Origin of the sequence: Curtobacterium sp. Leaf261, from assembly GCF_001422205.1 — a bacterium.
GTDB lineage: Bacteria > Actinomycetota > Actinomycetes > Actinomycetales > Microbacteriaceae > Curtobacterium.
In genome coordinates this window covers 168069-224913 of sequence record NZ_LMMJ01000010.1, presented here as the reverse complement: position 1 = coordinate 224913, position 56845 = coordinate 168069, and the positions used below count along the sequence as shown (strand labels likewise).

Below are 56845 nucleotides of genomic sequence, written 5' to 3'. Positions count from 1 at the left end.
CCCGACACGGCCGAACGCGGCGTCGGCGAGCGCGTTCGCGCGCTCGTCGGCCTCGCCGGGGACGCCGATGATCCGCGCGATGGTCATGATCGCGGTGGGCAGGTCCGCCTCGTCGACCGCCGTGGCGATCTCGTCGAACATCGACGCGCGGCTGCCGTCGCCCACCGGCGTCCGCTCGACCGACGCGAGGAACTCGTCGACGACGACGGCGAGGACGTCCGCGCAGACCGTGAGCAGGACGTCGTCGAGGGAGGCGAAGTGGTTGAAGACGGTGCGCCGGGCGACGTCGGCCCGTGCGGCGAGGTCGTCCACGCTGAACGCCGGCGACCCCTGCTCCTCGAGGAGCTGTCGTGCCGCCGACACGATCGCCGCCCGGTGCCGTGCCTTGAGGGCAGCGCGGCGGTCCGGTCGGGCGATGGTCACGTCTCAGACACTAGGTGCATCGTTGCACTCAGGGCAACTTCTCTGGGTGCATCCTCAGGGGCCGGTCAGCGTCGCTCGGTCAGCGTCGCTCGATCAGCGTCGCTCGATCAGCGTCGCTCGGTCAGCGTCGCTCGGTCAGCGTCGCTCGGTCGGTCGGATGGACAGCGACTCGACCGTGGCGCTCGGCGGCATGTCCACGACGACCCGGACCGTCCTGGCGACCGACTCCGCGGGCATCGCGAAGCGGCTGTCGTACTCGAGGCCCTCGCGCGCCACGAGCGCCCTCTGCATGTCGGTGTCCGTGCGGCCCGGGTGCACGCTCGCGACACGGACCCCGTTCGGGCGCTCCTCCTCGCGGAGGGCGTCCGTGAACGCGCGTGCTGCGAACTTCGACCCCGAGTAGACCGCACCGCCAGCGCCCGCGGTGAAGCCGGACCCGCTGTTCACCACCACGACGAGTCCTCGCGCCGCACGGAGCGCGGGGATCGCGAGCCGCGTCAGCTCCGCGACGGCGAAGACGTTCGCCGCGAACACCCGCCGCCAGACGTCGAGGTCCGTGTCCGCGATGCTGCCGCCCTCCTCGACGCCGGCCGAGTGGACGAGGACGTCGAGCACGGACGGGAGGCCCGGCACCGGTCCGGTGGTCAGGTCGCCGACGAACGGGGCCGCGCTCGGCAGGGTCCGGACGACGGCGTCGACCGCGGCGGCGTCACGCCCGCCGACGAGCACGTGGTGGGTCCGTCCGAGGTCCTCCGCGATCGCGCGGCCGATCCCGCGGGAGGCCCCGGTGACGAGGGCGATCGGACGGGATGCGGTGTTCTCGGTGTCGGTCACGTGAGCCAGCCTACGGATGGCGATCCGTGCCTCCCGGCCGACTCTCGGCGGCCACGCCGATCTCGTCGGTCACGCGGCGCAGGACCGGCGTGGGCGGAACTGTGCCGGTCACCGGGCTGCTCGACGCCCGTGGCGGCGGGTGCCTGCCGTGATCCGACGACCCAGGACGATGCAGGCGAACCCGACGGCGACGAGCGCGGTCACGAGCGCGAGCATCGCCGCCAAGCCGACCGTCCCGGTGAACGCGAGCACACGGGGCGTCTCGGTCTCGAGCTCCATCTCGGTGTGCTGCATCTCGTGGCGTTCGTCGTCGGGCGTGACAGCCGAGACGTCGTACACGACCGCGAGTCGCCCGGCGTCGACGTCCGTCGCGCTCACGGTGCGGGTCTCGGTGCACGTGGTCGACGTGCCCGGTGCGAGCACGGTCGCCGCACACTCCTGCGCCGTGTCCCGGCGCTGGTCCCGGGCACTGAGCCCGTGGAGCGTCACGGTCCCGGTGTTCTCGACCGACGTCGTGAACGTGACCGTCTGTCCCTGGCGCAGCGGCGGTGTCGCATCGGCGGACAGGCGGATGTCAGCACTGATCTCGGGCGCGATCGTCTCGGTCGCGTTCGCGGAGGCCAGCGTGAGGCGCTCACCGGCCGGTGTCGTGACGTCCGCGCTGGCGACCTCGCTGACGAGGCCGGCATCGACGTCGTCCTGCGTGAGCGTCCGGATGAACCGGCACTCGGCGGCGGTCGCCGGAGCGATCGTCGTCGTCGTGCAGGTCGCTGCAGCGTCCGTCGCTGCCGCATGCTTCGATGCTGCGTCCTTCGCCGCTGCGTGCGTCGGTGCTGCGTGCGTCGGTGCTGCGTGCGTCGGTGCTGCGTCCTCGCCGGAGGTGCCCGGTCCGTGGTCGACCACGAGGTCGTGCATGGTCACGTTGCCGAGGTTCTCGACCGTCGCGACGAAGGTCACCTCGGACCCGACGACGTGTCCGGATCCGGACTCGATCGCCAGCGACACCCGACCGCTCGGTGCGGCGGTGACCGGGAGACGGATCTCGGGCGCACCGAGATCGAGCCGGACGCCCGCGGGGGTCGTCGCTCCACCGGTGATGGTCGCCGTCACCACGGCGGCATCGACCTCGGCCTGGGTCACGGTGTGTCGCAGGTCGCACGTCGTCGTGGCGCCGGGTGCGAGCGGTCCGGTCGGGCACTCGAGCGCATCGTCCGCGTCCGCGAGGGCGAGCCCGTGGAGCGTGACGTTGCCCGTGTTCACGACCTCGGCGGAGAACACGACGTCCTGGCCCACCGCGATCCCGTCGCCGATGTCGGCGACCACGGCGAGCGTCGCGGCCTGCTGCGCGGGCACGACGACACGAGCGGCTGTCCGCCCGAGCTCGATGCCGGACTCCGTGGGTGACGAGCCTCGGACCACGGTGTCGACGGTGAGCCCGCCAGCGTCGACGTCGTCCTGGGTGACGGTGGTGCGGACGGTGCAGTCGCGGGATCCACCGGGCTCGAGCGGTGCCGTGTCACACGGGTCGACTGTGCCGCGGTCCGGGGTGAGCGACAGGTCCGTGATCGTGACGTTCCCGAGGTTCGCGACGGTGACGGTGTCGGTGACGACGTCGTCGACGGCGGGCTGTGCCGCAGCGTCGGTCCCCGAGGAGACGTCCGCGGCCACCCGCTGGGCGATCGGATCGGTCCGGTCGATCGTTCCGAGCACACCTCGGACGCCGGCCGGGGTGGACGCGAAGACGTCGCCGGCGACGTGGACGGACCCGGCATCGAGGTCGGCCTGGGTGATGGTCTGCGCCGCCGTGCAGGTGGTGGAACGTCCCGGGGCGATGTCCCCGCGTTCGCAGGTCGCGCCGACGAGCTCGATGTCCGAGAGGGTGACGTTGCCGGTGTTCTCGATCGTGCTCGTCCACGTCACGACGTCACCGACCGACGGCTCGGCCTTGATGTCCGACACGGTGCCGGTCGTGATGGCCGGTGCTGCGACCACGACGTCGTCGTGCGACGCTCGGACCAGTTCTGCCGCAGCGGCATCCGGGGCGGATCCGGAGACGATCGCACTCGAGGGCACGGTGCCGCGGTCGACGTCGGCCTGGGTCACCGTGTGGGTCGTGCGGCAGGTGGCCGAGGCACCCGGGGCGATCGTCCTCGGCGCGCACACGCCCGCCGTCGTCGCGGTCGTCACGCCGAGGCCGGAGAGGGTCACGTTGCCCGTGTTGCGCACCTCGGTCCTGGCCGTGACGACCTGCCCGACGGTGATGGCGTCACCGGCATCGGTCGTCATCGTCGCCGCGGCGGTCGCCGTCGCGGGGACGACATCCGTGTGACGAGCGGTCGTCAGCGTGGCCCGGTCACCCTGCGGACTCGTGCCGAGGACGTCCGCCACGAAGCGGACAGACCCGCGATCGACGTCTGCCTGCGTGAGCGGCTCGCCGGTCACGGCGCACGTGGTCGAGGCGCCGCGTGTCAGGGTCGTGGTCGCACAGGGTGCCGCCGAGCCGGACACCGGGTCGAGCGCGACGTCCGTCAGCGTGACTGCGCCGGAGTTCGTGATGGTGACCGTCGAGGTGATCCGGTCACCGACTGCGGGCACCGCGGCGGCGTCGGACACGACGGTCGCGGTTGCGCCGGGCTCGCCACGCACCTGGTCGGTCACCGAGGCCGATCCGAGGTTCCGACGATCGCCGGACGGTACGGCTCCCGACACGGTGGCGCGCTGCACGATCGTTCCCGCATCGGCGTCCGCGTCCGTCACGGTGTACGCGATGGCACAGGTCGCAGACCCGCCCGGAGCCAGTACGGCCGGGGAGCAGGGACGCGCCGCGCCGATCGATGCGGTGACCCGGAGACCGGAGAGCGTCGTGTTCCCGGTGTTGCGGACGGTGGTCGTGTACGCGACGGGATCACCGGGCTCGACGGCACCCGAGGCGTCCGAGCGGAGCGAGACGGTGGCGGTGGATCGCTGCTCCAGCGCGTCCGAGATCGACAGGGTCGTGCTCGGCGACTCACCACCCGCCGCCGTCCCGCGGACCGCGACGTCGAGCGGGACGACGCCTGCGTCGAGGTCGGCCTGCCGCAGCGTCCGGGTGATCGTGCACGAGCGTTCCGCACCCGGCGCGAGCGCCGCGGCGTCGCAGGCTCCGAGGGTTCCGGCCGATGGCTCCAGCGTGAGCCCGGTGATGCGCAGCGAACCCGTGTTGCGCACCGTTGCGGTGTAGGTCACGCGGTCCCCGGCCGCGGGAGCTGTTCCGAGGTCGGACGTCAGTGTGCCGGTGAGCGATGCTGCGCCTGCCAGTGGGACCGTGGCGCTGGCCGTGCCGAGGGCGACTGCGGCGCCGCCAGGGCTCGTGGCGGTCCCGGTCACCGTCGCTCGGAGCGATCCACGCTCCATGTCCGCCTGGGTGATCCGGACGGCCTGGGACCGGCACACCCTCGACGCACCCGCGTCCACGGTGGACGGGTCGCAGGTGATCGTGGTCGAGGGGTCCAATTGGAGTGCAAGGTCACGCAGCCGGACGTTGCCGGTGTTCTCGACGGTTCCCGACCACACCACGGTGTCGCCGGCGTTCGTCACCCCGTCGCCGTTCGTGTCCCGCAGAGCTCCGGCGAGACGGACCGTGCCGGCCGGCGCCTCGGGGACGGCGAAGAGCACGAGCGGTGTCGTGGACAGCAGGTCGAGCCAGCCGCCGCTGTTCCCGTCGCCGAGGTAGCGCCCGTTCGCGGGAGCGCCGTCGTCGTCGACCCGGAACGTGAAGAACCCCTCCGCCGTCAGTTCGGACCGGAACCGGAGGCAGCTCGCGGGGATGGTCGCGCTCGTGAACTCCAGGGACGACGAGGTGGCCGAGGTGTTCCGGCGGACGCAGGTACCGCCGACCTCGAGGACACCCACGTCGCCCGGAGCGGGGTAGAGCGCTGTCGTCGGGGTGGCCACGGTGTCCGTCCAGCCGCTGGACACGATCCCGACGAACGTCGTCTTTGCAGAGTTCTGCAGCGGACCGGACAGCCGGTCCGCCGTCGGCGCCACGCCCGCGCCGTCGATCGCGACCTGCGCCGCATCGGGCTCGGTCGCACCAGCAGCCTGCACGGCATCGGGCTCGGTCGCGCCAGCAGCCGGTGCGAGGCTGGTCGCCGCGATGCCCGCGAACAGCAGGAGTGCGATGCCGCCGTGCAGTCGAGCAGACGTGGGTGACGAACGGAACACAGGCACTCCAGGGAACGGGTGTCGACCTGGAGGCTCCAGGACCCCGACGATTGCCGGGACCCAGGAGAATATCAGATGTGAAACTGACGCATGCTAACTGTTGCGCCCACGACTCTGCCGGATCTCGATCCCCTGCAGGACGTCCTTCGCGCGCTGTTCGTCCTGCTTCTGGATCTGCGTGGTGTCGCGCTCCGGGAGCTGGATGTCCTCCTCCGCGTGGATGCCCGCCTGCAGCTCCCGTCCGCGTTCCAGCTCGGCGTCGAACTCCGCACCGAAGAGCAGTGCGTTGTTCGTGATCCAGATCCACAGCAGGAACACGATGACCCCACCGAGGGAGCCGTACGTGGCGTTGTAGTGCGAGAAGTTGCCGACGTAGAACGCGAACCCGACGCTCGCGATCAACCAGATGACGAGCGCCAGGATCGATCCGCCGCTCACCCACTTGAAGCCGGGCTGCCTGACGTTCGGCGACCAGTAGTAGAGCACCGCGATGATCACGACGGCGATCACGGCGAGGATCGGCCACTGCACGATGCTGAGCACCGTCGCGGTGACGTCGCCGAGCCCGACGAGGTCCCCGAAGTTCCGGGCGAGCGGCCCGCTGACGAGCGCGAGGAGACCGAGGACGAGCAGCACGACCGTGACGACCGTGACACCGAGCATGGTCGGCCGGAGCTTCCAGATCGGACGACCCTCACGGACGTTGTAGATGCGGTTCATCGCCCGGCCGAAGCCGCCGACGTACCCGGAGGCCGACCAGAGGGCGCCGACGAGTCCGACTATGAACGTCACCGGGGCCGCCGGCGACCGGACGAGGCCCTCGATCGGCGTCTTGAGGAGATCCGCGACCTGCGACGAGCCGGTGTTCTTGATGAGCTGGAGCAGTGTGTCGACCGTGCTCGGACCCTGGCCGACGAGCCCGAGGATGGAGACGATGGCAAGCAGCCCGGGGAACACCGCGAGCACCGTGTAGTAGGTCAGCCCCGCCGCGAGGTCGGTGCACTGGTCGCTGCTGAACTCCCGCAACGTCTTCTTGAGCGTGTACGTGAACGACGGCTTCGTCAGGTCGAGCGGGCTGTCGGCCTTGCCCCCGTCGTCGGGTTCCGGCTTGGAGTTCGTTGCCATGGTCGGGGTCCTTCGGCGCTACGGGGTGGAGGCTGGGACGGCAGCTGGCGTCGTCGTGGGCGACACGACGGATGCCGTCGTGTCGACGGGGAGCGCCCCGTCGACGAGATCGCGCTGGTCAGCGGATCATCTTGGACTGGCGTTTGCGCATCGACTTCTGGAGCTTCTTCGCGCGGGTTCGTTCCTTCTTGCGGAGGTCGTCCGCCTCGTCCTGCGACAACGCGGCGGACCGCCTGCCGACCTTCGTGCCGGCACGTCCGGATCGACCGCGCGCATCGACGGGCAGGATCACCGCACCGAACCCACGGTCGAGGTGGCCGGCCTCGGATCGGCCGATGAGCGTCCCGCCGACGATCGCGGCGACACCCGCGACGGCGGTCACCGCCATCGCGACGAGCGGCGTCGGGTCGCGATGCAGTCGCTGCTTCGTCCGCGCGACGAGGAGGCGCCAGCGCTCGGGGACGTTCGACTTCTGCTTGATGCGTGCGACGGTCCGCTCGAGGTGCTCCCGGGTGCGGACGTTCGCCAGCTCGAGCTCGGGGACACTCTGTCCCGGTTCCTTCGCCACGGAGCCCCTAGCTCCCGGATCCGCTGTCGGCCGCGTCGTCCGCGGCCTTCTTCGCGCTCTCGGCACCGCTCTTTGCCGCATCGGTGGCCTTGTCGACGGCGTCGGCGGCCTTCGAGCCCGCGGCGACCACCTTGTCGGCGGCGTCGTCGTGCCCCGCTGCGGAGACGCGGTCGCGGACGGCTTCGGTCGCGGTCGCCGCGGCGTCCTTGATCTTGTTGCCGACGACCGGGGCCTTGTCCTTGACGAACTCCTCGGCCTCGTGGATGCCCTTCTGCACGTTCGGGTCCGTCCAGACGTCCTGCGCGCGGGTCTTGAGCTTCTCGTAGGAGCCGCGTCCGGCGCGTGCGCCGAGCACGAACCCCAGACCGAGACCGGTGATGAACAGCAGTTTGCCCCTCATGGTGTTCCTCTCATCGTCGTGCAGTGTTGTTCCTGGATACACGCTCGGGGTGGGGGCGGGTGACACTTTGCGGGCAAAGCGACAGACCACGCCGGAAGTTCGCAGCCTCAGTGTCGTTCTGCGGCGAAACCGACAGCCGGCGCAAGGGGCCGCGCGCGGCCGCGGGAGCGCGGCCGCGGGAGCTCGTGCTCAGTGCGCGGCGACGTACCCGATGAGCGTCATCGTCACGAGGAACCCCGCCAGGTAGTTGATCCACAGGAACCGCCGCCACCCCCGGTTCGCCGCGGCGGCTCCGGCGTCGGTGACGTTCCACCACGGCAGGACGTTCAGCGCGTACGGCACGACGATCACCGCCGCGATCGGTCCCGGGAAGTCCGTGAACAGCATCACCACGCCCGCGACGAGGTACGCCGCGAACGCGAGCCGGACCGTCGCCCGGGCCCCGATCACCGTCGCGACCGAGCCGATCCCACCCTCGCGGTCCGCCTCGATGTCCTGCACGGCGCCGAACGCGTGACTCGCCACACCCCAGAGGAAGTAGGCAGCGCACACCGCGACGAGCGCCCCTGTCCAGTGCGGACCGGCGAGCACGAGCCCGTAGACCGCGGGGGAGACGAAGTGGGTGCTCGACGTCATGGAGTCGAGGAACGGACGCTCCTTGAACCGGAGCACCGGCGCGGAGTAGGCGATCACGGCGAACACGCTGATCGCCAGGAGGAGCCAGCTCCACGGATCGCCGAGCAACACCAGGGCCACGAGGAACGGCACGTTGGTGACGACCACCGCGATCAGGGTGGTGCGGTGCACGCTGCGGTCGAGGAGCGCGCCCTCCACACCGCCCTTCCGGGGGTTCACGAGGTCGGACTCGTAGTCGAACACGTCGTTGATGCCGTACATCGCGAGGTTGTAGGGCACCAGGAAGTAGACGACGCCGATGAGGAACACGGCGATGTGGAACCGGTCCCCGGTCCCGCCGAGCAGCACACCGCTCCCGAGCAGGTAGGCGGCCGCGAACGGGTAGGCGGTGTTCACCCAGCTGATCGGTCGCGACGAGACGAAGAGCGCGTTGAGCGTCGACGGCCGGGAGGCACGGGCTGCGGTCATCGGGGTCCCCTCCGCCCGGCGTCGGGTCGCGCTGGTGCGGGTGTGCACAGGACCCAGAGGCTCGGCAGGAGCACCACGGCGGCGATCGCGTAGGCCAGGTCCTCGATCGGCAGGAACCCGATGTGCACGCCGCTGATCAGGCGCGGGTCGTAGGCGACGATGCCCGTCCCGACGATGACGTTGTCGAAGACGATCGTCATCACGAGGAGCACCGCGCCCACGAGGACCCCCGTCACGACGGTCCGCGCACGCAGGTCCGTGATCGCTGTGCGACCCGCGGCGGCCGCTGCCCGACGCCGCGCGACCACGGCGGCGACGACACCGACGACCACGACGGCCAGCAGGAACCACATGTCGAGCAGCGCGTAGGTGCCGTGCCCGGCCGTCATCCGCGAGCCCCGTCGACCCGGCGGGCGTCGATGCCGCTCCGATCGGCGCGCGCACGGACGCGCGGGGCGACGAACCCGACGAGGTCCATGGTCACGTAGCAGAGCAGCGCGAGGAAGAAGAGCTCCTCGACCGGCACCTCGGGCGCGACCATCACACCGGTCAGGAGCACGGTGTCGCCGACGAAGAACACCCCGAGCCCGATCCCCGTGAGGTCCCAGACCAGGAAGAACACGATGCCGACGACCATCACCACGGCGGCCCGGACGGGTGCGCGCCAGAAGAACAGCCCGAACCGGCGGTCGAGCACCGTCATCCCGACGAGCGCGACCACGAGGCCGAGCAGGTACAGACCGGGCATCAGGCGACCGGGCCGTCGGGAGCTTCGGATGCGACGACCGCGGGCGCTGTCGCAGGCGCAGGCGCAGGCGCTGGCGCGGTCGCAGTCGCAGTCGCAGGCGCAGGACGCTTCCGCGGCGCACGCGGTGCGCGCGGCGTCGTCGAGGTCGTCGCGGGCTCGGCCGCGGCACGCGGCGGGACGGACACGTGGCGTTCGAGCGGCTCCGGCAGCGGCTCGGTCGTCGTGTCGCCGTGGATCCGTTTGACGAGCACCTCGGCGCTGATGATGCACATCGGCAGACCGATCCCGGGGATCGTCGACGAGCCGGCGTAGAACAGCCCCTCGACCTTGCTCGACTTGTTGCGCGCCCGGAAGAACGCGCTCTGGCGGAGCGTGTGCGCCGGCCCGAGCATGCTCCCGCTCCACGAGTTGTACTGCTCCAGGAAGTCCTGGGGTCCGACCGTCCGGCGGACCCGGATGCGGTCCACGAGGTCGGGGACCCCGGCCCGCTCGGCGATCATCGCGATCGCCCGGTCGGCGATCCGCTCGACCTGCCAGTCCCCCGCGCCGTCGACACCGCCGCGGCCGATCGCGACGTCCGCCGGCAGCGGCACCAGCACGAACAGGTTGCTGCTCCCGGGCGGCGCCGTGGCGGGGTCGACGCCGGTCGGCGCGCAGACGTAGATCGACGCCGGATCCGGGACGTGCCGTTCCTTGCCGAAGACCGCCCCGAAGTTCGCGTGCCAGTCCTCGGTGAACACCAGGGTGTGGTGCAGCAGCCCCGGGACCGGTCCGTCGATCCCGAGGTAGACGAGGACCGCGCTCGGTCCGGGGTCGCGCTTGTCCCAGTACCCGGTGTCGTGCGTCCGGTGCTCCCGGTCGAGCAGCTGCATCTCGGTGTGGTGGAGGTCCGCGGCGCTCACGACGACGTCGGCGGGCTCGAAGCGCACCGCGCCGTCCTGGTCGCGGTGGTGGACACCGGTCGCGTGGCCGTCGACGACCTCGATGCGCTCGACCCGGGAGCCGGCGACGATCGTGGCCCCCTCGGCCCTGGCCATCCGCTCGACGGCCTGGATGAGCGCCGTGATGCCACCGCGCGGGTAGAGCACCCCGTCGGCGAGGTCGAGGTGGCTCATGAGGTGGTACATGCTCGGCGCGGAGTACGGGCTCGCGCCGAGGAACACGGCCGGGTACCCGAGGATCTTCTGCAGTCGTTCGTCGCGCACCGAGGACGCCGCGAAGGATGCGAGGGGTTCGGTGAGCAGGCGGACGAGCTTCGCCGTGCGCTTCAGGACGTCGGGCCGCGCGAGCTTGGTGATGTCCTCGAACGTCGTGTACAGGAACCGGCGGATCGCCATGTCGTAGGTGTCCGCGGCCGAGTCGAGGTACTTCGCCATCCGAGCCCCGGCGCCGGGCTCGACGGCCTCGAACACGGCGAGGTTCGCGTCACGCGAGGCGGCGAGGTCGATCGGCTCGTCCTGGCCCTCGTAGTACACGCGGTACCCGGGGTCGAGCTTCACGAGGTCGAGCTGCTCGTCCGCGGTCGTGCCGAGCAGCCGGAAGAAGTGGTCGAACACCTCGGGCATCAGGTACCAGCTCGGCCCGGTGTCCCACCGGAAGCCCTCGGACTCCCACGACCCCGCCCGCCCGCCGAGCTCGGACCGCTGCTCGAGCACCGTCACCGCGTAGCCGTCGCGCGCGAGCAGCGCCGCCGACGCCAGACCACTGATCCCGCCGCCGATCACCACCGCGCGCTGGACCGGCACGCTCCGAGGTGCCGCGTCGCGGGATGCCGGAGCCCGCCGTGTCGTCGAGGCGGGTCGTCGTGTCGGACTCATGCCGTGCCTCCCGGCCGTTGGGTCGTACCGGACGCTGCGCGATCGCGCGACCGTCCTGCCAGCAGCACGCGTGCCGCCAGCCGTGCCTTCACCGCATCCGGCACGCGGATGCGCGTCGTGATCAGTGTGCGAGCGGGGGTGCGTCGGATCCGCTCGTTGAGCTCGGCGAAGAGCGCGTGGGCGAGCGCCACCGCTCGTCGGCTGTGCGCCGGCAGGAGCGGGATCGCCCTGGCCGCCGCGTCGAGGTCCGCCTGCACGTCTGCGACGAGCCGGTCCTTCGTCGCCTCGTCGAACGTGTCGACGTCGACCCCGGGGAAGTACGAGCGGCCGAGCTCGGAGAAGTCCGCGCGGAGGTCCCGCAGGAAGTTGACCTTCTGGAACGCCGCGCCGAGGCTCCGCGCCCCGGCGACGAGCACCGCCTCGTCCGATGTCGATCGCCCGGCCCCGGCTCCCCTGCCCGGTGCGGACAGGAACGCGCGGAGACACATCAGCCCGACGACCTCGGCCGACCCGTCGACGTACTCCGCGAACGAGGCGTCGTCGTGCTCGGTCTTCGTCAGGTCCGCACGCATCGAGCGGAAGAACGGGCGGGTGAGCTCGGCGCCGAAGCCGACCTGCCGTGCGGTCCGCGCGAACGCGTGCACGACCGGGTTCACCGAGAAGCCGACGAGCATCGCCCGCTCGGTGTCCTGCTCGAGCTCGTCGAGGACGGTCCGCGCGAGGTCGGTGTCGAGACCCGCCTCCGTCGCCGGGCCGTCGACGACCTCGTCCGCGACCCTGACGAGCGCGTAGACGTGTTCGATGTGCTCGCGGACGTCATTCCGGAGCAGCCGCGACGCGAGCCCGAACGACGTCGAGTAGCGGTGGATGACGACCGACGACGCGGCGTCCGCGGTCGCGTCGTAGAGACCGAGACCGGTCCTCTTCGTGGGCGGCTCGATGCTCCGCGCCGACCCTGCGGGGTCGGACTCGACGCGCCGGCTCATCGCACGCGGTCCACGAGCTCGGCGACGAGTGCGTCGAGTCGGCAGCGCAGGTCGTCCGGCACGTCGGCGAGCGCCGCGGACGCGAGCCCCGTGTACCGCGCGACGCGGTCCCTGGCCATGTCGAGCGCACCGGAGCAGCGCAGACGGAAGCGGATGGTCTCGGCCTGGTCGGGGGTCAGGTCGGGGCGGCCGAGGAGCGGTTCGATCGCGTGCCAGTGCTCGGTCGTCGCGGCGTGCGCGATCAGCACCGTCCGCTTGCCCTCGCGCAGGTCGCCGATCGCGGTCTTGCCGGTCATGCCCTCGTCCCCGAAGACCCCGAGGATGTCGTCGACGATCTGGTAGGCGATGCCGACCTCGCGCCCGAACGTTCCGAGCGCTCGCACGATCGCCTCGTCCGCACCGGCGAGCACCGCGCCGGACTGCAGCGGGGCCTCGAACGAGTACACCGAGGTCTTCGCCCGCTCCATCGCGATGATCTCGTCGACGGACGGCATCATGCCGAGGGACAGGTCGACGTCGGCCATCTCGCCCGCCGCGCTCGCGAACACCGCCTCGTCGAGGATGTCGAGCAGCCGAGCGCGCCGTTCACCGTCGACACCGCTCGACTCGATGAGCCGCGGGGCCCCGGCGAGCGCGATGTCCCCGGCGATGACCGCCGCACTCGTGCCGCGGTGCTCGGCCGCCGGTGTGGCGATGCCGCCGGTCGCGGCCTGGTCGCGGAAGGAGCCCGCGACGTTCGGGACGCCGCGGCGCGACCAGTCCCGGTCGATGACGTCGTCGTGCACGACGAGCGCGGTGTGCAGGAGTTCGTAGGCGGCGCCGACGTGCGCGGCCGCGTGGAGGTCCGAGCCCCCGAGACCGGCGTAGGCGGTGATGACCATGCGGGGCCGGAACTGCTTGCCGCCGCGGCTGGCCTTTCGGAGCACTCGCACGAGCTCCTCGGACGGACGCCCGTACGCGCGGGCGCGCTGCCCGGCTAGTCTGAAGAACCGATCGAGGCAGTCGTCGACCATCGCCAGCCCGTCCTGGGCCACAGCGGTCGCGTCCTCGTCCATCGTCCCAACCTATCGAAGGCCATGTCACAGTTCCCGGAATCCGTCGTCCTGCTCGCCGAGGACGGCTCGCCCATCGGCACCGCCGACAAGTTCGCCGTCCACACCGAGACGACCCCGCTCCACCTGGCCTTCAGCTGCCACGTCACGAACACCGACGGCGAGCTCCTGGTGACCCGCCGGGCGCTCTCGAAGCTGACGTGGCCCGGCGTCTGGACGAACACGTTCTGCGGACACCCCGGTCCGGACGAGACGTTCGAGGACGCGATCGCCCGCCGCGCCTCCCGCGAGCTCGGCATCACGGTGTCCGGAGTCGAGAGCGTGCTGCCGGACTTCCGGTACCGGGCGGTCGACGCATCGGGGATCGTCGAGAACGAGATCTGCCCGGTGTTCCGCGCGGTCACGACCGACGTCCCGGCTCCGGCGGCGGACGAGGTCGCCGAGTGGGCGTGGGTGCCAGAGGACGCGCTCCGCGCAGCCGTCGAGGCCGCACCGTTCGCGTTCAGCCCATGGCTCGGATGGCAGCTCGCGGCGCTGCCGACCCGCATCGTCGGCTGAGCGGCGGCACGGCGCGCACGCTCGACCCGGACCAGGCCGACCGCCTGTGGGACGTGAGCGAGGCGCTCGTCGGCTGACGGGCCTCCCGGCCGACCATCGCGGCCAGCCGCTCGTCAGCCGGCCGATGGGACCATGGTCCGCATGTCGACGACTGCCACCTCGCGCGCCACGGCGATCCTCGGCGCCCTCGGCGACGACCCGGTGATCGCGAGCGTCAAGGACGCCGACGCACTCGACCGCGTCCTCGCGTCCGACCGGCGCATCGTGTTCCTGCTCTTCGGATCGGTGCTCGACATCGAGGCCACCGTCGCCCGCTGCAAGGCCGCCGGCCGGACGGTGCTCGTCGACGTCGATCTGCTCGACGGGTTCTCAGGACGCGACATCGTCGTCGAGTGGCTCGCGACGCGGACCGAGGCCGACGGCGTGCTCTCCACCAAGTCGGGGGTCGTCAAGGCCGCCAAGCGCGCGGGTCTGATGGCCGTGCAGCGGTTCTTCCTGGTGGACTCGTTCTCGTACCACCAGCTGCCGCGGGTCGTCGCGCAGTCCGACCCCGACGCGATCGAGATCCTGCCGGGGTGCATGCCCCGGGTCATCGGGTGGCTCCGCGCCGACCTCACGACGCCGATCATCGCCGGCGGCCTGGTGTGCGACAAGGCCGACGTGATGGCGGCGCTCGGGGCCGGCGCCCTCGCGGTGGCGTCCTCCGACCGGGCCGTGTGGAGCATGTGACCGGAGCCGTCGGCGTCTAGCCCGTGATCGCCGCCGTCCTACGGTAGATCGCGTCGGTGTGCTCCCGCACGTCACGGTGCACCGCGCCGAGTGCCCGGTAGACGTCGGCGTGCTCGGGCCGCGGCTGGTGGCGGTCCCGCTCGACGACCATCGCGGCGACGGCGTCCGCGAACGACGGGAACACACCCGTCCCGACGGCCGCGCAGATCGCTGCACCCCGCCCGGCCGCGCTGTCCCCGACGACACGGATCGCCGGCATCTCGAACGCGTCGGCCATGATCTGCATCATCAGGTCCGAGGACGACCCGCCGCCGGAGACCACGACCCGCCCGTAGCGGACGCCGAGCTCGTCCGCCATCGCGCGGGTCCGGTCGGCCATCGTCATCGCGATGCCCTCGAGGATCGACCGGTACACGTGCGCCCGACCCTGGCGACCGTCGAACCCGAGGATGCTGCCCTTCCGGAACGACGCCTCGGCCGGTGCGAGCCAGTCGAGCACCGTCAGGAGTCCGTCCGAGCCCGCGGGGACCTCGGCGGCCTCGACGTTCAGGAGCTCCTCGATCCGGGTCCCGGCGGCCGCTGCGGCATCCGCGGCGGCGGTGCCCAGCAGGTCGCGGAACCAGCTCACCGTCCACATGCCCCGCCGGATCCCGCCACTCTCGTAGAGGTACTCCCCCGGTTCGCTCGCGAAGTTCGTCCAGAACGCCGTCGGCTCGGACCGGTTCGTCGTGCCGACCGACATCCCGGCGATGTAGGTGCCGAGCGACACGAGCACGGACGCGGGGTCGACGAGCCCGCACCCGAGCGCCTCGACCGCCTTGTCGTTGGCCGTCGCGACCACCGGCAGACCGGCCGGGAGGCCCGTGGCCGCGGCCGCCGCGCCCGTCACCGTCCCGAGCACGTCACCGGGCATCACCAGCTCGAACAGCATCGAGCGGTCCATGCCCGTCTCCGCGTACGCGCGGTCGTCGGTCGACCACGCCCACGTGTCCGTGTCGATCGGCCAGACGCCCTGGTGGTTCGCCGCGGTGTCCCGGAACACGCCCGTGAGTCGGTGGGTGACGTACCCGGAGGTCGTCGTCACCCACCGGACGTCACGGTGTCCGGGTCGGTCGGGCTCGTACGCCCGGGCGACCCGCTCGTCCATCCAGCTGAGGACCGGCTGCGCCAGCGAGCCGTCCTCGCGGAGCAGGGCGCGGCAGAACCGGATGGTGCAGAGCCCCACCCCGACGATCTCGGACGGGTCCCCGGCGAAGCCGTCCATCGCGATCCGACACGCGGCCGCGATGGAGTCCCAGATGTCGTCGTCGGGGTGCTCGACCACGCCGGGCCGTGGCGTGTGGTTCGGTCGGAGCGCCACCCGTCCTTCGCTGGCGACGACGCCGTGTTCGTCGAAGATCGTGACCTTCGAGCTCTGCGATCCGTTGTCGATGCCGATGAGGTAGCGGGGCATGGTGTCGTCGTTCCAGTCGTCCGGGTGGATGGGCTCAGGCGCGCGGCGCGGCAGACGCCGCGGCGGCGCTCGCTGCGGCTGCGGTCGCCGCGTTCTCGGCCGCGGGCTGGATCGCTCCGCGGACCGGGAAGATCGTGCCCTTGTTCATGATCCCGTTCGGGTCGAACGCCTCCTTGAGCCCGGCGAGGATCGGGTACGCGGTGCCGTGCTCGGCGAGCGTCCACGGCGTGCGGTACTTGCCGATCCCGTGGTGGTGCACCATCGAGCCGCCGTGCCGGAGCGCCTCCTCGACGATGATCGCGTTGAGCGGGATGTGGTACTTCTCGATCTCCTGCTCCGGCGTGCAGTCGATGCGGTAGTCGTAGACGAAGTACATGTTCGTCCCGGTCTGGTAGCTGTGCGACGAGTGCCCGCCGAGCATCGTCAGGTCGTCCGCGTGCGGGTACTCCTCGCGCACACGGCGCATCACCGCGTCGTAGACGTCGCCCACGGCGGACCAGTCCGCCGAGACCTCGGTCGTGTAGCCGAGCTGCTGGGACTCGAGCATCGTGCGCTTCTCGGCGTCGATCTTGTCCTGGCCCCAGTTGAGGTTGTCGAACCACGCCTCGATGAGCGACGGGTCCACGGTCTCGTGGGGGTGCTGCGCGATCACGCGGTCGATCTCGTCGCTCGTCGCGCCGACGATGCCCGCGGGACCCTCGGCGACGAACACGACGACGCACTTGCCCTTCGAAAAGTGCGCGAAGTGCTGGTTCGCGTCCTCCGGCGAGTAGAGGCGGACCACGGAGGGGTGGAAGCCGTTCGTGATGACCTCGCGGAGGATCGCGATGCCCGTGCGCATGTCGTCGACGAGCGCGCCGTGGAACCGGTTGTTCTCCGGCATGTACTTGAACACCTTGATCGTGACCTCGGTGACGAAGCACAGGGCGCCCTCGTTCCCGATCACGACGTGGCGGATGTCCGGGCCGGCGGCACGGCGCGGGACGCTCTTGATGCGCGTGACCTCGCCGCCGGGGAACACCGCCTCGAGCCCCATCACCATGTCCTCGATCGCACCGTAGAGCGTGGAGAACTGCCCGATGGACCGGGTCGCGACGAGCCCGCCGTACTGCGCGAGGGGCTTCGACTGGGGCGAGTGGCCCGTGGTCAGACCCTGCTCACGGAGCAGGTCCTCGAGCACCTGGAGCTGCACGCCGGCCTGCACGGTGACCTGCATGTCCTCGGGGTCGATCGACAGGACGCGGTCCATCCGCGAGCCGTCGAGGACGATGGTGTCGACGACGCTCGTCTCGAGACCGCCCTCGGTGCCGGTCCGGCCGGTGCGCGGGACGACGTTGACGAGGTTGTCGTTCGCGAAGCGCAGGACCGCGGCGACGTCCTCGGTGGACTCCGCGTACACGATCGCGACGGGCATCGGGGCGTCGTGGATGCCGTGCACGGACTGGTACTTCTTGAACCGGTCGACGCTCGCCTCACGGAGGGCTGCCTCGTCGGTGTCGATCTTGGCGGTGCCGAGCAGGTCGGTGAGCGCGGCGAGGATGTCGGCACGCTCGAGCGTTGCGATGGAGTCGATCATGGGGATCAGGGTCCTTTCGTGGGGTCTCTGGTCGGGGGTCGTGTGCGTGGGTCGTGGAGGCGGGTCGTTGCTCGGCTCAGCGCACGAGGTAGCCGCCGTCGACGGTGAGCGTGTGGCCGTTGACGTAGTCCGCCGCACGGGAGGCGAGGAACACCGTCGCGCCCATCAGGTCTGCCACGTCGCCCCAGCGTCCCGCCGGGATGTGGTCGAGCACGCGCTGGTTCGTCTCCGGGTTCGCCCGGGTCTGGGCGGTGATCGCGGTCGCGAAGTACCCGGGGGCGATCGCGTTCACCTGGACGTTGTGCTGCGCGAGCTCGTCGCAGTACGCCTTCGTGAACCCGACGATCCCGTGCTTGGTGGCGGCGTACGCCGGGGACCACTGGCCGCCGAGGAACGCGAAGAGCGACGCGATGTTGATGATCTTGCCCGAGCCCTGCGCGACGAAGTGCCGTGAGACCGCGTGCCCGAGCGCGAACGGCGCGGTGAGGTTCACCGCGATCATCGGGTCCCACTCGGCGCGGCCGAACTCGTCGACCGGGGCGAGCTTGCAGATGCCGGCGGAGTTGACGAGCACGTCGAGGCCGCCGAGCCGCTCGACGCAGGTGTCGAGGATGCGGGCCGGGGCGTCGTCCGCCGTGAGGTCGATCTCGAGGAACTCGTACCGCCGGCCCTCGGCCTCGACGAGCGCGCGGGTGGTGCCGTCGTCGTCGACGACGCTCGGCACGAACACGTCGGCACCGGCCTTGGCGAGGGCGAGGCTGAACGCCTGCCCGAGGCCGGAGTTGCCGCCGGTCACGACGGCGACCTTGCCGGTGAGTGAGAACAGGTCCATCGAGAAGTCGCGGATGTCCATGGGGTGCTGGTCCTTTCGAGGGTGGGGTCAGGAGGTGGTCGCCTCGCCGGCGACGGCCGGCGGACGGACGGGATCGGACTGGAGGGACGGTGCGGCGCCGCCACGCGGGTCGCGTCCGGCGCGGATCAGCTCCCGGCGACGCGTGCGCATGGTGAGCGTCGTGAGGACGACACCGAGGAGGGCGACGACGACGAGGAACGCGAACATCGTCGTGAACCCACCGCCCTGCTGCGGCACACCGTTGTCCGGGTCGCCGATCCACCAGGACGCCAGTGTCGGCAGGAACGCGTCGGGCAGGAACGCGAGCCCGGACGCGAGGCCGATGACCCCGCCGCGCTGGGCCAGCGGGATCTCGAGCTCGCCGACCGACGCGAAGTAGACGCCCCGCGCCGTGAACACGGCGATGCAGAGCACGATCATGATCGCGATGGCCACCCAGACGAGCGAGGGCGTGGTCGGCAGCACGAGGAACCCGGCGGCGGAGACCAGCGCGACGACGAACGTCCACCGCAGGAACCGCGGCGTCGAGTGGGTCACCTTGTCGACGAGGACACCGCCGACCGGTCCGCCGACGAACTGGAACACGTACGTCCGGAACACACCGATCACACCGATGAGGCCCGCCGCCACCCCGAACCCGTGCTGCAGGAGCGGGGTCAGGTACCCGAGCGTGGTGTAGAAGCAGTACATCAGCATGACCGTTCCGCCGATGTACCAGGTGTACTTGTTCCGCGCGGCCGCGGCGAGTTCCCGGATGGTGACCGTGGTCCGCTCGGCGGCGTCGAGCCGAGCCCGGTCCTGACGCACGACGACGAGCACGAGCACCGCGAACACCAGGCACAGCACCCCGTAGATGCGGATCAGGGTGAGCACGCCGTCCGCCGCCACGACCGCCGATGCGACGATCGCCGCACCGACGAACCCGATGAGCGTCGAGGTGAGCCCCCGCGTGCCCTCGAGGAACCCGAACAGACGACCCTGCTCGTCGGCGCTGCCGAGCATGCCGATCATCTTCACGAGGGCCGACCAGTAGAGCCCCATGCCGAGCACCGCCATGGCGACGTGCGCGGCGATCACACCGCCCTCACCCGGCGCGGTCGCGAGGTACAGGTCGACGACGCCCATGCCGGCGAGCGCGACGACGATGAGGGTCTTCGGCGAGAACCTGTCGGCGAACCACCCGCCGCAGAAGTACATGACGACGGCGACCGCGCCGAAGATCGACGTGATCTCGCCGTAGCGCTGGATCGTCAGGCCGAGTGCGTGCGCGGTGTCGGCGAGGAACACGAACCGGATGTACGCGACCTGGAAGATCACGCCACCGGTCATCGACAGGACGAGGAAGCTCGTCAACCTGCGGGCCTTGCTCACTGGAGCCACTCCTTCGTGGACGTGGACGGACGACGACGTGGAGGCCCCACGGCGCACAAAAAAAGAGAACAGGGGCCTGGAGCACACCGCGGATGCGGTTGCTGCAGGTCACTGTTCTCTGAGGTCTGATCGTGACTGCCGTCGGCCCGGGATGGTGTCCGGGCGACGGCCGATGTTCGGTTGTGCGGACGAGTGTAGCGGCTGTCCGGCGCGCTGACATCCACGCGGCATGGGTGACCGTCGCGACCCTCGCCTGTCCCGGCGTGGTCGCGGGACGCGCTGGGAGACGGGGCTCCCGGAGGGATCGGCTGGCGCTCGGCCCGGAACCGTGCATAATGATCTGGCCCGGATGTGAACGTGCACATCGGCGTGATCAGCGTTGTCACACCGGGCGGAGAGAAGTTGGCAATGGCGACGTCCAAGGCGCAGAAGTCCCGCGCGCCGAGCATCCGGGACGTCGCCCGCATCGCCGGTGTGTCACACCAGACGGTGTCCCGCGTCCTCAACAACTCCGACGCGATCCGTGATGCGACGCGCGACCGGGTCGTCGCCGCGATGGAGGAGCTGCAGTACCGGCCGAACCGCGCGGCGCGGGCCCTCGTCACGAACAGCTCCAAGACCATCGGCGTCCTGACGGCCCGCCGGGAGCACTACGGCCCCGCGGCGACGCTCCAGGCCATCGAGGACGCAGCCGTCCGACGCGGCTACACCGTCACCACGTCGAACCTCACGGACGCCACGGACGCGGCGGTGCGCGCCGGGCTCACGCACCTCCTGGAGCAGGACGTCGAAGGGATCGTGGTGATCGCCCCGCAGCAGCGGGTGTTCGACATCATCGCCGAGCTCGGCGTCCGCATCCCCTACGTGACCCTCCGGACACGGGTCGGCGAGGACCCGTCCGCGCTCTGGGTCGACCAGATGAGCGGCGCACGGCTGGCGACCGCACACCTGCTCGACCTCGGGCACGAGCACGTCCGACACCTGGCCGGCTCGCGGGACTCCCTCGAGGCGGACGCCAGGATGCAGGGGTTCCTGCGCGAGATGTCCGACCGCGACATGCCCGTGTCGCCCCCGATCCTCGGTGACTGGACGGCGGACTTCGGGTACGCCGCCGGCCGCGAGCTGCTCCGCTGGCGGGACTGCACGGCCGTGTTCTGCGCGAACGACGCGATGGCGCTCGGGGTCATGCACGCGGCACGGTCGTACGGGCTCGACGTGCCGGGGGACCTGTCCGTCGTCGGGTACGACGACATCCCCGAGGCGCAGCACTTCTGGCCGCCGCTGACCACCGTGCAGGTCGACTTCGCCGAGCTCGGGCGGCGGTGCGTCGAGCTCGTGCTGCCCGACGGCGAGGACCTCCGGCCGGTCGACATCGTGCCGCAGCTCGTCGTCCGCGGGTCGACGTCCGCGCCGCGCACCCGCGCCTGACCCGCGTCGCACCGCGCCTGACCCGCGTCGCACCGCTCTCTGGGCGAGACGCCGCTCCGCAGGGCGGTGTCTCGTCCGGACGGCGGTGCCGTTCCGCGCGGCGGTGCCGTGCTGACCGCGCCCCGCGCCGGGGGCGACCTGCGCGTCGGACTCGTGCCGTCCCTCCAGTCCGATCCGGCACCCCGACCGGTCGCGTGGGCGCGTCCCGCGTGCGGATTCCGGCGGTTCACCGCATGACGGGCCGCCGTTACCAAACCGCGACCCTGGGGAATTGACAGTCTCCGGCAACCTGTGCGTAATATTGCCCCCGTTCCACCCGATGTGACCGTTCACATCCCGTGGCACATCGGACGCGACAACGGAGTCCACACAGCGTGCTGTGCCTGCTCCGGTGACGCGATCACCACCCGGAGGACTGCCGGACCGGCAGGAGGAGATGCACTGTGGCGTCAGACCCGATCGACCCGAACGCGACGCGTTCGCTCATCGCACCCGAAACGATCCTCGAGATGCGATCGATCACCAAGGAGTTCCCCGGCGTCAAGGCGCTGTCGGACGTGTCGATCACCGTCCGCGCCGGCGAGATCCACGCGATCTGCGGTGAGAACGGTGCCGGCAAGTCGACCCTGATGAAGGTCCTCTCGGGCGTCTACCCCTACGGCACCTACGCCGGCGACATCGTCTTCGAGGGCGAGGAGATGCGCTTCTCCGGCATCAAGCAGTCCGAGGCCGCGGGCATCGTCATCATCCACCAGGAACTCGCGCTCATCCCCGAGCTGAGCATCACCGAGAACCTGTTCCTCGGCAACGAGCCGAGCCGCTTCGGCGTCATCGACTGGACCGGTGCCCAGCTCCGCGCCCAGGAGCTCCTGGCCCGCGTCGGCCTGTCCGACGACCCCGACACGCAGATCAAGAACCTCGGTGTCGGCAAGCAGCAGCTCGTCGAGATCGCCAAGGCCCTGCACAAGAACGTCAAGCTGCTCATCCTCGACGAGCCCACCGCAGCGCTCAACGAGAACGACTCGCAGCACCTGCTCGACCTCATCGTCGGCCTCAAGTCCCGCGGCATCGCGAGCATCATGATCAGCCACAAGCTGAACGAGATCGAGCAGATCGCCGACGACATCACGATCATCCGCGACGGCAAGAGCATCGAGACGCTGAACGTCCGGGCCGACGGCGTCAACGAGGACCGGATCATCCGCGGGATGGTCGGCCGGTCGCTCGAGTCGCGGTTCCCGGACCGCACGCCGAAGATCGGGGAGACCTTCTTCGAGGTCCGCGACTGGACCGTGCAGCACCCCGTCGACGCGTCGCGACTGGTCTGCAAGAGCGAGAACTTCTTCGTCCGCCGCGGTGAGATCGTCGGGTTCGCCGGCCTCATGGGCGCCGGACGCACCGAGCTGGCGATGAGCATCTTCGGCCACTCGTACGGCAACTTCATCGGCGGCGAGATCATCAAGGACGGCCGCGAGATCAAGGTCAACAACGTCCAGCAGGCGATCGACAACGGCCTCGGCTACGTCAGCGAGGACCGCAAGGCCCTCGGCCTGAACCTGCTCGACACCGTCAAGCGCTCGACCGTCTCGGCCGACCTCAAGAAGATCTCCAACCGCGGTGGTGTGGTCGACTCGCTCGAGGAGTACGACGTCGCCGAGAAGTACCGGAAGCTGCTGCGGACCAAGGTCCCGTCCGTGGAGGACAACGTCGGCAAGCTCTCCGGCGGGAACCAGCAGAAGGTCGTCCTGTCGAAGTGGATGTTCACCGACCCCGACCTGCTGATCCTCGACGAGCCGACCCGTGGCATCGACGTCGGCGCCAAGTTCGAGATCTACGGCATCATCCAGCAGCTCGCGGCCGAGGGGAAGGGGATCATCCTCATCTCGTCGGAGCTCCCCGAGCTCCTCGGCCTCTCGGATCGCATCTACACGATCTTCGAGGGCGCGATCACCAACGACGTCCCCGCCGCAGAGGCGGACCCGGAAACCCTCATGCGCAGCATGACCTCAGCGCGGAAGGGCGCACTCACCTCATGAACAACCTCAAGCTGCTCTTCGGCAAGGGCAACACGATCGGCTCCTACGGGATGATCATCGCGCTCATCGCGATCATCATCATCTTCGAGTTCACGACCAAGGGTCTGACGCTCGAACCGACGAACGTCATCAACCTGTTCCTGCAGTACTCGTACATCCTGATCCTCGCGCTCGGGATGGTGATGGTGATCATCGCCGGCCACATCGACCTGTCGGTCGGCTCGGTCGCGGCGTTCGTCGGCATCATCGTCGCCCAGTCGATGGCCCAGTGGAACTTCCCGTGGTGGCTCGCGATCATCTTCGGCCTCGTCGTCGGAGCCCTCGTCGGCGCCTGGCAGGGCTTCTGGGTCGCGTTCGTGCGGGTCCCCGCGTTCATCGTGACGCTCGCCGGCCAGCTGATCTTCCGTGGTGCGAACCAGATCATCGGCAACTCGACGTCGGTCCCCGTGCCGAACGACTACTCCCAGGTCGGCGCCGGCTTCCTGCCCGACTTCGGTCCGGACTTCGGTTTCAGCAACGGCACGCTCCTGCTCGGGCTCATCACGGTGCTGGCACTCGTGTACATCGAGTTCAACAACCGGCGTCGTCGTCACAAGATGCAGGCCGAGGTCCCGCCGGTGTGGGTGTCCGTCGTCCGCACGGGTGTGCTCGTCCTCGTCACGATCGCCGCGACCTACCTGTTCGCGACCGGCAACGTCGGCACCTCGATCCCGATCGTCGCGATCATCCTCGGCGTCCTGACCATCGTCTACGGGTTCGTCACCCGCAACACGATCTTCGGCCGCCAGGTCTACGCGGTCGGTGGCAACTCGAGCGCCGCTGTCCTCTCCGGGGTCAGCGCTCGTCGCGTCAACTTCTTCGTGATGATGAACATGTCGGTCCTCGCCGCCATCGCCGGCATGGTGTTCGTCGGGTACTCCGGCGCATCCGGCCCCGCCGACGGCACCGGCTGGGAGCTCGACGCGATCGCCGCCGTGTTCGTCGGTGGTGCCGCGGTCGCGGGTGGTGTCGGAACGGTCACCGGGTCGATCATCGGTGGTCTCGTCATGGCGCTCCTCACGAACGGCCTCTCCCTGATGGGCATCGAGTCGAACAAGGTCCAGATCATCCGTGGTCTCGTGCTCCTGGTCGCCGTCGCCTTCGACGTCTACTCGAAGTCGCAGGGTCGCCCGTCGCTCATCGGCGGCATGATGCGGCAGTTCCGACGGCAGGACGCCGCCACGGGACCCGCGGTCGACACCGGCCAGCCGCAGTCCATCGACGACACCAACAAGGAGAAGGTCACGCTCCCGTAGCGCTGCTCCTTCCCCTCCCCCACCACTTCACACTCCCCAACACCCCGGGGAGGGCTGCACCGCCCTCCCCGTCTCCCTCAACGAAGAGAAAGCAATCACATGCGTAAGAAGATCCTGGTCGGCGCGAGCGTCGTCCTCATCGCAGGCCTCGCCCTCACCGGCTGCTCGTCGCGCGGCGGCTCCGGCTCCGACTCGGGCGCCTCGATCAAGAAGGGCGACACCATCGGCGTCGCGCTCCCCGCCAAGACCTCGCAGAACTGGGTCCTCGCGGGCGCAGCGTTCAAGAAGTCGATCGAGGCCGCAGGCTTCAAGGCCGACATCCAGTACGCCGCCGCCACCGGCACCGTGTCCGACCAGCAGGGTCAGATCTCGGGCATGGTCACCAAGGGCGACAAGGCGATCATCATCGGCGCCGCCGACGGTTCGCAGCTCGGTACGCAGGTCAAGGCCGCCAAGACCTCCGGCGCGACCGTCATCGCCTGGGACCGCAACATCCTGAACACCAAGAACGTCGACTACTACGTCGCGTTCAACAACTACAAGGTCGGCCAGCTGCAGGCCAACGCGCTCCTCGACGGCCTCAAGGCCAAGAAGAGCTCCGGCCCGTACAACATCGAGCTGTTCGCCGGTTCCCCCGACGACGCCAACGCGACGGTGTTCTTCAACGGTGCGATGAGCGTCCTCCAGCCGAAGATCGACGACGGCACGCTCAAGGTCGTCTCCGGCCAGACCACGTTCAAGCAGGTCAACACGCAGGGCTGGCTCGCGCAGAACGCCCAGTCGCGCATGTCCGACATCCTCACGAAGTCGTACACGGACACCGACCTCGACGGGGTCCTCTCGCCGAACGACACCCTGGCCCGCGCGATCCTGACCGCCACGAAGGCAGCCGGCAAGTCGAACCCGGTCATCACCGGTCAGGACTCCGAGACCGCGTCCATCCCGCTCATCATGAACGGCACGCAGTACTCGACCATCTACAAGAACACCACGGAAGAGGCGCAGGCCGCCATCGACCTCGTGTCCGACCTCGCTGCGGGCAAGACCCCGAAGACGACGAAGGACAAGAACAACGACAACGGCGCGAAGATCGTCCCCGCGGTCGAGCTCACCCCGATCCTCGTCACCAAGGAGAACGCGGTCGAGGCGTACAAGGGCAACGACACCCTCGAGGCACTCGCCAAGCAGGGCTGATCCCCGCTCGCTGAGCACACCCTCCACGAAGGCCCCGTCCGCATCCTGCGGGCGGGGCCTTCGCCATGCGCGCGGCGGTGGTGGCGCGCGGTGCGCGTGTCGGCCGCGGTGTGCGCGATGCGTGCGTCGGCCGCGGACCTCGCGGATGTCCCGGACTGGAGGGACGACCCACCCCCGCCCCGCCGGTCCAGTCCGCCACCGGTCCGGTCCGCCACCGGCCCGGGCCGCCACCGGTCGGACGCGTCAGACGGACGCCGCGACGAGTCGGTCGACCGCGGCACGGAGTCGGGGGACGTCGACCCTGGCCGTCTCGAGCACGAGGGCACGACCAGTGTCGAACGAGCGGCTGGTCAACCGCGCTCCGAGCTCGGCGACGTGCCGCCACGGGATCGTCGGTTCGTGCGCCAGGATCCGCTCGGGCAGCGCGCCCACGGCGATGCCGATCTCGACGAGCCGCATCCGGACCGCGTCGTAGCGCAGCATCTCCCGCGTCGACGACCACTCCCGGTCCTCCCCCAGGGCGACGTACTGTTCGATCGCCGCACACGCGGCGCGGATGTCGTCGAGTCGTTCACGGGGAGCGCGACGGCTCACAGGGCGATCGCGTCGGCCAACGCGTTCCTCGCCGCCCCGCCGGACAGCCCGTCCGCGCAGACGACGTCCACGCGGACCCCGAGGATCTGCTCGGCCGTGTCCTGCATCTCCATGAGGGCGAAGAGACCGGCGCCGGCGTCGAGGTCCACCATGAGGTCGACGTCACTCTCGGCGGTGTCGTCCCCGCGAGCGACGCTGCCGAACAGCCGCACGTTCCGACCGCCGAGCCCCTCGAACGCCGCGATGACCTCGTCCCGCCGCTCCCCGACGAGGTTGCGGAGGGGCTTCCGCTCGGGTCGGGGGTGCAGCACGACCTCGGGCTCGAACCCTGCCGCGACGAGCAGCCGATGGAGGACCGCGAACGACGGCTCGCGCCGGTTGTTCTCGTACGTGCTGATGACGCTCTGGGTGACCCCGGCCCGGACGGCGAGCTCCACCTGGGTCAGGTTCGCCCGCTGTCGAGCGGTCCGGAGCAGGACCGCAGCACCGCTGTCCACCCCGTCACACACCACCACCCCCGGTGATGGACGACGATCGTTCGGACCATCTCGCATCTGGCACCTCCGCATCGCGATCCGCTGAGTATATGCCGTCTGAGATTTCGTACACAATGCGTGTGACGTGGGCCCTCACGCGATGGCGTGACATCGGCTCAGTCGCGCGCCGAGACGTCCGTCCGCAGGAAGTTCTGCGCCGACCGCGATGCCGTCGGACCACGCTGTCCCTGGTACCGCGACTGGTACTCGGCCGATCCGTAGGGCTTGTCGGCCGGGCTCGAGAGCTGGAAGAAGCACAGTTGGCCGATCTTCATGCCCGGCCACAGCATGATCGGGAGCGTCGCGACGTTGCTCAGCTCCAGGGTCACGTGGCCGGAGAACCCGGGGTCGATGAAGCCCGCCGTAGAGTGCGTGAGCAGACCGAGGCGTCCGAGCGAGCTCTTGCCCTCGAGCCGCGCGGCGACGTCGTCGGGCAGGCTCACGACCTCGAACGTCGAGCCGAGGACGAACTCCCCGGGGTGCAGCACGAACGGCTCGTCGGCCGGGGTCTCGACCAGGTGCGTCAGGTCGGGCTGGTCGACGGCCGGGTCGATGTGCGGGTAGCGGTGGTTGTCGAACAGCCGGAAGAACTTGTCGAGTCGCACGTCGATGCTCGACGGCTGGACGAGCGACGGGTCGTACGGGTCGAGCCCGATGCGGCCGGCGTCGAGCTGGGCGGTGATGTCGCGATCGGAGAGCAGCACGATGCGATCCTACGGGCGCAGGCCGTCGTCGGACTCGTCGCGATGCCGGGCCGCCGGTTGCGCACCGGGCTCGCTCCGGGCCTCCCGGCCGAAGCGGCTCCGCTGTGGAGGACCGAAGGCTGCCCACCGGGCTCCCACCGGGCCTCCCGGAAGACGGACGTACCATGGGGAGACCGATCCCGATCCTGTCGAAAAGTGCGATGACCGTCACCTCTCCGTCCGCCGCAGCACCGCCGTCGACCGCGCCGGAGGATCCCGACGGCCCGGTCGTGGCCGCGCGGACCTCGACGGTCGCGACAGTCCTCGTCGTCGCACTCCCCCTGGTCGTCGCGTTCGCCGTCCTCTCGATGGTGTTCACCGGTGCGTTCACGGCGAACCGGGCACTCGTCGACGCCGGCGACCTCGTCGTCGACGGGCTCCCGATCGCCCGCGCCGTGCACGACGGCATGGCGGCACTCACCGTCGGGCTGCTCATCGTCGCGGCGTTCGCGCTCCCCGCGCAGCGGAAGGACCCGCGCGGGATGTCGCGGGTGCAGCAGCAGGCGGTCCGCTGGGCAGCCGTCTCGGGGTCGATCTGGTTCCTCGCCGCGGTCGTCGGGATCGTCCTCACGGGGGCGAACACCCTCGGCGTCCCGCTCACCAGCCCGGTGTTCGCGCGGAACTTCATGCTGTTCGCGTTCCAGGTCGAGATCGGACAGTCCCTCGTGGTGTCCGCGGTCGGCATCCTCGTCGCCGCGGTGGTCGCCGCGTTCGCCACCCGGGTCACCACGATCGCCGTCGCGACCGTGTCCGCCCTCTTCGCGCTGCTGCCCCTGGCGCTCTCCGGGCACGCCGCCGGATCGCTCGAGCACGCCAACGCGGTCAACTCGCTCGCGTTCCACCTGATCGGGGTGTGCGTGTGGGTCGGTGGCCTGGTCGCGGTCCTCCTGGTCCGCAAGGGCACCCGGGGCGCGACCGGCCGGGTCGTCGCGCGGTACTCGACGCTCGCCGGCTGGGCGTTCGTCGCGGTCGCGTTCTCCGGCATCATCAACGCGTCGCTCCGGATCACCGGCCCGCTCGACCTCGTCACCACGACGTACGGGTGGCTGATCACCACGAAGGCCGTCATCCTGATCCTGCTCGGGATCGCCGGCATCGTCCAGCGCCGGAAGCTCGTCCCCGGGCTCCTCCGCGACCCGCTGAACCGCCGGCTCTTCGTGCGGTTCGCCCTCGCCGAGGTCGTCTTCATGGCGGTCGCGATGGGCATCTCGGTCGGGCTCGCCCGCTCCCAGCCGCCCGTGCCGCAGACGCCGGAGACCGGGGCGGACACCCGCGACGGCCTCATCGGGTTCACCTTCCCCGCGCCCCAGACCTTCGGGCGCTTCCTGACGGCGTGGCAGATCGACTGGGCGTGGCTCGCGATCGCCGTCACGATGGGCGCCTGGTACCTGTACGCCGTCCGCAAGCTCCGGAAGCGCGGGGACGCCTGGCCCGTGCACCGCACGATCTGCTGGTTGCTCGGCTGCCTGCTCTTCATCTGGTTCACGAGCGGTGGGCCCGCGGTCTACGGGATGATCCACTTCTCGAGCCACATGATCCAGCACATGGGCCTCATGATGTTCGTGCCGCTGCCCCTGGTCCTCGGGGGGCCGGTCCTGCTCGCACTCCGCACGCTGCCCGTCCGGAACGACGGCAGCCGAGGCTCCCGCGAGTGGCTCATGCTGTTCGTGCACTCGCGGTACATGCAGTTCATGGGCAAGCCCGCGGTGGCCGGCGTGATCTTCGCCGGGTCGCTCATCGTGTTCTACTTCACCCCGGCGTTCCAGTACGCGCTGCAGTCGCACGAGTGGCACGTCGTGATGGTCGTGCACTTCGTGCTGAGCGGCTACCTGTTCTTCTGGGTGTTCATCGGCGTGGACCCCGGCCCGAAGCGCCCCGCCTACCCGATCCTCATCATCGCGCTGCTCGCGACGCTGGCGTTCCACGCGTTCTTCGGGGTCGCCGTGATGACGAGCGAGTCGGTGTTCGCGGTGGACTGGTACCACGCGCTCGGACAGACGAACGACGCCGGACTCCTCGCCGACCAGCACACCGGCGGCGGGATCGCCTGGGGCGCGTCCGAGCTGCCGATGGTGCTCGTCGCGCTGCTCGTGGTCCGGAACTGGATCACGAGCGACACCCGGGACGCCAAGCGGCTCGACCGTCAGGCGGACCGTGACGGCGATGCCGAGCTCCGGGCGTACAACGACCGGCTCTCGGCGATGAACGGCGGGCGGGGCGAGTAGTCCCGCGTTGGCTGGGGCCTCCGTCGCCCTGGCAGACCCGCCGCCGATCTCGTCGCTTTGCCCGCAAACCGACCGACTCGGGCGAATCCACCGCCGATCTCGTCGCTCCGCCCGCAAACCGACCGACTTGGGTCGGGTCGGGTCGGGTCGGGTCGGGTCGGGTCGGGTCGGGTCGGGTCGGGTGAGCGGGTAGCCCACAGCGACGAAGCGCAGGCGGCGCTCAGTCCCCGTGCACCACGCACACCGCGTCGAGCACGGCAGCCGCCGCCATCGCCGCCTCGATGCCGTCCTCGCCGTCCGGCCCGAACGGCGTCACCGTGTCGGCCCACCACAGCGGTGTCGACACCACGGGCGCGTCGGGCAGGATGCGCTCGACCTCGTCCGACGAATCGATCCGGTGCACCCCGAGCACCGTGATGACCGGGTGGTCGGCGTCGCGACAGACCTGCATGATCGTGCCGTCGTCGAGTGCGCGGACACCCCAGCCGTCCTCGTGCAGGACCAGCGCCTCGGCGACCTCGCGCACGTCGACCGGACCGCGGCAGAGCAGCGTCACGTCACGGGGCACCGAGGCCTCCGAACGCCGATGTGCCGTGGTCGTCGGGCGCGCCGTCCGCGGCAGCCTCGTCGAGCGGGGCACCACCGACGAGCGCCACGAACCGGTCCTCGTCGATGCGGTCGAGGAACGACTCGAGGGCGTTCCACCCGTCGTCGAACCGGACGAGCAGTCCCTCGTGGTCGTGCTCCCCGAACAGCTCGGTCCTGGTCTGCGGCGGCGGCCAGACCCCGGCGCGGTCGAGGAACCGGCTCGCCTCCGGCCCGACGACGACCGCGGCCGGCGTCGGTTCCCCGTAGGAGACCGCGCGGACCATGTGGTCGGCGTCACCGCGGCGCTCCATCACGACACCGAACACCGGGACGACGTCGTCGGCCACGTCGCGCACGGCGTCGAGCACGCCGTCGACGCCACCGGCCGGCGCGGTGAGGATCGCAGACACCGTCTCGATGACGAACCCGTCGGTCATGTGTGCCGTCATCGTCGCGGACATGCCCTCGCCGATCGCGTACGAGGTGCTGACGTCCGGCGCCTCGTGCTTGGCGTACTGCGTGACCACCCATCGGTCCCACGGCACACTGAGTGGCTCGCCGGTCCCCCAGCGCGTCGGGACGCAGCCGGCCGCGGCGCAGAGGGCCTCGATCGCACCGCCGATGCCGACCTCGCGGTCCGGATGGTGTCGGAGCGTCAGGTCGATGCTGACCTGCTGGACGGCATCCGCCGCGACTCGGTGCTCCGGCGACGGGACACCGTGCAGCTCCGGACCGCTGGCGATGAAGTCCTCGATCGAGCCGGCGGCGACCCCGGTGCGGCCGTCGCGCATCGACCCGTCGAAGTCGGTCACGACCCACGCGGCACCCGTGGCGCCGAGCGCGTGACGGAGCGCCGGGGTGAGCGACGCCTCGGCGCCGGTGCGGAGCACGACGAGGCGTCCGGCTGCGGCTGCCCTGGTGAGGAGCGAGGAGAACGCGTCCGTCAACCAGACGACGCTCGAGGCCGACTCGACGACGATCGCGGACCCGACGACGTCGTCGATGAGGGGATGTCTGACCATCGCTGCTCGCCTCCCGGGATCGGCGGGGATTCGCCGGGAGGATGGCTCGTCGTCCGCGGCGGTGTTGCTCGGTCCTCCTGGACGGTACACACGTGTCCGACAGGTGTCCGGCAGCGGTCGTGGCTCCCAGCGGACCGGCAGGCGGGGTGCCGGACGCGACCGTCCGGGCGGCGAGCGCGTGGGGCGGACCGGTACCGGGCCTCCCGTCCGCCGCGGTGCGGCAGCACACGGACTGGAGGGTCGGTGCGCGTCCGGCGGGCGGCGAGCGTCGTGTGCGGAGCACCTCCGGCATCCGGTAGGGTGGTTGCAGCCTCCGGGCGACGCGAGTGTAGTTCAATGGTAGAACTCCAGCTTCCCAAGCTGGTAGCGCGGGTTCGATTCCCGTCACTCGCTCTGTGCTGGTCTGCTCGGCCTTCGGCCGATGCGTCGTGCGGTGGGGCTTCCGGAGACAGGCGCCGGTCGATCGCGGGGATCTGGAGGCTGCTGTGTTCTCTCTCGACATCGCCGACGGGGTGGTGCTCCGGCCGCTCGAGGTCTGGCACGCACCCGCCTTCGCTGCGCACATGGACCGCGCGCGCGAGCACATCCGCCCGTGGGTCGGCCCGGCCTTCGTCACCGACACCGAGGACGGCGCCCGGGCGACCATCCGCCGGTACGCCGACACCGCGGCCGCCGACGGTGCCCGGCTCTACGGCCTCTGGGACGGCGACACGATCGTCGGCGGCGTGATGTTCGTGACGTTCGACGCAGCCTGGGGCACAGCCGAGGTCGGCTGCTGGCTCGAACCCGGCGCCGAGGGTCGCGGACTCGTCACCCGGTCCGTCACGGCGCTCCTCGACTGGGCGTTCGACGTCCGGGGACTCACCCGGGTCGAGTGCCGCTGCCGGTCCGACAACGCGAGCAGCGTCGCGGTCGCCGAACGCCTCGGGATGCACTCCGAGGGCATCGCGAGGAGCGCCTGGGTGTTCGCGGGCACCCGGTACGACAAGCAGGTCTTCTCGGTCCTCCGCGACGAGTGGCGCGACCGGGGCTGATCTGCCCCGCCCCCGTCGGTCACACGTCACGCGGGCGGGTAGGGGTACTCGTCCGAGCGGTCCTGGAACCGGAGGATCGCCTCGTTCCGGACCTGGCCGCCATCGATCTCGATGGACCGCCGGACGGTCTCGGACTCCGCCCACGACGACGGTCCCTCCATCACGGTCCGGAGGAACGGCAGGAGCGCCTCGCTGATCTCCCACGTCGCCGAGTTCCAGAGGAGCGACGGGCTGTGGTCCACCGAGTAGTAGTTCGTCGTCTCCCCGACGGTGATCATCGGCTCCGCGAACGTCGTCGTGTGCGCCCAGCTGAACCCCATGCCCTCGTCCGCGGACACGTCCACGATGAGGCTGCCCGGCCGGAAGGCGGCGAGGTCGTCGAGCTGCAGGTAGGTCTTCGGCGCGTTCGGGTCCTGGAGCGTGCAGTTCACGACGATGTCGTTCTCGGCGAGGTACGCCTCGATCGGCACGGGACCGTCGGGCCCGAACACGGTGCTCCGGGACGGGTCGTCCGGGTCCTGCTCGAAGGTGATGATGTCGACCGAGGGGATCGGGGCGCTGACGGCGGCGATGTCCCGCTGGGTGAGCACCCGGACGTCGTGCACACCGTGTGCGTTCAGCGCGGTGACGGCCCCGCGCGCGGTGGCCCCGAAGCCGATGACGACCGCGGTCAGCCGACGCCCGTAGTCACCGGTCGACCCGCACAGCTGGAGGCCGTGCAGCACGGAGCAGTACCCCGCGAGCTCGTTGTTCTTGTGGAAGACGTGCAGCCCGAAGCCGCCGTCGGACTGCCAGTGGTTCATGGCCTCCCACGCGATGAGCGTGAGGCGCTTGTCGATCGCGAGCTGGGTGATCGCGCGGTCCTGGACACAGTGCGGCCACCCCCAGAGGACCTGGCCGTCACGGAGCTCCTCGAGGTCGGCGGCCTGCGGCTTCGGGAGCAGCACGACGTCCGAGTCGGCGATGATCTCGCTCCGGTCGGCCATCGCCCCGACGAGCGGTTCGAGCTCGGCGTCCGCGATCCCGAACCGGAGTCCGTACCCGCGTTCGAGCACCATGGCCGCGCGGAGGTCGGCGTCGATCCGCTCCAGGTGCGCCGGGTGGATCGGCAGGCGTTTCTCGTCGACCTTGCGGGACGTGGCCAGCACGCCGAGGCGGAGCAGCGTGTGCGGTGACGTGGTTTCGGTCATGCTGCACTGTACGGCGCGTCGTGCGGGTGGCGAGCGACGGACGGACTGGAGGGACGGTGTCAGCTGGCACCGTCCCTCCAGTCCGTCTCCGGTCCAGTCCGCCGGACGGCACCCGCTCCGTCCCGGAAGCGGCCATTCTGTGTCCGCTTCTCGGCGGAGAATGGACGCATGCCAGGACCCTCGTCGCGCATGCTCGTGCTCCTGTCGCTCCTGCAGTCGCGACGGGACTGGCCGGGGCAGCAGCTCGCCGCACGGCTCGAGATCAGCGACCGCACCGTGCGCCGTGACGTCGACCGACTCCGCGAGCTCGGCTACCGGATCAGCGCGACGAAGGGACCGGACGGCGGCTACCGACTCGACGCGGGCTCCGAGCTGCCGCCCCTGCTGTTCGACGACGACCAGGCGATCGCGCTCGCCGTCGCGCTCAGGTCGGCCGCCGTCATCGGCTCCGGGTTCGAGGAGGCCGCGCTCCGCGCACTGACGACCGTCCGACAGGTGCTCCCGGCACGGCTCCGGCACCGGGTCGACGCCCTGCGGTTCACCGCCGTGTCCTCGTCGCCCGGCGGCCAAGTGCCGGTCGACCCGGCCGTGCTCCTGCAGGTCGGGGCGGCGATCGCGGCGGCCGAGGTGCTGCGGTTCGACCACGTGCGACCGGACATCGGTCCCGCCACCGGCGCTGACGACGACCCCCGTGCCCTCCGCCCGCCCCGCGAGGTCGAGCCGCACCACCTGGTGTCGCGGAACGGCAGGTGGTACCTCGTCGCGTGGGACCTCGACCGTGTGGACTGGCGGGTGTTCCGGGTCGACCGGATCACCCCCCGCGCGCCGACCGGCCGGCGGTACACGCGCGCGGAGGACCCTGGCGGGCATCGACTCCCGGGGGACGACGTCGCGGCGTTCGTCGGGGCCCGGTTCAAGGGCTCCACGGACGGCGACGTCTGGCCGTGTCGGGGCTCGGTGATCCTGTCGATGCCTGCCGCCACCGTCATGGAGTACGCCGGGGACTGGACGGTCGAGGGCCGCGATGACGATCGGTGCCTGGTGACCGGTGGCGCGTGGTCGTGGGTGGGACTCGCGGCGTCGATCGGCCGGTTCGACGCGGACGTCGAGGTCGTCGGGCCGCCGGAGCTCGCCGACGCGTTCGCACACCTCTCCAGGAGGTTCCAGGCAGCGGTCCCCGTATCATTGGCCGACCACATCGAGTCCGACCACGGACCGCACGAGGGGGATACCCGGTGACGAACCAGCCTGGAATGTCGAAGAACGCCCGCCGCGAGGCCGCACGACAGGCCGCCAGGGCACGGCAGGAGCAGGAGCGTCGACGGCAGCGCCGCAACCGGTGGTTCCTGCAGGGCGGGATCGGACTCGCCGTCATCGCCGTCGCCGTCGTCGTGGTCGTCGTGGTGTCGAACATGAACTCCAGCTCCGGCACGACGACGGCCGCGGGCCCGAAGAACATGGCCTCGGACGGCATCACGTTCACGGGCGAGTCGGGCAAGATCGTCGCCACCCCGACGGACAGCCTCGCTCCGAAGGCCACTCCGAGCCCGGCGGCGACCTCGGCCTCGGACGGTGCCGTCGTCGTCACGACCTACATCGACTGGTCGTGCCCGTCGTGCAAGGCGTTCGAGGCGCAGTACTCGTCCGAGCTGCAGTCCCAGGTCCGCGACGGCTCCGTCGTCCTCGACATCCACCCGATCGCGATCCTCGACCGCAACTACCGCAACAGCCGGTACTCGAGCCGTGCCGCGAACGCCGCCGCCTGCGTCGCGAACACCGCGCCGAAGGACTTCCTGGCCGTGCAGACCCAGTTCTACGACAACCAGCCGGAAGAGGGCACCGACGGGCTGACGGACGCCAAGATCAAGTCCCTCGTCAAGGCCGGCGGCGTGTCGAGCGCCAAGGTCGCGGACTGCATCGACAGCGAGAAGTACGGGTCGTGGGTGACCGCGGCGACGAACCGGGCGGTCGGCAACGAGGCGCTCCAGAACCCTGCCACCGGGAGCTTCGGGACCCCGACGGTGCTCATCGACGGCAAGGTCTGGGACCAGAAGAGCAGCCTGACCTCGGCGATCGCTGCCGCCGCGAAGTAGGCCTGGCCGCCGCCGCGGCGGCCGCTGCACCGCTCTCCGTACACGGCACCGCCCTGTGCCGCGGTGTCGTGGCGAGAGGGCGGTGCGGCGCGCTTCCGCGTCAGCGGATCCGTTCCCAACCGCCCATCGCGGTCCATGCGTCCGGGTCGAACGCGAACACGCTGCCCATGCCGGGCTGGTCGCAGCTCCGATCGATCGCGGCCGTCCTGAGGCTCGCGAGCAGGAGCGCGCCGACGCCGCCGTGGCCGACGTAGACCGTCGGTGTGCCTGGTGCCGACGCGGCAATGCGTCGGACCGCCGCGACGGTACGACGCTGTGCATCGCCCGCGCGTTCCCAGCCACGGACGGACTGGTCCGGTTCCGCGAAGAACGCCTCGACCACCGCGTCGAACTCGACCTCGGGCAGGTACCCGGTCGCACTGCGGTCGAGTTCGCCGAGATGGGGGTCGATGACCGGAGTCACCCCGATCGCCGAACCGAGCACGGCCGCGGTCTCGACCGCCTTGCGCTCGGCACTGCTGACGATCCGCTCCACACGTCCGTGGAGGATGTCCGGGAGCCGCCGAGCACGGGCGAACCCCGCATCCGACAGACCCCACTGCTCGATGGGCACGGCGGGCTCGACCACGACCTCGGGGTGGGACACGTAGAAGCTCGGCATCATCCGACGCTACCGTGCGGCCCGCCGCCGCACCGCTCTCCGCACACGGCGCCGCCGGATGGCGCGGTGCCGCGGCAAGAGGGCGGTGCGGTGTCGAGCGCTGGCTAGGCCGTCCGGGTCTGCAGCCGCAGCACCCGCACGCCCGCGGCGTCGAGTGCCGCCAGCCCCGCACGCAGGCGGAACCGGCGCCACGGCGGGCGCTTCGCCGACGGTGCGATCGCGGACTCGACCTGGTGCAGGATCTCGCGGCTGAGGAGCCGCTCCAACTTGTCCGGGGCGAGCTCGGTCACACCCTTGACCGTGACCACGATGACGACGGCCTCCGGCGTGAGCAGCGGGTCGAGTCGGGCCGCGATGTCGAATGCGCGTGCGAGAGGCGAGGTGCTCCCCCGGCGACGTATCGCGAGGACGGCGAGGTTGGCGCTCGAGGGCTTGACCGCGATGGCGGAGATGGCTCCGGTCGCAGCCGTGCCACCGTCGGTGTCGCTCGGCAGGACGGCGACGTCGAGCCCACGACGGGTCGCGCCGGCCTCGAGTGCCTCGATGAGGTCGGGGGCATCGCCCGTCAGGAGCGCGGGCGTCGCCAGGAACTCGGCCTCGGTCAGTCGCGGGGTCGGAGCGGACTCCACGTCGGTCAGCCCGGCGGCCGGCTCGTCGGTGTTCGGGTCCATGGTGCGTTCCTCGCTGTGATCGGCTGTGGTGACCATTGTCCATGCTGGACGCCCCCGGTGTCCGGAACCGAGCGGGATCACGCCACCCGGCCGCGGAACCGGCGGAGGCGCAGGCTGTTCGTGACGACGAACACGCTCGACAAGGCCATCGCAGCACCGGCGAAGAGCGGGTTGAGCAACCCGAGCATCGCGATCGGCAGCGCGGCGACGTTGTAGGCGAAGGCCCAGAACAGGTTGCCGCGGATCGTCCCGAGGGTCGCACGCGCCAGTCGGATGGCATCCGCGACGACCCGGAGGTCCCCGGACACCACCGTCAGGTCGCTCGCCGCGATCGCTGCGTCGGTCCCCCCGCCCATCGCGATGCCGAGGTCGGCCGCGGCGAGCGCAGCCGCGTCGTTGACGCCGTCCCCGACCATCGCGACGACGTGCCCCTCGGCCTGCAGCGCGCGGACGGTGTCGAGCTTGCCGCGCGGCGTGACACCGGCGACCACGCGGTCGATCCCGACCTCGTCGGCGACCCGGTGCGCGGCGCCGGCGTTGTCACCCGTCAGGAGCACCGGCGCGAGCCCGAGGGACCGGAACGCGCGGATCGCGGCGGCCGCACCGTCCTTGACGGTGTCGCCGACGCTCACCACGCCGCGGACGGATCCATCCCAGGCGACCGCGACCGCGGTCGAACCGGAGGCCTCGGACTCGGTGATCCGTGCCTCCAGTCCGTCGGGGACGGTGACCGCCCACTCGTCGACCAGCCAGGTCAGGCGCCCGACCTGGACGGCTCGGCCGTCGACGACTGCCGTGACGCCGACGCCGGCGTGCGCGGCGAACGCATCAGCCGGCATGACGGGGGCATGCGCTGCGGCGACGATCGCGCGGGCGATCGGGTGCTCGGAGCCGTGTTCGGCGGCGGCGACGACCGCGAGGAGTTCGGCACGGTCGACGCCGTCGGCAACGACCACCGCACGGACGCTCATCACGCCGGTGGTCACGGTGCCGGTCTTGTCGAGCACGACGGTGTCGACCGTCCGAGTGCGCTCGAGTACCTGCGGTCCGCGGATGAGGATGCCGAGCTGCGAACCGCGGCCCGTGCCGACGAGGAGCGCGGTCGGTGTCGCGAGGCCGAGGGCGCACGGGCACGCGATGATGAGCGTCGCGACGGCCGCACCGAACGCCTGCTCGACCGAACCGCCGACGAGGAGCCAGCCGACGAGTGCGACGACCGCGAGGCCGATGACGACCGGCACGAACACCGCCGACACCCGGTCCGCGAGACGCTGGACGTCGGCCTTGCCGGTCTGCGCGTCCTCGACCAGCCGCGCCATGCGTGCGAGCTCGGTGTCGGCGCCGACACCGGTGACCTCGACGACGAGTCGACCGCCGACGTTGATGGTCGCGCCGACGACGCGGTCGCCGACCGCGACCTCGACCGGGATCGACTCGCCGGTGAGCATGGAGAGGTCGACGGCGGAGGTGCCCTGCCGGACGACGCCGTCGGACGGGATCGCCTCGCCGGGACGGACCACGACGACGTCACCGGACTGGAGGCCCGACACCGGTTCTCGACGCTCCGTCCCGTCGCGCAGGACGGTCGCGTCGGTCGGCGTGAGCTCGAGCAGTGCGCGGAGGGCGGCGCCGGAGCTGTCCTTCGCGCGGGCCTCGATGAACCGCCCGGCGAGGATGAACACCGTGACGGCGGTGGCGACCTCGAGGTAGAGCTCGCCGGCCGCATCGTGTCCGGTGGCACCCTGTCCGACGGTCAGGGCGAAGGTCATGTGCATGCCGCGGTCGCCCGCGGCGCCGAAGAACAGGGCGTACAGCGACCAGCCGAAGGCCGCGATCACACCGACGCTGATCAGGGTGTCCATGGTCGCGGCACCGTGGCGGGCGTTCGTCCACGCGGCGCGGTGGAACGGCCAGGCGCCCCAGACGGCCACCGGGGCCGCGAGCGCCAGGGCGAGCCACTGCCAGTTCGGGAACTGCAGCGCGGGGATCATCGAGAGCGCGACGACGGGCACCGTGAGGAGGGTCGTGAGGACGAGGCGTCGACGGAGTGGATCGGGTGCTGCGGCAGCGCCGGCGGCGGAGTCCTCGCTGCCGCGGGGTGCCGGTGGTGCCGGGACGCTCGCACCGTACCCGGCCGCCTCGACGGTCGCGATGAGCGCTGCGACGTCGGTGTGCTCCGGGGCCTCGACGCGAGCCTTCTCGGTGGCGTAGTTGACCGACGCGGTGACTCCGTCCATCCTGTTGAGCTTCCGCTCGATGCGGTTCGCGCACGACGCGCAGGTCATCCCGGTGAGGTCGAGCTCGACATCGTGCCGACCCGCTCGGTCCTGGTTGCCGGGTGCGCCCTGTCCGACCGCCGTCATCGGGCGACCGGCGTGTATCCCGCTTCCTCGATGGCGGCGCGGAGGGCGTCGTCGTCGAGCGGGGTCGACGCGGAGACGGTCACAGTGGAGGTGCCGCCGTCGACGAGGTCGACCGCCACGGCATCCACGCCGGCGACGTCGGAGAGCTCCTCGGTGACGCTCATCACGCAGTGCTCACAGGTCATGCCGGTGACGAGGAGGGTGGTGTCGGTGCTCATGGGGATGCCTTTCGCGGTGGGTTCTGGGGGTCAGGAGCGCACGAGGCGGGCGATCGCGTCGCTGGCTTCGCGGAGCTTGGCCTGGGCGACGTCGCCGCCCTCGGCCGTGGCCTCGGCGACGCAGTGCGCGAGATGGTCCTGCAGGAGTGCCAGGGCGACGGTCTCGAGGGCCTTCGTGGCGGCCGACACCTGCGTGAGGATGTCGATGCAGTAGGTCTCGTTCTCGACCATCCGGGCGATGCCGCGCACCTGCCCCTCCGCGCGGTTCAGCCGCTTGAGGATCGCGTCCTTGTTCTCGACGTAGCCGACGTGGCCCGTGTGCGTGCCCTGCGCGCCGTGGTCGTCCTGCTCGTCCATCACGCCCCCTCCGGTACCCCACTGGGGTATCTGCTCGATGAGCAACTTATACCCCCTGAGGGTACGCCGCAACCGCCCACCCGCGCGCGACCTCGTCCGTGTGCGACCCGTTCGCGCGCGATCTCGTTCGTGCACGTACCATCGACGGGGTGACCGACCCCACCAGCGACCCGCTCGCCCTCGATCGCCAGCTCTGCTTCGCGCTCGCGGCGACCAGCCGTGCCGTCATCGGGCTGTACAAGCCGCTGCTCGACCCGATGGGGCTGACACATCCGCAGTACCTCGTCATGCTCGCGCTCTGGGAGCGAGACCCCAGGTCCGTCCGCGAGATCGCCATGGAACTGCACCTCGAATCCGCCACACTCAGCCCGCTCCTCAAGCGGCTCGAGGGCGCAGGCTACCTCCGCCGGACACGGAGCACCGTCGACGAGCGACAGCTCGACGTCGCCCTGACGACCGCTGGACGCGCACTCCGCGAGCGTGCAGGAGCGGTGCCGGTCGCGGTCGCCGCACAGCTCGGGTGGCCGCTCGCACGGCTCGAGTCGCTCAAGGACGACCTCACCGCGCTCATGGCGGTGGCGGAGCCCCTCGACTGATCATCGAACAGGTCGTACACTGATGGTTCGTGCACGAATGAAATCGAGGAGATCGACATGGCCCGGCGCTTCGCCTCCTGGTACGCGCGATGGAACACGACGCTCATCAAGAAGATGGGACCGTCCCAGATCGGTGCCGGCCATCCCGAGGAACCAGACGACCGGAGCCACGATCGGCCGTGTCCGATCTGCGGTGCGCCGCTGTCCGAGCACCGCGTCGACCGCCCGACCGGGCAGTACGCGTCGTCGACCCTGCACTGCCCCACGCGCTGACGGGCACCCCGGTCGGGGCGATCTGCTCACTTTCGTGGGTGGTGCGCACCTCCTGCCCCGACCAGCATCGGATCATGATCCAGTTCGACCACGTGACCAAGCGGTACGGCTCACATCCCGCCGTCGACGACCTGACCGTGTCGGTGCCGCAGGGCACCGTGACGGGTCTGCTCGGCCCGAACGGTTCCGGCAAGTCGACGGCCATGCGGGTGTTGCTCGGCCTCGACCGTCCGACGTCAGGCGTGGCGACGATCGGTGGCGTCCCGTACCGCGAGCTCTGCTCCCCCATGCGGGTCGTCGGCGCGAACCTCGACGCACACTCCGCGCACCCGGGTCGCCGCGCTCGCGAACACCTGCGCGGCCTCGCCAGGTACTCGGGCATCCCGGTCACCCGGGTCGACGAGGTGCTCGAACTCGTCGGGCTCGAAACAGTGGGTGGCAGGCGCGCGGGCGGGTTCTCGCTCGGGATGTCGCAGCGGCTCGGGGTGGCGGCCGCGTTGCTCGGGGATCCGGAGGTGCTGGTCCTCGACGAGCCGGTGAACGGACTCGACACCGACGGGGTGCGGTGGATCCGCACCCTGCTGCGTCGTCTGGCAGCCGAGGGGCGCACGATCCTCCTGTCGAGTCACCTGCTCGCCGAGCTGGAGCTCGTCGCCGACCGAGTCGTCGTCCTCGGGAGGGGTGCGCTCCTCCACGAGGGCACCATCTCGTCGCTGATCGACGGCGGTGCCACGGTTCGCGTCCGCCTCGGGAGCGTCGAGGACACCGACAGCCTGGCAGAACAGCTGGCTGGCCGCTCGACGGCTTCGGACGTCGCGCGGACCGGTCCCTCCGAACTCACCATCGCCGACGTCAGCGCGGCACTGGTCGGCGACCTCGCCTTCGACCTCGCGATCCGCGTCCATGAGCTGACGGCGCTCCGACGCAGTCTCGAGGAGGCGTACACGGCGTTCGTCCACGATGCTGTCGACTTCACGTCCGGTGATCGAGGGGTGATGGACCGGTGAGCACAGTGTCCGGAGCACGCGCGGCATCCGGGGCACGCGCGGTCTCCGCCGAGTGGGGCAAGGCGTGGAGCCTCCGGAGTCCTGTGCTGTGCCTGGCCGCAGTCGTCCCGGTCGCAGCCGTCGTCGCGTTCACGCTCGGCAACGACAGCGCCCGCGCCGCGGAGGCGGCCGGGGTCGCGGTGACGGCCGAACCGACCGGACCGGCGTCGACGGCCGTGCAGATCGCGCTGCTCGTGCTCGCCGCGGCCGCGATGCTCACGGTGACGAGTGAGTACCAGGGAGGCACCGCCACCGCGACGTTCCTCGCACGGCCCCGACGGCGGCAGGTCGTGGTTGCGAAGTCCGTCGTGGCAGCGGTGCTCGGAACGGGTGCGGGCTTCCTCGCCGGGGTCGCTGCTGACGGAGCTGCTGCGATCGGCCTCGGAGCAGCACCCGCTGTCACGGACCTGTTCTGGCTCGCAGGGCGGTGCGCAGCGGCGGGAGCACTCGCCGGGATCCTCGTCGTCGGTCTCGGGTTCGTGCTCCGCCGATCCGTCGGGACCCTCACGGCGGCGACGGTCCTCCTCGTCGCCGGTCTCGCGCTCCCGGACGGCACGAGGCCCTGGACTCCCGCTGGTGGTCTCGCAGCGTTTCTGCAGGGCGACGGATCAGCCTATCCTTCGTGGGTCGGGATGTGCGTCCTCCTGGTGTGGGCGCTCCTGAGCGTCGCCGCCGGCACGGCCGTCGTCGCCCGACGGGACGCATGACGGCCATCGCGACGCCGGAGAGGAAGACCCAGTGACCAGTCCGCGTGTCGTCGTCGCGGCGGGCATCGCGGTGGTCCTCGACGTGCTGATGGTGGGGTTCGTGGCTGCGACGGGCTCCGCGATCCTCGTCGTGCTCGCCCAGCTCGTGCTGGTCCTCCTCGCAGCCGTCATCGCCGTCGGCATCCGCTACCGGGTGCTCGGCGCTCGACATCGCGCGGCAGCACTCGCGACCGCCGCCGCGCGGGAACGAGCGCGGATCGCCGAGGAAATGCACGATGCGCTCGGTCATCAGCTCGCTGTGGTCGCACTGCGCGCGAGCGCTCTCGAGGTCGTCGCCGACGCCGAAACGAGCGATGCTGCCGCGCTCGTCCGTGTCGAGGCCGCGAACGCAGTCGAGCGGCTCCACGATGTCCTCGACGTCCTTCACGGCGACGATGCGACGCCGTCCGAACGCCTGGACCGCGCGGTCGGGTCGATGCGACGGGCCGGCATGGACCTCGATGCCCGGATCGTGGTTGCCGTCGACCGCCTCGACCCCGGCGTCGCCGCCGTGGTCGCCGCCGTCTGCGTCGAAACACTGACGAACGCGGCACGACACGCATCCGGCACGCCGGTACAGCTCGACGTCCGGGTGGGCGCATGGTCCGGGACCGAGGTCGTCGTGACCAACCCCCGGACCCCGGCGACGCAGGGTGCGCGTGGATCAGGGCTGATGACGCTCCGTCGCCGGGTCGAGTCGCTCGGCGGGGTGTTCGACGTCGACACGGGCGACGACTTCATCGTCCGTGCGACGCTCCCGCGCGAGCCCTCGGGTCCCAGCCAGGCGAGGCCGACGCGTCCCGGCACACGTCTCATTCGGGAGGTGCTCGCGGGCGGCAGCGGTGCGGCGATCGCGATCGCCGCCTTCTACGCCGTTGCAGCCCACGGGGCGGTCCTCGACCCGGCGACGTTCGGTGCACTGCGCGTCGGGGAGCCGATCCGCTCGGTCGCCACGGGCCTCCCGGCTGACGAGGCGCGGACGCGGCTGCTCGCAACCGCACCGCACCCCGGCGACTGGCGATGTGCGCAGTACACCGACGGCAATGTCCCACTCGCGATGGCGACGTTCGAAGTGTGCACGGCTGACGGTCGCATCGTGCGGCTCGACGACCTGCGGGCGCACCCGTGGACGTGATCCGGGTCGTCGTCGCGGATGACGACGCCGCAGTACGGGAGAGCGTCTCGACCATCCTCACGGCAGGGAGCATCGACGTCGTCCTGGCGGTCGGGGACGGGGTCGCGGCCATCCGCGCCACCGAGGACGAGGATCCGGACGTCGTGCTGCTCGACATCCGGATGCCAGGTCACGACGGACTGACCGTCGCACGGCGCCTCCGGGAGAAGCGTCCGGAGCTCGCGCTGGTGATGCTGACGACCTTCGGTGAGGACGCGAACGTCGACGATGCCTTCTCGATCGGCGTGCAGGGGTTCCTCCTGAAGACGTCGCCGCCGACGGAGATCATCAGCGCCGTCCGGGCGGCCGCGACCGGTGGGGTCACCCTCTCCGCCCACGTCGCGGCCCGGCTCGGCGCACGGGTCGGCCGTTCCGGGTCGGCATCTCCCACGCTCGATCGGACGTCGACGCTCACACCCCGGGAGCGCGTGCTGCTCGACCTCGTCGCGACCGGACGGACGAACGCGGAGATCGCCGCAGAGCTGTCCCTCACGGAGGGCACCGTGAAGGGCTATGTGTCCGCGCTCTTCGAACGGCTCGGCGTCCGGAATCGCGTCGAGGCCGCGCTGGTCGGGTTCACTGCCCCGCACGCCGATCCTGGCCACCCACCGGGCCGGTGCTAGCGTGATCGGCGACAGCGTCTAGGGTTCCGGTGCCGCGCGGCACGACTGGTCCGAGCGACGCCACCGGGTCCGCCGAACGAGACCCGGTCATCTCAACGGACAAAAGCCTGGAGGATCCCGATCGTCGCGGACGTCGACGGTCAGGAGGTCCGTCGTGCTCACACTCGCCCTGCTGTCCGCCCTCGCCATCGCCGCCGGTGTCCTCGGCGGCGTGGTCGGGACCGGGTCCTCGCTGATCCTCCTGCCCGTGCTCGTCGTGCTGTACGGTCCGCGTGCCGCGGTGCCGATCATGGGGATCGCGGCGGTGATGGGCAACGTCGGTCGGGTGATCGCGTGGTGGCGGGACATCCGGTGGCGTCCGGTGCTCGCTTACTCGCTCCCGGGCATCCCGGCCGCGGCGCTCGGGGCGCACACCCTCCTGAGCATCCCGCCGGGCATCGTCGACGTCTGCCTCGCGGCGTTCTTCCTCGTCTTGATCCCGGCCCGCAGGGTCGTCGCACGGCGTCGGATGCACATCCGGCTCTGGCAGATGGCCGCGGCCGGGGCGGTGGTCGGGTTCCTCACCGGGCTGGTGCTGTCGACCGGGCCGCTCAGTGTCCCCGTCTTCACCGGGTACGGGCTCTCGGGCGGGGCGTTCCTCGGGTCGGAGGCGGCGAGCTCGGTCGTGCTCTACCTCAGCAAGCTCAGTGCGTTCGAGGCCGCTGGTGCGCTCCCGGGCGACGTGCTCCTCCGGGGACTGGTCATCGGGAGCGCCCTGCTGATCGGGTCCGTGGCCGCGAAGTCGATCGTCCGACGCCTGCACCCGCGTGCGTTCGGGCTGCTCATCGACGGCGTGCTCGTCGTCGGCGCGGTCGGCATGCTGCTCGCGCTCGTGTGACGCGAATCGAGCCCCCGCCGCACCTCCGGCGGGGGCTCGACCGATGGTCAGCGGGAGGCGATCCGGTTGCGATCCGGCGCGACGAGCACCACGAGGAGCATTCCGGAAACGATCACAGCGGTCGCGGCACACCCCCACAGTGTGGTGTTCGTGAGTGCACCGACAGCCACCGCGGTGAGGGCGACGACAGCAGCGCCGACGAACGCGAGTGTCGTCAGTGCGTGGGGGAGTTCTGCGCGAAGCCAGGTGCGGCCGGGGCGGATGGTTCGCGGCAGGTACACGATGAACAGGACCGCCAGCACGAATCCGACCCCCATCACCGGGGTGATGACGTCCGCGACCACGCGGACGCTGGTCGAGGCTGCGAGGACAGCGAATCCGGTGCAGCTGATCATGAGGCCCGCCCGGGTGCGCGGCGCGTAGCCGAGTTTCGTTACAGTCGCCATCTCGTCTCCGTTCTCACTGGCGGCAGGACTCGATGATGGGCCAGACCGGGGCTGCGGTCGGCGCACTTGCCCTGACTGACGGCACGGTTGGCAGGCACAGCTCCGCTGCTGAGTACCAGAAACATATACCTGACACTCCACATGCCGAAGTCCGTCGTCATTCTGGGCGTGTTGCACAAGCCGTCGGCCGCCACACCCGAGGCACGGCGGCGGCGCCGGACATCGTCGCGACCGCGGCCGACGGGGCGGGCCCTCGCCGTGCCTCCAGTCCGTCCGCTACGCCGCGGCGGACGGACCGTCGTCGTCGAAGCTCGACCTCCGGAACACGGAGCTCTCCCGCCAGAGCATGTACGCACCCGTCCAGACGAACATGATCGCCACGAGGACGAGACACGGGAACAGGAACACGAAGTCGAGCGTCGTCCCGATCGGAGGCGCTCCCGGCATCGCCGACCGGAGCGCCGGGAACGACAGCAGCGTCGCTGAGAGCCAGATCACGTTCGAGAACTCCAGCTTGCGGCGGAGGATCGCGCTCCCGATCGTCACCACGGCCATGAGCGTCGTGAAGAGGATCGCCAGCACGTAGAAGGACACGATGACGACGCTCAGGACGTCGCGGTGACCGTCGACGGTGATCGGCACGAGAGTGCGGCTGTTCTGCGTCTCCGCAGAACCTCGGGTCGCATCGAGCACCCACGGCCGCGCGGAGTTCGACAGATCCAGTTCGAACGGCACCGAGGCGCCGGTCTTGTCGTTCTGCACACTCATCTGGAAGTTCGCGAACGGCTGGTCGAACGGGTACGAGGTGTCGCCGCGATCGAGGGTGAGCGTCAGGGACGTGGGATCGACCACCGACTGCCCGGGGAAGGTCACCACGGAGGTCGTCACGCCACCGCTCGAGACCTCGATGCGCAGCGGCTTCGAGATCTCGCCGGCCTTGTCGCCGACCAGGTTGCCGTGCGGGATCGGCAGCACGTTCGCCTGGAGGACCCGGTTCGTCAGGTCGATGTCCTGCACGCTCATCCGGAGCGTCATCGAGTTGCCGGTCTGGGCGTTCGGACCCGTCACCGGGACCGCGGTCGAGGTCCGGAGCGCCCCGGAGACCCCGATCACCACGTAGTAGACCGCGAGCAGCACGACCGCGACGAGGAGGACGATCGGTGCCGGGTTGCGCTTCCGTGCGCGCTGGGTCTTCGCCCGCTCCTCCTGGGACTCCTGCGTGCTGGTCATGATGTGCTCCCGGATGGATCTGGTGGCGGATTCTGCGAGGGGGATGCGTCGATGGGTGTCACAGCGGGTGGTGGCGACCCAGCGCCTGGGACTCCTGGCGCCGGTGCCGCAGCTGCCGCTGGTGTGGGTCCCGCGGGTCCCGGGCCCGGCGCCGGCGCAGGTCCCGAGCCTGGCGCCGGCGTGGCCGCTGCTGCTGCCGATCGGCGTCGACCTGTCTCGACGACGGCCGCCGCCAGGGCGAGGAGGAGCATCGACAGGAGCGGGATGAACGCACCGGGGAACGTGGTGAAGTCGAACGTGGTGATCGCCGCGGCGAACTGCTCGGTGTCGGTCGACCCCGAGCCGACGGCGATGGTGGAGGTCATCGCGTTCGACTGCGCCGCTCGGTCCGCGGTCACGGAGAGCTGCTGACGGGCGATGGCGGGGGCGTTCACCGCGTCCGCGAACAGACGGACCTCGACGTCGGCGGACTGCCCCGTCCGGAGCGGGATCGCACACGAGAACGTCGTCGTGGCGATCTGACAGTCGACGTCGGTCGTGCCGACGGTCACCATGACCGTCCGGTAGACCATGCCGAGCGTGACCCGGCCGGCGAACTCGATCGTCGTGGTGCGCCCGCTGGCGTTCGGACCGAGCGTGCCGCGCATCGCGGCGACGGTGCCCGGTGCCATGGCGTTCTGCGCGAAGCGGAGGTCCATGCCGATCGGACCACCCGAGCCATCACCGGTGCCGTTCCCACCCGCGCCACCGGTGCCGTTCCCACCCGCGCCACCGGTGCCGTTCCCGCCGGAGCCTGCGGCGCCGTCCCCACCCGTGCCACCGGTGCCGTCACCCGTGCTCCCGCCGTCGTCGGACGCACCCGGCGTGGATCCCGGGCTCGGTGCGGGCTGCTGGGTTCCCGGCCGTGGCGCGCCGGGTGCCGTTCCGCTGCCCGCGCTGGACGTTCCGCCGCTGCCTGGCCCGCCGCTCCCGCTGCCACCCCCGGCACCGCTTCCTGCGTCGCCGCCACCGCCGCCCGAGCCGCCACCACCGGTTCCGCCACCGCCACCAGTGCCACCGCCACCGGTTCCGCCGCCGCCCGAGCCCCCGTCTCCCGGCGGCGCCGGTGGGACGACCACCCGGATGGACGCCGAGTCGGTGGCGAGGCCGGGGAGGTCGCTCGTCGCCACCCCGACGAGGAACGGCAACGCCGTCCCGTCGGGCAGCGAGTCACCGACAGTCAGCCGGAAGTCGAGCGTCGCGGAGGCTCCCGGAGCGAGCACCCCGATGCTGCACGCCACTCCCGGGCCGTCCTGCGTGCACTCGCTCGGCAACTCGGCGACCGTGAGTCCGTCGGGCAGCGTGGTCGAGGTACGGACGTCCCGCGCAGCACCCGTTCCGGTGTCCGTGACGACGACCCGGTGCCCGATCGTCGCGCCGGGCGCTGCCGAGTCCGGCCCGGACTGCGCGATCGCGATGCCCACGGTCGCGCCGGGGAAGGTGATCGCCGTCGTCGCCGTCGCCTTCACCCGGGACGCGCGGTCGTTCGTCGAACTCGCCAGGGTCGACGTCGTGACGAGTGTCCGGACGTCCTGCGACTGCGGCAGGGTCACCGAGGCGGTGGCGTCGAGGGTGCACGACGTCCCGGGGGCCAGCGGTGCGACGCTCGACGGTGCCGCGACGAGGCGGCCGGACGACACCGCGCCCGGGTCGACCGCACAGGCAGGGTCGGTCGCGGTCGTCTGGGTCACCGCGTCGAGGGTCCCACCGAGCGCCTGGACCTGCGTCGCGAGGTCCGACCGCACGGTCGGGAAGAACTGCATGTCGTCGGCACCGGAGGTGTTCGCGACCGTCTCGCTGAGGGGGACGTCGTACGTCGTCGTGCCGGCGGTGCCGTCCGAGCCCGTGATCGTCGGCACCCCGGCCGTCGCGTCGACCGTGCCCTGCTGGCATCCGATCGGGGGCGTGACGATGAACCCCGCGTCGGACCCGGCTCCGCTCGCGAAGGCCCGGATCGTGATCGAGGTCACGGGTGTCGTGAAGCCGAGGTCGACGGCGCGCTCCGCGATCGAGTCCCGCGCGGCGGTGGCGTTCCCCCCGACGATCCTGGTGGCCGTCCCGGTCGAGGACGCCGTCAACGACCCCGGTGCCGTGCTCCCGACGGCGGCGGTCGGGAGGACGGTCCCGAGCGGCCCGGTGCCGGAGACGTCGACGACGGACGGGTCGTCGACCCCGCCGAGCCCGAACTGCACGCGCTGGGCGTACGGCAGCGTGATGGTCAGCGTCGAGTCGTTGCCGACCGCGACCCCCTGGTAGCCCGTCCCGAGTTCGCCGCGGTAGACGGTCGTCCCGCCGAAGTCGTCGACACCGAACGAGCTGTACTGCGGCCCCCCGGTGACGGCAGAGAACACACCCGACACGGCGGGGAAGCCCGACGCGTCCGTGTTCGTCCTGAACGCGGTGCCGTTCGCGATCGGGGTGTACACGCCGACCTGTGCCGCGCCGGACACCGGCGTGCTCACGGCGTCGGTGAGCGCGCCGCCGGGCACCGCGCAGCCGAGCAGGTCCGGGACGGCGTTCGGCAGGATCGTCAGTCCGTAGGTGCCGGACTCGCCGCCCGGGATCGACGTGGTCCCGGACGTCCGCCCCGAGGGAGCACCGGCGTCGATCGCGAGCGTCACGGTGACGACGTTGCCGATCCCCCAGCCGCCGCCCGCGGAGGGTCCGCACGTCGCGCCGGTGCCGCCGCCGGTCGGCCTGCAGGAGAAGGCTCCGAGCCCGCCGCCCTCGTTCCCGACCGCGGCCGTGATCGTCGTGCCGGGTGGCGCCGTGAAGGTCCAGGGCGTGTTCGCCGGCCCGGGTCGGTCGTTGCGGACCTGCACCTGCACCGACGTCCCCGGGTACCCGGCGGCCGTCGTCGTCTGGGTGGTCGCCTCGGCCGCCGTGGGCACCGCGACCGCGACCGCGACGCCGACGAACATCGTCAGCAGCACCGTGAGGGCAGGGCGGAGTGCGGCTCGACGACGCCGACCCGTCGTCCTGCTCCGAGCGTGCATGCGTGTCCCTACGACGCCTGCCACCGACGGGGTCCTGCACCCCGTGTCGTCCTGCTGCCGTCAGGCCTGACCCCGCCGACCCGACCACCCTAGCAACGCCCGGCGCGCAGGCCGGGCGGGCGGGCACCGGACTGGAGGCGCGGCGGACGCGCGTCGACCGGTGACGGTGGGACGGGCCTCCAGTCCGGCAGCATGCGCGGCGGACGCGCGTCGACCGGTGACGGTGGGACGGGCCTCCAGTCCGGCAGCATGCGCCGCCGTGCGGTCGCGCTCGGGTGGTGTGCGCCTCCGGTCACGACGGGGCGGATCAGCCGACGCGGGTCGTTCCCGTCGCCGGAACGCGCGGCGTCGGCGCCGCATGGTGCAGCCCGTCGGCGAGCCACACGGCGAGCAGGGTGACGAGCACGCTCGTCGAGGCGACCATCCGACCCGCGACGAGGAGTGCACCGCGCGCGTCGTCGGCACCGCCCGACACCGTGAGCAGCACCGCCGCGGCGCCGACCACGACGCCGACCCCGATGCCGACGAGCATCACGGCCGTGACGAGTCTGCGAGGGCCGCGAGCACCGTCCCGGTCGCCACGCTCGCCCCGGTCGACGCGCGTCCCGAACGCCCGGACGATCCCGAGCCAGAACAGCGCGACGCCGCAGGCGCCGACGATGTCGCTCACACGGTGCCACCCGTAGACCACCGTCTGGTTCGCGACGAGCACGACGTAAGCGGCACCGACGAGGATCACCGCGGACCGGAATCGTCGTGGCGTGACCATGAGCACCGCGAACAGTGCGGCGAGGGCGATGGTGGCGTGGCCAGACGGGAAGGAATTCGGTGTCGTCGACCCGGCGATCTCGGGCCGCGCGGCGATATCCTTGACGAGGGTCGATGTTCCCGCCGACGCGAGCACCACGATCCCGGCCCCGAGTCCGACGCCGAGGCGCCGCCGTGCGAACCCGACGGCGACGATCACGACGACGAGCAACAGGACCACCGGGACGGAGATGACGCCGAGCGCGGCGTCCGACCCGAACAGATCGGTGTCACGCACACCGCTGAGCGCAGCGTCCTCGAGCCGCTGCCCGGTGGGCGTGAGCACCGCAGCCGCATAGACGAGAGGCACGATCACGAAACCCACGGCAGCGAGTCCGATCCATCGCCAGCGTCGCGCTCCATCGGGCGTGCGACGGGGTGTGCTGGTCACGGGAGCCCTCCTGGTCGGGGCGGTCGTCATCGGAGCGCTGGTGCGCTTCGTGGCGGCACTTCGCGGTCGCGGATCGGGCGGAGGCGGGTCCGTGGGAGGCGGACCCGGTGCGGCAGGATCCGGTGCGAGCGGATTCGGTACGTCGGGGCGGGACACGATACCGTTTGCACGCCGGTCGGAGGCTGGGAAGGTCGCTGCTGCTCCTGCGCGCGAGAAGCCCTCCGCCGCCGCCCGGTTCATCCAGTGGGCGGACACGCCGAACCAAGAGGAGACCGAAATGGCCATCACCGAGCCGGGCCTGAGCTCGTCCCCGAACCGCGGGCTCGCTGCGACCGCCGGCACGATGTTCGCCATCTGGGGCGTGCTCGGGTTCTTCTTCACGCACGAGAGCGGTCACCGCTTCTTCGGGTCGACCGGTGGGTACCTCTGGAACGCCTTCCTGGTGAACCCGGCGATCTGCGCCGTCTGGACCCTGTTCGCGGCCCTGTTGTTCATCAACGCGCTCGCGACCGTCGCGGCGGCCCGCCGCACGAACCTGGTCGTCGGCATCCTCAGTCTGGTCCTCGGCGTCTACGGCTTCGTGCTGATGAACACGAGCGCGAACATCTTCGCCGCGAACACGACCGACAACGTCTTCCACGTGGTCGTCGGTGTGATCCTCGTCCTCACCGCGCTCGGCGCCGACAAGCAGAACCTCCGGGCGCTCCGGGCGTCGCAGACGGCCTGACGAACGAGGAGCGCCCACCGGCGTTCTGAGAAGTGCCCATCTGTCGAGTGGATCAAGACCACCCGACAGATGGGCACTTTTCACGCGCTGTGCGCCGAGATCCGGGCGCCGGGACTCACGCGTCCGGCGTCACGCGTCCGGCGTCGGGGTGGCGTGCGCCGGGAGCTCCGTCGCCACGACGCGCGGCGCCTCGGACATGAAGCGGCGGACGTCGTTGTCGACGATGATGTCCCGCGGCTGGAGGTCCCGCGTGAGGTACAGTCCGTCGAGCGCCGTGATCCGGCTCAGCGCGACGTAGGCCTGGCCGGCGCTGAACACCCGGGTGCCCAGGTCGACGACCGCCCGGTCGTAGGTCTTGCCCTGCGACTTGTGGATCGTGACGGCCCAGGCGAGACGCAGGGGGAACTGCTGGAACTCACCGACGGTGTCCTTCCGGAGCTCCTTGGTGGACGCCGAGTACGAGTACTTGATCTTCTCCCAGACACTCGGGCCGACCTCGAACTCCTCGTCGTCGACCTCCACCCACACGGTGTCGCGGATCTTCGTGACGACACCGATGGTGCCGTTCACCCACCGCTGGTCCGAGTCGTTGCGGAGGAACATCACGTGCGCGCCCGGCTTCAGCTCGAGCGCCTCGTCCGCCGGGAAGTTCCGCCCGCCGAAGTCGCCGGACAGCTCCGCCTTGGCCGTCTTGACCTTGCCCGGTAGCCGGTCGAGCGCCGTCTTGTTGATACGGGAGACCGTGTCGTTCCGCGTCGCGAGCGTGATCACCCCGTCCGGAGGGGTCCGCGCCCCGGCGGTGTTGAGGACGTTCGCGATGTCGGCGGTGACCCGCCCGTGCCGGACGGCCGTGAGCATCGACGCGAACGCCTCGTCGTGCTGCCGGTGGATCTTCGCCAACTCGATGATCTTGAGCGGCGCCTCGAGCCAGACCTTGGCGTCGAAGAACCACATGGAGCGGTAGTGGTCGGTGAAGTACGCCCGCTCGTCGACGTCCCCGGGCACCGGCGGCAGCTGGTACGGATCACCGAACATCACGACCTGCACGCCACCGAACGGCTCGGTCTTCCGCTGCCTGGCCTTGCGGAGGGACCGGTCCATCGCATCGAGGAGGTCGGCGTTCACCATGGAGATCTCGTCGATGACGAGGGTGTCGATCGTGTTGAGCAGCTTCCGGGTCACCGGGTTCTGGTCGATCGTCGAGTCGGCGATGAGCCCGATCGGCAGACGGAACAGCGAGTGGATCGTCTGGCCGCCGACGTTCAGGGCCGCCACTCCGGTCGGGGCGCAGATGACGACCTGCTTGGCGGTGTTCCAGGACAGGTGGTGGAGGAGCGTCGACTTGCCCGTACCGGCGCGGCCCGTGATGAACACGTGGTCGCGGGTCGACTCGATGTGGTCGAACACGGACCGCTGCTCCGCCGTCAGTTCCAGGGCCATCAGCGCGCTCCATCCGTCGGGGCCGGGGTCTTGCGCCGGAGCGCGGCGATGGACGCTGCCACCACGACGACCACGAACGCGGCGCCGGCGACGATGAACACCAGGCCGCCGCGCGCCTGGTCGGTGAGCGGCGGCACGCCCCAGGTCCGACCCATCGCGCCGAACCACGAGGCGTCGACGAGTCCGAGCGGTCCGCGGAACGCGATCCCGAGCGCCGCGAGGGACGCGCCGACGACGACCGCACCGCCGATGCGCACGAGCGCTGCGGCTCGCGTCGCACGGCGGGCTCCGGCGGCGATCGGGGTGAGGAGCCCCGGAGCCGCCACGAGTCCGACGATCAGGAACACCGCGTCGACGATCGTCCGTCCGGTGCCGTCGCTCGTCGACCACCGGAGTGCCTGGGTGCCGTAGAACGCCCACCAGATGCCGCCGAGGAGCACCACGGCCGGGAACGGCTGCGCGAGGTACCGGACGGCGGCGTTGTCGACCAGGATGCCCGTCCACTCACGGATTCCCGTGCTGCCGTCGTCCCGCGGGTGCACGGCGGCACGGATGAGCACCACCGGGGCCGATGCCGCTGCGAGGAGCGGGACGACGAGTCCGAGCAGCACGTGCGCGGCCACGTTCGTGGAGACGAGGTACCGGTCGTAGAGGTGCAGCCACCCGCTCGTCGCGACGACGAGGGCGAGCAGGCACAGCGCCGCAGCCAAGGTCCGACGTATGGGCCACGGCTCGCCACGACGCCGGAGCCGCACGATCCCGGCCGCGTAGGTGCAGGCCATGAGCAGCACGGCGAGGAGCCAGAACAGGTCGATGTTCCACCCGGTCAGCCATCCCCAGGCGCCGGGCGCGCGTGGCAGGGTGTCGTCCGTCAGGAGCTCGGCCGGGGTCGGGTTCGTGGTCTTGCTGAGGGCGACCTGGTCGACGGGGGTCGGGGTCCGTGCGAGCGCGGCCGCGAATCCCGACGCGACCCCCATGACCGCGAGCTCCACGACGACGAGGAGCCAGAACGGACCGCGACGTGTGGGATCGGCCGCGAGCGCCGCGATCGTCCGACGGCGCTGGAGCACCCCGAGCGCGCCGATCGCGAGGATCGCGCCGACCTTGACGAGGACGAGCGCCCCGTACGGCGTGAGGAGGTCGCCCCACGAGCCGACCCGGATCGCCGCTGACGCGTACCCGGAGACCGCGACGAGCACGAAGCAGCCGAGCGCGATGCTCGAGTAGCGTCCGACGACCAGTGCGATCCGGTCGTTCGACACGACGTCGCGCACGAGGACGACGAGCAGGAGTCCCCCGACCCAGAGCGCCGCCCCGACGAGGTGCAGTCCGAGCGCGGTGACGGCGGCGTCGTGGCTCGCGGTGCCGGCCGCGTGCCCCTGCTGCGCCATCGGGACGAGTCCGATCATCGCGACACCTGCGACCACGGCGACCATGCCCCGCGAACGGACGGCGAAGCACATGACGCTGACCGCCGCGGCGACGAGCACGGTGACGATCCAGGCGAGGCCGAGGTCGGTGCCGGTGAGGAACACGCTGAGCGTCTGGCCGAACTGCGGGTCCACCGTGACCGACACGTTCGCGACGCTGAGGAACGTGAAGAACGTCGTCACGGCGGCTGCGAGCGTCCAGACCATGGCGGCCGCGGCGGTGACGTCGAGCGCACGGTTCCACTCCGGAGCCGTCCGGGACAACCCCACCACCGCCAGCGCGAGGCCACCGATCGTCGCAGCGGCGCTGAGGTCGACCACCGTGCGGGCGATCGGCAGCCCGAACCGGACGACGGCACCGGGGTCCGAGACGAGGGGTGCGGCCGCTGCACCCCCGACGACCAGGGCGACGAGCACGGACACGAACGCGGCGAGGAGCAGCACGGCAGGGCCGGCGATGCGCACGATTCGAGTCACCGGACAAGCCTACGGCCGCACCAGCCCGGCACTTGCCGGACGTGCGCTGCCTGTGGATGGTGCACCGCGCCTCCCGTCCGACGCGTCCCGGCCACGCGCCCACGGAGCCCGAGAGACGGGCGCACCCCGGCGCACGAAGAAGGGGACGGCCGAAGCCGTCCCCTTCTCACGCAGTGGTGCTGTCCTACTTGACGGCAGCCTTGAGCTTCGAGCCGGCGCTCACCTTGACGCTGTCGCTCGCGGCGATCTCGAGCGCGGCACCCGTCTGCGGGTTGCGGCCCGTGCGCGCGGCGCGGTGCGTCTTCTCGAAGGCGATCCACCCGGGGATCGTGACCTTCGTGCCGTCGCTGACGGACTTCGAGACGACGGTGAAGAGCGCGTCGACGACGCCGTTCACGGCGGCCTGGCTCTGGCCCGACTCCGCCGCGACAGCGGCAACGAGCTCGGTACGGTTCAGTGACTTGTCAGCCATTAGTCCTCCTCGGACTTCTCTGCGGTAATGACCGGATGCGAGTCGCACACGATCGGTACAGACCACCAGGCCGAGGGCCCGTGGAACCTCTGGCAACCTATCAGCCAGACACGTCGCAACTCACCAACTCGCCCGGATTTCCGCCCTTCTCAGGGGTCTGTGTGGCTCATGGGGCGAATGTGACCCGCATTTTCCGTGCTGACGGACGCAGAATGCCGAACGCCCCCCGATCGAAGAGATCGAGGGGCGTTCGGACGCTGGGGCCTGAGGGCTTACCAGGAGCTCTTCGTGATGCCGGGGAGCTCACCACGGTGGGCCATGTCGCGGAAACGGACACGGCTGACGCCGTACTCCGTGAGGATCCCGCGGGGGCGCCCGTCGATGCTGTCGCGGTTGCGGAGGCGGACCGGCGACGCGTTGCGCGGGAGCTTCTGCAGGCCGAGGCGTGCTGCCTCGCGGCTCTCGTCGGTCCCGTTCGGGTCGATGAGGGCCTTCTTGAGCTGGAGGCGTCGCTCGGCGTAGCGCTCGACGATCACGGCTCGCTGGTTGTTCTTGGCGATCATGCTCTTCTTGGCCATGCTTAGCGCTCCTCGCGGAAATCGACGTGCTTGCGGATGACCGGGTCGTACTTCTTCAGCACGAGACGGTCGGGGTTGTTCCGACGGTTCTTCTTGGTCACGTAGGTGAACCCGGTGCCCGCAGTGGAACGGAGCTTGATGATCGGACGGACGTCCTGGCCGCGCTTCGCCATCAGATCTTCTCCCCACGTGCGAGGAGGTCCTTGACGACGGACTCGATGCCGCGTGCGTCGATGACCTTGATGCCCTTCGCGCTCAGCGTCAGCGTCACCTTGCGGCGCAGCGACGGAACGAAGTAGGTCTTCTTCTGCACGTTCGGGTCGAAGCGACGCTTCGTCCGGCGGTGCGAGTGTGAGATCGCGTGTCCGAAGCCGGGAACGGCGCCGGTCACCTGGCAGACTGCTGCCATTGTGTCCTCCTGATTTGAGT

General features: G+C 70.8%; 55 protein-coding genes and 1 tRNA gene (1 of these 56 running past the window's edge). 19 read left to right on the top strand and 37 right to left on the bottom strand.

Features of this window, described 5'->3' with window-relative positions:
* From ASF23_RS14370 to ASF23_RS14315, 12 genes are all read right to left on the bottom strand, one after another.
* Positions 1-423 carry the 5' portion of a TetR/AcrR family transcriptional regulator gene (locus tag ASF23_RS14370; protein ID WP_055955071.1) on the bottom strand. The gene continues 231 nt to the left of window position 1, outside the view, so only the first 423 of its 654 coding nucleotides appear in the window; the start codon lies at positions 421-423; its stop codon lies off the left edge, out of view.
* A gap of 135 nt (positions 424-558) precedes the next feature.
* Positions 559-1257: an SDR family oxidoreductase gene (locus tag ASF23_RS14365; protein ID WP_055955068.1), complete on the bottom strand. Its 699-nt coding sequence runs from the start codon at positions 1255-1257 to the stop codon at positions 559-561.
* A 108-nt stretch (positions 1258-1365) separates the two neighbouring features.
* Positions 1366-5460 carry a DUF7507 domain-containing protein gene (locus ASF23_RS14360; RefSeq protein WP_055955066.1) on the bottom strand — a complete coding sequence of 1365 codons (4095 nt, stop codon included), beginning with the start codon at positions 5458-5460 and terminating at the stop codon, positions 1366-1368.
* Between the two features lie 93 nt (positions 5461-5553).
* Entirely contained in the window at positions 5554-6585 is a 1032-nt protein-coding gene (locus ASF23_RS14355) for a YihY/virulence factor BrkB family protein (protein ID WP_055955063.1), read from the bottom strand.
* 118 nt (positions 6586-6703) lie between these two features.
* A complete protein-coding gene (locus ASF23_RS14350; protein ID WP_055955060.1) occupies positions 6704-7153 on the bottom strand; it encodes a hypothetical protein in 450 nt (149 codons plus the stop codon).
* Positions 7154-7160: 7 nt separating this feature from the next.
* Positions 7161-7553 carry a hypothetical protein gene (locus ASF23_RS14345; RefSeq protein WP_055955056.1) on the bottom strand — a complete coding sequence of 131 codons (393 nt, stop codon included), beginning with the start codon at positions 7551-7553 and terminating at the stop codon, positions 7161-7163.
* Positions 7554-7742: 189 nt separating this feature from the next.
* Positions 7743-8657 (bottom strand): prenyltransferase, encoded by a 915-nt coding sequence (locus tag ASF23_RS14340; RefSeq protein WP_055955537.1) that lies wholly within the window; start codon positions 8655-8657, stop codon positions 7743-7745.
* A complete protein-coding gene (locus tag ASF23_RS14335) occupies positions 8654-9046 on the bottom strand; it encodes a lycopene cyclase domain-containing protein (protein WP_235510904.1) in 393 nt (130 codons plus the stop codon). Before ASF23_RS14335 ends, ASF23_RS14340 begins: the two co-directional genes overlap by 4 nt.
* Positions 9043-9405, bottom strand: coding sequence for a lycopene cyclase domain-containing protein (locus ASF23_RS14330; protein ID WP_055955053.1), 363 nt, complete (start codon positions 9403-9405; stop codon positions 9043-9045). Before ASF23_RS14330 ends, ASF23_RS14335 begins: the two co-directional genes overlap by 4 nt.
* Complete coding sequence (gene crtI / locus ASF23_RS14325) at positions 9405-11222, bottom strand: phytoene desaturase family protein (protein WP_082474187.1); 1818 nt, start codon at positions 11220-11222, stop codon at positions 9405-9407. The genes ASF23_RS14330 and crtI overlap by 1 nt, the downstream gene beginning before the upstream one ends.
* The gene (locus ASF23_RS14320) at positions 11219-12208 is read right to left on the bottom strand and encodes a phytoene/squalene synthase family protein (RefSeq protein WP_082474186.1); all 990 of its coding nucleotides are present in this window, start codon (positions 12206-12208) and stop codon (positions 11219-11221) included. The genes crtI and ASF23_RS14320 overlap by 4 nt, the downstream gene beginning before the upstream one ends.
* Positions 12205-13263, bottom strand: coding sequence for a polyprenyl synthetase family protein (locus tag ASF23_RS14315; protein WP_082474185.1), 1059 nt, complete (start codon positions 13261-13263; stop codon positions 12205-12207). Before ASF23_RS14315 ends, ASF23_RS14320 begins: the two co-directional genes overlap by 4 nt.
* Positions 13264-13284: 21 nt before the next feature.
* Between ASF23_RS14315 and idi the strand changes: the two genes are divergently transcribed.
* Positions 13285-13818 carry an isopentenyl-diphosphate Delta-isomerase gene (idi, locus tag ASF23_RS14310; RefSeq protein ID WP_055955050.1) on the top strand — a complete coding sequence of 178 codons (534 nt, stop codon included), beginning with the start codon at positions 13285-13287 and terminating at the stop codon, positions 13816-13818.
* A gap of 141 nt (positions 13819-13959) precedes the next feature.
* Positions 13960-14547, top strand: a complete 588-nt coding sequence (locus tag ASF23_RS14305) for a glycerol-3-phosphate responsive antiterminator (RefSeq protein WP_055955527.1) — start codon at positions 13960-13962, stop codon at positions 14545-14547.
* 16 nt (positions 14548-14563) lie between these two features.
* On the opposite strand, the gene ASF23_RS14300 is transcribed toward ASF23_RS14305, so the two are convergent.
* The 4 genes from ASF23_RS14300 to ASF23_RS14285 form a co-directional block, all read right to left on the bottom strand.
* A complete protein-coding gene (locus tag ASF23_RS14300; protein WP_055955046.1) occupies positions 14564-16000 on the bottom strand; it encodes an FGGY-family carbohydrate kinase in 1437 nt (478 codons plus the stop codon).
* A gap of 34 nt (positions 16001-16034) precedes the next feature.
* Positions 16035-17576 (bottom strand): FAD-binding oxidoreductase, encoded by a 1542-nt coding sequence (locus ASF23_RS14295; protein ID WP_055955043.1) that lies wholly within the window; start codon positions 17574-17576, stop codon positions 16035-16037.
* Between the two features lie 76 nt (positions 17577-17652).
* Complete coding sequence (locus ASF23_RS14290) at positions 17653-18429, bottom strand: SDR family NAD(P)-dependent oxidoreductase (protein ID WP_055955040.1); 777 nt, start codon at positions 18427-18429, stop codon at positions 17653-17655.
* A gap of 27 nt (positions 18430-18456) precedes the next feature.
* A complete protein-coding gene (locus ASF23_RS14285) occupies positions 18457-19800 on the bottom strand; it encodes an MFS transporter (protein WP_055955038.1) in 1344 nt (447 codons plus the stop codon).
* Between the two features lie 408 nt (positions 19801-20208).
* Here ASF23_RS14285 and ASF23_RS14280 point away from each other — a divergent pair, with 408 nt between their 5' ends.
* From ASF23_RS14280 to ASF23_RS14265, 4 genes are all read left to right on the top strand, one after another.
* On the top strand, positions 20209-21228 hold the full coding sequence (locus ASF23_RS14280) for a LacI family DNA-binding transcriptional regulator (RefSeq protein WP_055955035.1): 1020 nt from the start codon (positions 20209-20211) through the stop codon (positions 21226-21228).
* Positions 21229-21737: 509 nt separating this feature from the next.
* Positions 21738-23264, top strand: a complete 1527-nt coding sequence (gene mmsA / locus ASF23_RS14275) for a multiple monosaccharide ABC transporter ATP-binding protein (RefSeq protein WP_055955524.1) — start codon at positions 21738-21740, stop codon at positions 23262-23264.
* Positions 23261-24559: a multiple monosaccharide ABC transporter permease gene (gene mmsB, locus ASF23_RS14270; RefSeq protein WP_055955032.1), complete on the top strand. Its 1299-nt coding sequence runs from the start codon at positions 23261-23263 to the stop codon at positions 24557-24559. The genes mmsA and mmsB overlap by 4 nt, the downstream gene beginning before the upstream one ends.
* 99 nt (positions 24560-24658) lie before the next feature.
* Positions 24659-25753 carry a substrate-binding domain-containing protein gene (locus ASF23_RS14265; protein WP_055955030.1) on the top strand — a complete coding sequence of 365 codons (1095 nt, stop codon included), beginning with the start codon at positions 24659-24661 and terminating at the stop codon, positions 25751-25753.
* 243 nt (positions 25754-25996) lie between these two features.
* Here ASF23_RS14265 and ASF23_RS14260 read toward each other — a convergent pair whose 3' ends face one another.
* The 3 genes from ASF23_RS14260 to dcd all read right to left on the bottom strand — a co-directional run bounded on the left by ASF23_RS14260 (position 25997) and on the right by dcd (position 27587).
* A complete protein-coding gene (locus ASF23_RS14260; RefSeq protein ID WP_055955028.1) occupies positions 25997-26347 on the bottom strand; it encodes a HepT-like ribonuclease domain-containing protein in 351 nt (116 codons plus the stop codon).
* Complete coding sequence (locus ASF23_RS14255; protein ID WP_200919370.1) at positions 26344-26844, bottom strand: XRE family transcriptional regulator; 501 nt, start codon at positions 26842-26844, stop codon at positions 26344-26346. Before ASF23_RS14255 ends, ASF23_RS14260 begins: the two co-directional genes overlap by 4 nt.
* 155 nt (positions 26845-26999) lie before the next feature.
* Positions 27000-27587: a dCTP deaminase gene (gene dcd / locus ASF23_RS14250; RefSeq protein WP_055955024.1), complete on the bottom strand. Its 588-nt coding sequence runs from the start codon at positions 27585-27587 to the stop codon at positions 27000-27002.
* 200 nt (positions 27588-27787) lie between these two features.
* Between dcd and ASF23_RS14245 the strand changes: the two genes are divergently transcribed.
* On the top strand, positions 27788-29851 hold the full coding sequence (locus ASF23_RS14245; RefSeq protein WP_055955021.1) for a cytochrome c oxidase assembly protein: 2064 nt from the start codon (positions 27788-27790) through the stop codon (positions 29849-29851).
* Positions 29852-30071: 220 nt separating this feature from the next.
* On the opposite strand, the gene ASF23_RS14240 is transcribed toward ASF23_RS14245, so the two are convergent.
* Together ASF23_RS14240 and ASF23_RS14235 are read right to left on the bottom strand one after the other, a co-directional pair.
* Positions 30072-30419 (bottom strand): hypothetical protein, encoded by a 348-nt coding sequence (locus ASF23_RS14240; protein WP_055955018.1) that lies wholly within the window; start codon positions 30417-30419, stop codon positions 30072-30074.
* Positions 30409-31461, bottom strand: coding sequence for a DUF6177 family protein (locus ASF23_RS14235; RefSeq protein ID WP_055955015.1), 1053 nt, complete (start codon positions 31459-31461; stop codon positions 30409-30411). The genes ASF23_RS14240 and ASF23_RS14235 overlap by 11 nt, the downstream gene beginning before the upstream one ends.
* A 322-nt stretch (positions 31462-31783) precedes the next feature.
* On the opposite strand from ASF23_RS14235, the gene ASF23_RS14230 reads away from it, so the two are divergent.
* Positions 31784-31854, top strand: a tRNA-Gly gene (locus ASF23_RS14230).
* A 92-nt stretch (positions 31855-31946) separates the two neighbouring features.
* Positions 31947-32495: a GNAT family N-acetyltransferase gene (locus ASF23_RS14225; protein WP_055955011.1), complete on the top strand. Its 549-nt coding sequence runs from the start codon at positions 31947-31949 to the stop codon at positions 32493-32495.
* A gap of 26 nt (positions 32496-32521) precedes the next feature.
* On the opposite strand, the gene ASF23_RS14220 is transcribed toward ASF23_RS14225, so the two are convergent.
* Positions 32522-33685: a N(5)-(carboxyethyl)ornithine synthase gene (locus tag ASF23_RS14220; RefSeq protein ID WP_055955008.1), complete on the bottom strand. Its 1164-nt coding sequence runs from the start codon at positions 33683-33685 to the stop codon at positions 32522-32524.
* A gap of 168 nt (positions 33686-33853) precedes the next feature.
* On the opposite strand from ASF23_RS14220, the gene ASF23_RS14215 reads away from it, so the two are divergent.
* A complete protein-coding gene (locus ASF23_RS14215) occupies positions 33854-34924 on the top strand; it encodes a helix-turn-helix transcriptional regulator (protein WP_082474184.1) in 1071 nt (356 codons plus the stop codon).
* Positions 34921-35778 carry a DsbA family protein gene (locus ASF23_RS14210; RefSeq protein ID WP_156364540.1) on the top strand — a complete coding sequence of 286 codons (858 nt, stop codon included), beginning with the start codon at positions 34921-34923 and terminating at the stop codon, positions 35776-35778. The genes ASF23_RS14215 and ASF23_RS14210 overlap by 4 nt, the downstream gene beginning before the upstream one ends.
* A 100-nt stretch (positions 35779-35878) precedes the next feature.
* Here the strand turns inward: ASF23_RS14210 and ASF23_RS14205 are convergent, their stop codons facing one another.
* The 5 genes from ASF23_RS14205 to ASF23_RS14185 all read right to left on the bottom strand — a co-directional run bounded on the left by ASF23_RS14205 (position 35879) and on the right by ASF23_RS14185 (position 40048).
* Positions 35879-36439, bottom strand: coding sequence for a histidine phosphatase family protein (locus tag ASF23_RS14205; protein WP_156364539.1), 561 nt, complete (start codon positions 36437-36439; stop codon positions 35879-35881).
* Between the two features lie 104 nt (positions 36440-36543).
* On the bottom strand, positions 36544-37110 hold the full coding sequence (locus tag ASF23_RS14200; protein ID WP_156364538.1) for a hypothetical protein: 567 nt from the start codon (positions 37108-37110) through the stop codon (positions 36544-36546).
* A gap of 77 nt (positions 37111-37187) precedes the next feature.
* A complete protein-coding gene (locus ASF23_RS14195; RefSeq protein WP_055954994.1) occupies positions 37188-39473 on the bottom strand; it encodes a heavy metal translocating P-type ATPase in 2286 nt (761 codons plus the stop codon).
* Positions 39470-39691 carry a heavy-metal-associated domain-containing protein gene (locus tag ASF23_RS14190; protein ID WP_055954991.1) on the bottom strand — a complete coding sequence of 74 codons (222 nt, stop codon included), beginning with the start codon at positions 39689-39691 and terminating at the stop codon, positions 39470-39472. The genes ASF23_RS14195 and ASF23_RS14190 overlap by 4 nt, the downstream gene beginning before the upstream one ends.
* Positions 39692-39721: 30 nt before the next feature.
* Positions 39722-40048: a metal-sensitive transcriptional regulator gene (locus ASF23_RS14185; RefSeq protein ID WP_055954988.1), complete on the bottom strand. Its 327-nt coding sequence runs from the start codon at positions 40046-40048 to the stop codon at positions 39722-39724.
* 149 nt (positions 40049-40197) lie between these two features.
* Here ASF23_RS14185 and ASF23_RS14180 point away from each other — a divergent pair, with 149 nt between their 5' ends.
* The 7 genes from ASF23_RS14180 (at position 40198) to ASF23_RS14150 (ending at position 45383) form a co-directional block, all read left to right on the top strand.
* A complete protein-coding gene (locus ASF23_RS14180; RefSeq protein ID WP_200919369.1) occupies positions 40198-40644 on the top strand; it encodes a MarR family winged helix-turn-helix transcriptional regulator in 447 nt (148 codons plus the stop codon).
* Between the two features lie 57 nt (positions 40645-40701).
* On the top strand, positions 40702-40917 hold the full coding sequence (locus ASF23_RS14175) for a hypothetical protein (RefSeq protein ID WP_055954985.1): 216 nt from the start codon (positions 40702-40704) through the stop codon (positions 40915-40917).
* Positions 40918-40991: 74 nt separating this feature from the next.
* On the top strand, positions 40992-41924 hold the full coding sequence (locus ASF23_RS14170) for an ATP-binding cassette domain-containing protein (protein ID WP_055954981.1): 933 nt from the start codon (positions 40992-40994) through the stop codon (positions 41922-41924).
* Positions 41921-42670 (top strand): hypothetical protein, encoded by a 750-nt coding sequence (locus ASF23_RS14165; RefSeq protein WP_156364537.1) that lies wholly within the window; start codon positions 41921-41923, stop codon positions 42668-42670. The genes ASF23_RS14170 and ASF23_RS14165 overlap by 4 nt, the downstream gene beginning before the upstream one ends.
* A gap of 31 nt (positions 42671-42701) precedes the next feature.
* Positions 42702-43844 carry a sensor histidine kinase gene (locus ASF23_RS14160; RefSeq protein ID WP_055954976.1) on the top strand — a complete coding sequence of 381 codons (1143 nt, stop codon included), beginning with the start codon at positions 42702-42704 and terminating at the stop codon, positions 43842-43844.
* The gene (locus ASF23_RS14155) at positions 43835-44506 is read left to right on the top strand and encodes a response regulator (protein WP_200919368.1); all 672 of its coding nucleotides are present in this window, start codon (positions 43835-43837) and stop codon (positions 44504-44506) included. The genes ASF23_RS14160 and ASF23_RS14155 overlap by 10 nt, the downstream gene beginning before the upstream one ends.
* Before the next feature lie 154 nt (positions 44507-44660).
* A complete protein-coding gene (locus tag ASF23_RS14150; RefSeq protein WP_055954974.1) occupies positions 44661-45383 on the top strand; it encodes a sulfite exporter TauE/SafE family protein in 723 nt (240 codons plus the stop codon).
* 47 nt (positions 45384-45430) lie between these two features.
* Here the strand turns inward: ASF23_RS14150 and ASF23_RS14145 are convergent, their stop codons facing one another.
* The 4 genes from ASF23_RS14145 to ASF23_RS14130 all read right to left on the bottom strand — a co-directional run bounded on the left by ASF23_RS14145 (position 45431) and on the right by ASF23_RS14130 (position 51292).
* Entirely contained in the window at positions 45431-45829 is a 399-nt protein-coding gene (locus tag ASF23_RS14145) for a hypothetical protein (protein WP_156364536.1), read from the bottom strand.
* A gap of 276 nt (positions 45830-46105) precedes the next feature.
* Positions 46106-47059 carry a DUF4436 family protein gene (locus ASF23_RS14140; protein ID WP_055954968.1) on the bottom strand — a complete coding sequence of 318 codons (954 nt, stop codon included), beginning with the start codon at positions 47057-47059 and terminating at the stop codon, positions 46106-46108.
* On the bottom strand, positions 47056-50094 hold the full coding sequence (locus tag ASF23_RS14135; protein WP_055954965.1) for a DUF11 domain-containing protein: 3039 nt from the start codon (positions 50092-50094) through the stop codon (positions 47056-47058). The genes ASF23_RS14140 and ASF23_RS14135 overlap by 4 nt, the downstream gene beginning before the upstream one ends.
* A 307-nt stretch (positions 50095-50401) precedes the next feature.
* On the bottom strand, positions 50402-51292 hold the full coding sequence (locus ASF23_RS14130; RefSeq protein ID WP_162236772.1) for a phosphatase PAP2 family protein: 891 nt from the start codon (positions 51290-51292) through the stop codon (positions 50402-50404).
* Positions 51293-51569: 277 nt separating this feature from the next.
* Here ASF23_RS14130 and ASF23_RS14125 point away from each other — a divergent pair, with 277 nt between their 5' ends.
* Positions 51570-52019 (top strand): DUF4383 domain-containing protein, encoded by a 450-nt coding sequence (locus tag ASF23_RS14125; RefSeq protein ID WP_055954959.1) that lies wholly within the window; start codon positions 51570-51572, stop codon positions 52017-52019.
* Between the two features lie 129 nt (positions 52020-52148).
* Here the strand turns inward: ASF23_RS14125 and ASF23_RS14120 are convergent, their stop codons facing one another.
* From ASF23_RS14120 to rpmB, 6 genes are all read right to left on the bottom strand, one after another.
* Complete coding sequence (locus tag ASF23_RS14120) at positions 52149-53459, bottom strand: ATP-dependent DNA helicase (RefSeq protein WP_055954956.1); 1311 nt, start codon at positions 53457-53459, stop codon at positions 52149-52151.
* Positions 53459-55366: a cytochrome c oxidase assembly protein gene (locus ASF23_RS14115; protein ID WP_156364534.1), complete on the bottom strand. Its 1908-nt coding sequence runs from the start codon at positions 55364-55366 to the stop codon at positions 53459-53461. The genes ASF23_RS14120 and ASF23_RS14115 overlap by 1 nt, the downstream gene beginning before the upstream one ends.
* Positions 55367-55550: 184 nt before the next feature.
* Entirely contained in the window at positions 55551-55838 is a 288-nt protein-coding gene (locus ASF23_RS14110; RefSeq protein WP_055954951.1) for an HU family DNA-binding protein, read from the bottom strand.
* A gap of 272 nt (positions 55839-56110) precedes the next feature.
* Entirely contained in the window at positions 56111-56416 is a 306-nt protein-coding gene (gene rpsN, locus ASF23_RS14105) for a 30S ribosomal protein S14 (protein WP_055954948.1), read from the bottom strand.
* Between the two features lie 2 nt (positions 56417-56418).
* Positions 56419-56589: a 50S ribosomal protein L33 gene (gene rpmG, locus ASF23_RS14100; protein WP_055954944.1), complete on the bottom strand. Its 171-nt coding sequence runs from the start codon at positions 56587-56589 to the stop codon at positions 56419-56421.
* A complete protein-coding gene (gene rpmB / locus ASF23_RS14095; protein ID WP_055954942.1) occupies positions 56589-56825 on the bottom strand; it encodes a 50S ribosomal protein L28 in 237 nt (78 codons plus the stop codon). Before rpmB ends, rpmG begins: the two co-directional genes overlap by 1 nt.
* Positions 56826-56845 lie beyond the last annotated feature (20 nt).

Excerpts from the sequence above, each read along its gene's own strand:
- rpmG (WP_055954944.1), bottom strand. The coding sequence starts at position 56,589 with ATGGCGAAGCGCGGCCAGGACGTCCGTCCGATCATCAAGCTCCGTTCC.
- rpsN (WP_055954948.1), bottom strand. The coding sequence starts at position 56,416 with ATGGCCAAGAAGAGCATGATCGCCAAGAACAACCAGCGAGCCGTGATC.
- ASF23_RS14185 (WP_055954988.1), bottom strand. The coding sequence starts at position 40,048 with ATGGACGAGCAGGACGACCACGGCGCGCAGGGCACGCACACGGGCCAC.
- mmsA (WP_055955524.1), top strand. The coding sequence starts at position 21,738 with ATGCGATCGATCACCAAGGAGTTCCCCGGCGTCAAGGCGCTGTCGGAC.
- crtI (WP_082474187.1), bottom strand. The coding sequence starts at position 11,222 with ATGAGTCCGACACGACGACCCGCCTCGACGACACGGCGGGCTCCGGCA.
- ASF23_RS14125 (WP_055954959.1), top strand. The coding sequence starts at position 51,570 with ATGGCCATCACCGAGCCGGGCCTGAGCTCGTCCCCGAACCGCGGGCTC.
- ASF23_RS14190 (WP_055954991.1), bottom strand. The coding sequence starts at position 39,691 with ATGAGCACCGACACCACCCTCCTCGTCACCGGCATGACCTGTGAGCAC.
- ASF23_RS14205 (WP_156364539.1), bottom strand. The coding sequence starts at position 36,439 with ATGCCGAGCTTCTACGTGTCCCACCCCGAGGTCGTGGTCGAGCCCGCC.
- ASF23_RS14355 (WP_055955063.1), bottom strand. The coding sequence starts at position 6,585 with ATGGCAACGAACTCCAAGCCGGAACCCGACGACGGGGGCAAGGCCGAC.
- ASF23_RS14300 (WP_055955046.1), bottom strand. The coding sequence starts at position 16,000 with ATGCCCCGCTACCTCATCGGCATCGACAACGGATCGCAGAGCTCGAAG.
- ASF23_RS14245 (WP_055955021.1), top strand. The coding sequence starts at position 27,788 with ATGACCGTCACCTCTCCGTCCGCCGCAGCACCGCCGTCGACCGCGCCG.
- ASF23_RS14110 (WP_055954951.1), bottom strand. The coding sequence starts at position 55,838 with ATGGCTGACAAGTCACTGAACCGTACCGAGCTCGTTGCCGCTGTCGCG.
- ASF23_RS14265 (WP_055955030.1), top strand. The coding sequence starts at position 24,659 with ATGCGTAAGAAGATCCTGGTCGGCGCGAGCGTCGTCCTCATCGCAGGC.
- ASF23_RS14330 (WP_055955053.1), bottom strand. The coding sequence starts at position 9,405 with ATGCCCGGTCTGTACCTGCTCGGCCTCGTGGTCGCGCTCGTCGGGATG.
- ASF23_RS14280 (WP_055955035.1), top strand. The coding sequence starts at position 20,209 with ATGGCGACGTCCAAGGCGCAGAAGTCCCGCGCGCCGAGCATCCGGGAC.
- ASF23_RS14145 (WP_156364536.1), bottom strand. The coding sequence starts at position 45,829 with ATGGCGACTGTAACGAAACTCGGCTACGCGCCGCGCACCCGGGCGGGC.
- mmsB (WP_055955032.1), top strand. The coding sequence starts at position 23,261 with ATGAACAACCTCAAGCTGCTCTTCGGCAAGGGCAACACGATCGGCTCC.
- ASF23_RS14320 (WP_082474186.1), bottom strand. The coding sequence starts at position 12,208 with ATGAGCCGGCGCGTCGAGTCCGACCCCGCAGGGTCGGCGCGGAGCATC.
- idi (WP_055955050.1), top strand. The coding sequence starts at position 13,285 with ATGTCACAGTTCCCGGAATCCGTCGTCCTGCTCGCCGAGGACGGCTCG.
- ASF23_RS14345 (WP_055955056.1), bottom strand. The coding sequence starts at position 7,553 with ATGAGGGGCAAACTGCTGTTCATCACCGGTCTCGGTCTGGGGTTCGTG.
- ASF23_RS14175 (WP_055954985.1), top strand. The coding sequence starts at position 40,702 with ATGGCCCGGCGCTTCGCCTCCTGGTACGCGCGATGGAACACGACGCTC.
- ASF23_RS14170 (WP_055954981.1), top strand. The coding sequence starts at position 40,992 with ATGATCCAGTTCGACCACGTGACCAAGCGGTACGGCTCACATCCCGCC.
- ASF23_RS14305 (WP_055955527.1), top strand. The coding sequence starts at position 13,960 with ATGTCGACGACTGCCACCTCGCGCGCCACGGCGATCCTCGGCGCCCTC.
- rpmB (WP_055954942.1), bottom strand. The coding sequence starts at position 56,825 with ATGGCAGCAGTCTGCCAGGTGACCGGCGCCGTTCCCGGCTTCGGACAC.
- ASF23_RS14135 (WP_055954965.1), bottom strand. The coding sequence starts at position 50,094 with ATGCACGCTCGGAGCAGGACGACGGGTCGGCGTCGTCGAGCCGCACTC.
- ASF23_RS14195 (WP_055954994.1), bottom strand. The coding sequence starts at position 39,473 with ATGACGGCGGTCGGACAGGGCGCACCCGGCAACCAGGACCGAGCGGGT.
- ASF23_RS14220 (WP_055955008.1), bottom strand. The coding sequence starts at position 33,685 with ATGACCGAAACCACGTCACCGCACACGCTGCTCCGCCTCGGCGTGCTG.
- ASF23_RS14235 (WP_055955015.1), bottom strand. The coding sequence starts at position 31,461 with ATGGTCAGACATCCCCTCATCGACGACGTCGTCGGGTCCGCGATCGTC.
- ASF23_RS14335 (WP_235510904.1), bottom strand. The coding sequence starts at position 9,046 with ATGACGGCCGGGCACGGCACCTACGCGCTGCTCGACATGTGGTTCCTG.
- ASF23_RS14120 (WP_055954956.1), bottom strand. The coding sequence starts at position 53,459 with ATGGCCCTGGAACTGACGGCGGAGCAGCGGTCCGTGTTCGACCACATC.
- ASF23_RS14215 (WP_082474184.1), top strand. The coding sequence starts at position 33,854 with ATGCCAGGACCCTCGTCGCGCATGCTCGTGCTCCTGTCGCTCCTGCAG.
- ASF23_RS14340 (WP_055955537.1), bottom strand. The coding sequence starts at position 8,657 with ATGACCGCAGCCCGTGCCTCCCGGCCGTCGACGCTCAACGCGCTCTTC.
- ASF23_RS14290 (WP_055955040.1), bottom strand. The coding sequence starts at position 18,429 with ATGGACATCCGCGACTTCTCGATGGACCTGTTCTCACTCACCGGCAAG.
- ASF23_RS14315 (WP_082474185.1), bottom strand. The coding sequence starts at position 13,263 with ATGGACGAGGACGCGACCGCTGTGGCCCAGGACGGGCTGGCGATGGTC.
- ASF23_RS14200 (WP_156364538.1), bottom strand. The coding sequence starts at position 37,110 with ATGGACCCGAACACCGACGAGCCGGCCGCCGGGCTGACCGACGTGGAG.
- ASF23_RS14140 (WP_055954968.1), bottom strand. The coding sequence starts at position 47,059 with ATGACCAGCACGCAGGAGTCCCAGGAGGAGCGGGCGAAGACCCAGCGC.
- ASF23_RS14295 (WP_055955043.1), bottom strand. The coding sequence starts at position 17,576 with ATGATCGACTCCATCGCAACGCTCGAGCGTGCCGACATCCTCGCCGCG.